Source organism: Alphaproteobacteria bacterium, assembly GCA_019635875.1.
Lineage (GTDB): Bacteria > Pseudomonadota > Alphaproteobacteria > Reyranellales > Reyranellaceae > JAFAZJ01.
The window spans coordinates 168021-223082 of sequence record JAHBYP010000008.1 but is presented as its reverse complement, the minus strand read 5'-3'; the positions used below and the strand labels follow the sequence as shown (position 1 = coordinate 223082).

General features: G+C 69.3%; 58 protein-coding genes and 1 tRNA gene (2 of these 59 running past the window's edge). 28 read left to right on the top strand and 31 right to left on the bottom strand.

The window, feature by feature from the left end:
* Positions 1-937 carry the 5' portion of an aminotransferase class V-fold PLP-dependent enzyme gene (locus KF889_25045; GenBank protein ID MBX3502726.1) on the bottom strand. It extends 200 nt beyond the left edge of the window, so the window shows 937 of its 1137 coding nt (coding positions 1-937); the start codon lies at positions 935-937; the stop codon falls past the left edge of the window.
* A gap of 146 nt (positions 938-1083) precedes the next feature.
* On the opposite strand from KF889_25045, the gene KF889_25040 reads away from it, so the two are divergent.
* Complete coding sequence (locus KF889_25040) at positions 1084-1656, top strand: helix-turn-helix transcriptional regulator (GenBank protein ID MBX3502725.1); 573 nt, start codon at positions 1084-1086, stop codon at positions 1654-1656.
* Here the strand turns inward: KF889_25040 and KF889_25035 are convergent.
* The 6 genes from KF889_25035 to KF889_25010 form a co-directional block, all read right to left on the bottom strand.
* Complete coding sequence (locus tag KF889_25035) at positions 1620-2345, bottom strand: methyltransferase domain-containing protein (GenBank protein ID MBX3502724.1); 726 nt, start codon at positions 2343-2345, stop codon at positions 1620-1622. The genes KF889_25040 and KF889_25035 overlap by 37 nt on opposite strands.
* Before the next feature lie 47 nt (positions 2346-2392).
* Positions 2393-2677, bottom strand: a complete 285-nt coding sequence (locus tag KF889_25030) for a hypothetical protein (protein ID MBX3502723.1) — start codon at positions 2675-2677, stop codon at positions 2393-2395.
* A gap of 12 nt (positions 2678-2689) precedes the next feature.
* A complete protein-coding gene (locus KF889_25025) occupies positions 2690-4108 on the bottom strand; it encodes an MBOAT family protein (GenBank protein ID MBX3502722.1) in 1419 nt (472 codons plus the stop codon).
* A 78-nt stretch (positions 4109-4186) separates the two neighbouring features.
* A complete protein-coding gene (locus KF889_25020; protein ID MBX3502721.1) occupies positions 4187-5527 on the bottom strand; it encodes a hypothetical protein in 1341 nt (446 codons plus the stop codon).
* Positions 5528-5590: 63 nt separating this feature from the next.
* The gene (locus KF889_25015; protein ID MBX3502720.1) at positions 5591-6430 is read right to left on the bottom strand and encodes a DUF459 domain-containing protein; all 840 of its coding nucleotides are present in this window, start codon (positions 6428-6430) and stop codon (positions 5591-5593) included.
* A 160-nt stretch (positions 6431-6590) separates the two neighbouring features.
* Positions 6591-7379, bottom strand: coding sequence for an aldolase (locus KF889_25010; protein ID MBX3502719.1), 789 nt, complete (start codon positions 7377-7379; stop codon positions 6591-6593).
* A gap of 119 nt (positions 7380-7498) precedes the next feature.
* Here KF889_25010 and KF889_25005 point away from each other — a divergent pair, with 119 nt between their 5' ends.
* The gene (locus tag KF889_25005) at positions 7499-8266 is read left to right on the top strand and encodes an SDR family oxidoreductase (GenBank protein ID MBX3502718.1); all 768 of its coding nucleotides are present in this window, start codon (positions 7499-7501) and stop codon (positions 8264-8266) included.
* A gap of 54 nt (positions 8267-8320) precedes the next feature.
* On the opposite strand, the gene KF889_25000 is transcribed toward KF889_25005, so the two are convergent.
* From KF889_25000 to KF889_24990, 3 genes are all read right to left on the bottom strand, one after another.
* The gene (locus tag KF889_25000) at positions 8321-9106 is read right to left on the bottom strand and encodes a glutathione S-transferase (GenBank protein MBX3502717.1); all 786 of its coding nucleotides are present in this window, start codon (positions 9104-9106) and stop codon (positions 8321-8323) included.
* Between the two features lie 34 nt (positions 9107-9140).
* On the bottom strand, positions 9141-10124 hold the full coding sequence (locus KF889_24995; GenBank protein ID MBX3502716.1) for a hydroxyacid dehydrogenase: 984 nt from the start codon (positions 10122-10124) through the stop codon (positions 9141-9143).
* A gap of 61 nt (positions 10125-10185) precedes the next feature.
* On the bottom strand, positions 10186-10995 hold the full coding sequence (locus KF889_24990) for an alpha/beta fold hydrolase (GenBank protein MBX3502715.1): 810 nt from the start codon (positions 10993-10995) through the stop codon (positions 10186-10188).
* Between the two features lie 110 nt (positions 10996-11105).
* Here KF889_24990 and KF889_24985 point away from each other — a divergent pair, with 110 nt between their 5' ends.
* The 4 genes from KF889_24985 to KF889_24970 all read left to right on the top strand — a co-directional run bounded on the left by KF889_24985 (position 11106) and on the right by KF889_24970 (position 14133).
* Positions 11106-11699 carry a hypothetical protein gene (locus tag KF889_24985; protein ID MBX3502714.1) on the top strand — a complete coding sequence of 198 codons (594 nt, stop codon included), beginning with the start codon at positions 11106-11108 and terminating at the stop codon, positions 11697-11699.
* 121 nt (positions 11700-11820) lie between these two features.
* Positions 11821-13089, top strand: coding sequence for an alkaline phosphatase family protein (locus tag KF889_24980; protein ID MBX3502713.1), 1269 nt, complete (start codon positions 11821-11823; stop codon positions 13087-13089).
* A gap of 74 nt (positions 13090-13163) precedes the next feature.
* Positions 13164-13484, top strand: coding sequence for a winged helix-turn-helix transcriptional regulator (locus tag KF889_24975; GenBank protein ID MBX3502712.1), 321 nt, complete (start codon positions 13164-13166; stop codon positions 13482-13484).
* A 1-nt stretch (position 13485) separates the two neighbouring features.
* Positions 13486-14133 (top strand): cation transporter, encoded by a 648-nt coding sequence (locus tag KF889_24970; protein ID MBX3502711.1) that lies wholly within the window; start codon positions 13486-13488, stop codon positions 14131-14133.
* Positions 14134-14192: 59 nt separating this feature from the next.
* Here the strand turns inward: KF889_24970 and KF889_24965 are convergent, their stop codons facing one another.
* Positions 14193-16526 carry a xanthine dehydrogenase family protein molybdopterin-binding subunit gene (locus KF889_24965; GenBank protein ID MBX3502710.1) on the bottom strand — a complete coding sequence of 778 codons (2334 nt, stop codon included), beginning with the start codon at positions 16524-16526 and terminating at the stop codon, positions 14193-14195.
* Positions 16527-16806: 280 nt separating this feature from the next.
* Here KF889_24965 and KF889_24960 point away from each other — a divergent pair, with 280 nt between their 5' ends.
* The 4 genes from KF889_24960 to KF889_24945 all read left to right on the top strand — a co-directional run bounded on the left by KF889_24960 (position 16807) and on the right by KF889_24945 (position 21693).
* Complete coding sequence (locus KF889_24960) at positions 16807-18135, top strand: tetratricopeptide repeat protein (protein MBX3502709.1); 1329 nt, start codon at positions 16807-16809, stop codon at positions 18133-18135.
* 44 nt (positions 18136-18179) lie between these two features.
* A complete protein-coding gene (locus KF889_24955) occupies positions 18180-19085 on the top strand; it encodes a hypothetical protein (GenBank protein MBX3502708.1) in 906 nt (301 codons plus the stop codon).
* Positions 19086-19185: 100 nt separating this feature from the next.
* Positions 19186-20394, top strand: coding sequence for a hypothetical protein (locus KF889_24950; GenBank protein ID MBX3502707.1), 1209 nt, complete (start codon positions 19186-19188; stop codon positions 20392-20394).
* A 60-nt stretch (positions 20395-20454) separates the two neighbouring features.
* Positions 20455-21693 (top strand): MFS transporter, encoded by a 1239-nt coding sequence (locus KF889_24945; protein ID MBX3502706.1) that lies wholly within the window; start codon positions 20455-20457, stop codon positions 21691-21693.
* Between the two features lie 54 nt (positions 21694-21747).
* On the opposite strand, the gene KF889_24940 is transcribed toward KF889_24945, so the two are convergent.
* Entirely contained in the window at positions 21748-21981 is a 234-nt protein-coding gene (locus tag KF889_24940; GenBank protein MBX3502705.1) for a hypothetical protein, read from the bottom strand.
* A gap of 465 nt (positions 21982-22446) precedes the next feature.
* Here KF889_24940 and KF889_24935 point away from each other — a divergent pair, with 465 nt between their 5' ends.
* Positions 22447-24540, top strand: a complete 2094-nt coding sequence (locus KF889_24935; protein MBX3502704.1) for a hydantoinase/oxoprolinase family protein — start codon at positions 22447-22449, stop codon at positions 24538-24540.
* On the opposite strand, the gene KF889_24930 is transcribed toward KF889_24935, so the two are convergent.
* Positions 24515-25147, bottom strand: coding sequence for a transcriptional regulator (locus tag KF889_24930; protein ID MBX3502703.1), 633 nt, complete (start codon positions 25145-25147; stop codon positions 24515-24517). The two genes, KF889_24935 and KF889_24930, sit on opposite strands and share 26 nt — an antisense overlap.
* 71 nt (positions 25148-25218) lie before the next feature.
* On the opposite strand from KF889_24930, the gene KF889_24925 reads away from it, so the two are divergent.
* The 6 genes from KF889_24925 to KF889_24900 are packed head-to-tail and all read left to right on the top strand — an operon-like array spanning position 25219 to position 32508.
* Positions 25219-26622, top strand: a complete 1404-nt coding sequence (locus KF889_24925; protein ID MBX3502702.1) for an MFS transporter — start codon at positions 25219-25221, stop codon at positions 26620-26622.
* 52 nt (positions 26623-26674) lie between these two features.
* The gene (locus KF889_24920; protein ID MBX3502701.1) at positions 26675-28342 is read left to right on the top strand and encodes a hydantoinase B/oxoprolinase family protein; all 1668 of its coding nucleotides are present in this window, start codon (positions 26675-26677) and stop codon (positions 28340-28342) included.
* 20 nt (positions 28343-28362) lie between these two features.
* Positions 28363-29373, top strand: a complete 1011-nt coding sequence (locus tag KF889_24915; GenBank protein ID MBX3502700.1) for a TRAP transporter substrate-binding protein — start codon at positions 28363-28365, stop codon at positions 29371-29373.
* A 28-nt stretch (positions 29374-29401) separates the two neighbouring features.
* A complete protein-coding gene (locus tag KF889_24910) occupies positions 29402-30025 on the top strand; it encodes a TRAP transporter small permease (GenBank protein ID MBX3502699.1) in 624 nt (207 codons plus the stop codon).
* Positions 30026-30028: 3 nt separating this feature from the next.
* Complete coding sequence (locus KF889_24905) at positions 30029-31330, top strand: TRAP transporter large permease subunit (GenBank protein MBX3502698.1); 1302 nt, start codon at positions 30029-30031, stop codon at positions 31328-31330.
* Entirely contained in the window at positions 31327-32508 is a 1182-nt protein-coding gene (locus KF889_24900; GenBank protein ID MBX3502697.1) for an FAD-binding oxidoreductase, read from the top strand. The genes KF889_24905 and KF889_24900 overlap by 4 nt, the downstream gene beginning before the upstream one ends.
* A 140-nt stretch (positions 32509-32648) precedes the next feature.
* Here KF889_24900 and KF889_24895 read toward each other — a convergent pair whose 3' ends face one another.
* From KF889_24895 to KF889_24855, 9 genes are all read right to left on the bottom strand, one after another.
* Positions 32649-33815, bottom strand: a complete 1167-nt coding sequence (locus KF889_24895) for an acyl-CoA/acyl-ACP dehydrogenase (protein ID MBX3502696.1) — start codon at positions 33813-33815, stop codon at positions 32649-32651.
* A gap of 160 nt (positions 33816-33975) precedes the next feature.
* Positions 33976-34773: an alpha/beta fold hydrolase gene (locus KF889_24890; GenBank protein MBX3502695.1), complete on the bottom strand. Its 798-nt coding sequence runs from the start codon at positions 34771-34773 to the stop codon at positions 33976-33978.
* Positions 34774-34791: 18 nt separating this feature from the next.
* Positions 34792-35562 (bottom strand): glucose 1-dehydrogenase, encoded by a 771-nt coding sequence (locus tag KF889_24885; GenBank protein MBX3502694.1) that lies wholly within the window; start codon positions 35560-35562, stop codon positions 34792-34794.
* A 16-nt stretch (positions 35563-35578) separates the two neighbouring features.
* On the bottom strand, positions 35579-35908 hold the full coding sequence (locus tag KF889_24880) for a hypothetical protein (protein MBX3502693.1): 330 nt from the start codon (positions 35906-35908) through the stop codon (positions 35579-35581).
* 33 nt (positions 35909-35941) lie between these two features.
* Positions 35942-36868: an EamA family transporter gene (locus KF889_24875; protein ID MBX3502692.1), complete on the bottom strand. Its 927-nt coding sequence runs from the start codon at positions 36866-36868 to the stop codon at positions 35942-35944.
* Between the two features lies 1 nt (position 36869).
* Positions 36870-37754: a DMT family transporter gene (locus tag KF889_24870; protein ID MBX3502691.1), complete on the bottom strand. Its 885-nt coding sequence runs from the start codon at positions 37752-37754 to the stop codon at positions 36870-36872.
* A gap of 202 nt (positions 37755-37956) precedes the next feature.
* Positions 37957-38883, bottom strand: a complete 927-nt coding sequence (locus KF889_24865) for a DMT family transporter (GenBank protein MBX3502690.1) — start codon at positions 38881-38883, stop codon at positions 37957-37959.
* The gene (locus KF889_24860; GenBank protein ID MBX3502689.1) at positions 38880-39614 is read right to left on the bottom strand and encodes a gamma-glutamylcyclotransferase; all 735 of its coding nucleotides are present in this window, start codon (positions 39612-39614) and stop codon (positions 38880-38882) included. The genes KF889_24865 and KF889_24860 overlap by 4 nt, the downstream gene beginning before the upstream one ends.
* Complete coding sequence (locus tag KF889_24855) at positions 39611-40048, bottom strand: MaoC family dehydratase (GenBank protein MBX3502688.1); 438 nt, start codon at positions 40046-40048, stop codon at positions 39611-39613. The genes KF889_24860 and KF889_24855 overlap by 4 nt, the downstream gene beginning before the upstream one ends.
* Before the next feature lie 299 nt (positions 40049-40347).
* Between KF889_24855 and KF889_24850 the strand changes: the two genes are divergently transcribed.
* On the top strand, positions 40348-41172 hold the full coding sequence (locus KF889_24850; protein MBX3502687.1) for an enoyl-CoA hydratase: 825 nt from the start codon (positions 40348-40350) through the stop codon (positions 41170-41172).
* Here the strand turns inward: KF889_24850 and KF889_24845 are convergent.
* On the bottom strand, positions 41159-42019 hold the full coding sequence (locus KF889_24845; protein MBX3502686.1) for a LysR family transcriptional regulator: 861 nt from the start codon (positions 42017-42019) through the stop codon (positions 41159-41161). The genes KF889_24850 and KF889_24845 overlap by 14 nt on opposite strands.
* Positions 42020-42101: 82 nt before the next feature.
* Here KF889_24845 and KF889_24840 point away from each other — a divergent pair, with 82 nt between their 5' ends.
* Positions 42102-42398, top strand: coding sequence for a hypothetical protein (locus KF889_24840; protein ID MBX3502685.1), 297 nt, complete (start codon positions 42102-42104; stop codon positions 42396-42398).
* Here KF889_24840 and KF889_24835 read toward each other — a convergent pair.
* The 4 genes from KF889_24835 to KF889_24820 form a co-directional block, all read right to left on the bottom strand.
* Positions 42395-43258 (bottom strand): crotonase/enoyl-CoA hydratase family protein, encoded by an 864-nt coding sequence (locus KF889_24835; GenBank protein ID MBX3502684.1) that lies wholly within the window; start codon positions 43256-43258, stop codon positions 42395-42397. The genes KF889_24840 and KF889_24835 overlap by 4 nt on opposite strands.
* Before the next feature lie 82 nt (positions 43259-43340).
* On the bottom strand, positions 43341-43673 hold the full coding sequence (locus KF889_24830) for an EamA family transporter (GenBank protein ID MBX3502683.1): 333 nt from the start codon (positions 43671-43673) through the stop codon (positions 43341-43343).
* Between the two features lie 12 nt (positions 43674-43685).
* Positions 43686-44681 (bottom strand): glycosyltransferase family 2 protein, encoded by a 996-nt coding sequence (locus tag KF889_24825; GenBank protein MBX3502682.1) that lies wholly within the window; start codon positions 44679-44681, stop codon positions 43686-43688.
* A complete protein-coding gene (locus tag KF889_24820; GenBank protein MBX3502681.1) occupies positions 44678-45409 on the bottom strand; it encodes a methyltransferase domain-containing protein in 732 nt (243 codons plus the stop codon). Before KF889_24820 ends, KF889_24825 begins: the two co-directional genes overlap by 4 nt.
* Before the next feature lie 88 nt (positions 45410-45497).
* On the opposite strand from KF889_24820, the gene KF889_24815 reads away from it, so the two are divergent.
* The 3 genes from KF889_24815 to KF889_24805 all read left to right on the top strand — a co-directional run bounded on the left by KF889_24815 (position 45498) and on the right by KF889_24805 (position 48780).
* Positions 45498-47147, top strand: a complete 1650-nt coding sequence (locus KF889_24815; protein MBX3502680.1) for a hypothetical protein — start codon at positions 45498-45500, stop codon at positions 47145-47147.
* Between the two features lie 44 nt (positions 47148-47191).
* Positions 47192-48166: an agmatinase gene (speB, locus tag KF889_24810; protein ID MBX3502679.1), complete on the top strand. Its 975-nt coding sequence runs from the start codon at positions 47192-47194 to the stop codon at positions 48164-48166.
* Positions 48167-48237: 71 nt separating this feature from the next.
* On the top strand, positions 48238-48780 hold the full coding sequence (locus KF889_24805) for a DUF2267 domain-containing protein (GenBank protein ID MBX3502678.1): 543 nt from the start codon (positions 48238-48240) through the stop codon (positions 48778-48780).
* A gap of 30 nt (positions 48781-48810) precedes the next feature.
* Here the strand turns inward: KF889_24805 and KF889_24800 are convergent, their stop codons facing one another.
* Positions 48811-48990 carry a hypothetical protein gene (locus KF889_24800; protein MBX3502677.1) on the bottom strand — a complete coding sequence of 60 codons (180 nt, stop codon included), beginning with the start codon at positions 48988-48990 and terminating at the stop codon, positions 48811-48813.
* A 150-nt stretch (positions 48991-49140) separates the two neighbouring features.
* Here KF889_24800 and KF889_24795 point away from each other — a divergent pair, with 150 nt between their 5' ends.
* The 6 genes from KF889_24795 (at position 49141) to KF889_24770 (ending at position 54120) form a co-directional block, all read left to right on the top strand.
* The gene (locus KF889_24795) at positions 49141-50535 is read left to right on the top strand and encodes a M20 family metallopeptidase (protein MBX3502676.1); all 1395 of its coding nucleotides are present in this window, start codon (positions 49141-49143) and stop codon (positions 50533-50535) included.
* A 52-nt stretch (positions 50536-50587) separates the two neighbouring features.
* On the top strand, positions 50588-51244 hold the full coding sequence (locus KF889_24790; GenBank protein ID MBX3502675.1) for a sigma-70 family RNA polymerase sigma factor: 657 nt from the start codon (positions 50588-50590) through the stop codon (positions 51242-51244).
* Positions 51241-51894 (top strand): ChrR family anti-sigma-E factor, encoded by a 654-nt coding sequence (locus tag KF889_24785; GenBank protein MBX3502674.1) that lies wholly within the window; start codon positions 51241-51243, stop codon positions 51892-51894. The genes KF889_24790 and KF889_24785 overlap by 4 nt, the downstream gene beginning before the upstream one ends.
* Before the next feature lie 66 nt (positions 51895-51960).
* Positions 51961-53463 carry a M81 family metallopeptidase gene (locus tag KF889_24780; GenBank protein ID MBX3502673.1) on the top strand — a complete coding sequence of 501 codons (1503 nt, stop codon included), beginning with the start codon at positions 51961-51963 and terminating at the stop codon, positions 53461-53463.
* A 148-nt stretch (positions 53464-53611) separates the two neighbouring features.
* Positions 53612-53776, top strand: a complete 165-nt coding sequence (locus KF889_24775; protein ID MBX3502672.1) for a Flp family type IVb pilin — start codon at positions 53612-53614, stop codon at positions 53774-53776.
* Positions 53777-53883: 107 nt separating this feature from the next.
* Positions 53884-54120 (top strand): hypothetical protein, encoded by a 237-nt coding sequence (locus tag KF889_24770; GenBank protein ID MBX3502671.1) that lies wholly within the window; start codon positions 53884-53886, stop codon positions 54118-54120.
* A gap of 1 nt (position 54121) precedes the next feature.
* Here KF889_24770 and KF889_24765 read toward each other — a convergent pair whose 3' ends face one another.
* The 3 genes from KF889_24765 to KF889_24755 all read right to left on the bottom strand — a co-directional run.
* Positions 54122-54478, bottom strand: coding sequence for a hypothetical protein (locus KF889_24765; protein ID MBX3502670.1), 357 nt, complete (start codon positions 54476-54478; stop codon positions 54122-54124).
* Positions 54479-54551: 73 nt separating this feature from the next.
* Positions 54552-54626, bottom strand: a tRNA-Val gene (locus tag KF889_24760).
* A 37-nt stretch (positions 54627-54663) separates the two neighbouring features.
* On the bottom strand, positions 54664-55062 hold the 3' portion of the coding sequence (locus tag KF889_24755; GenBank protein MBX3502669.1) for an HAD-IA family hydrolase. 300 nt of this gene lie beyond the right edge of the window; only the last 399 of its 699 coding nucleotides appear in the window; the start codon falls outside the window, past its right edge; the stop codon is at positions 54664-54666.

The following is a 55062-nucleotide window of genomic DNA, read 5'->3' as shown; positions in this document are numbered from 1 at the left end:
TCGCCATCATCGCGCGCGCTTCGGCCGGCGTCGCCTCGTTGACCTCGAGCGCGGCGCACAGCGCGGGCACGGCGTGCTCGATCAGGCCGTAGTTCCACGCCACCAGCCGCGCGCGGCCGATCTGCTCGGCGAAGTCGAAAGCGGCCTCGACGCACAGGATCGGCGTCGGATCGAGCGTGCCCTGCCAGTCGAACTCGGCGGTGTAGCCCTGGCCGTAGCCGTGGCTGATCACCGTCGGGTGCAGCCGCTCGCGCCACGCCGGCGCGGCCCACAGCACGCCGCAGCCGCGCGGCACGAAGGCCCATTTGTGCAGGTTGCCGACATAGATGTCGGCGCCCAGCGCCGGCACGTCGATGTCGCGCAGATGGCCGGGCGCATGCGCGCCGTCGATGGCCAGCGTCACGTCCCTGGCGCGGCACAGCTCGGCAATGCGCGCCACGGGCAGGATCAGCGCCGTGGGCGAGGTGATGTGGTCGACAATCACCAGCTTGGTGCGCGGCGTGATCGCGCGCCCGATGGCTTCGACCGCGCCGTCGTGGCTGTAGTCGGGCCACGGCAGCCGCACGATCACGACCTTCGCGCCGGGCGCCGAGGACTCGTAGAGCGCGGCCTGCAGCACGGCGTTGTAGCCGTGGTCGGTGACCACGACCTCGTCGCCGGCCTTCAGGCCGATCGAGCGCAGCACGCTGTTCAATCCCGCGGTGGCGTTGCCGACGAACACCCAGCCCTCGCCGCTGCCACCGAGCCAATCCGCGACCCGGTTGGCCGCGGCGCGCACCAGCGGCGTGAAGTGGGCGCGATCGAAGAACGCCGTCGGATTGGCCTCGATCTGGCGGCGCCAGACGTCCTGGGTCACCCGCACCGGCGCCGGCGTGACGCCGAAGCCGCCGTGGTTGAGATAGGCGATGTCGGGGTCGAGGCCGAACAGAACGGCCATCTCCTGCGATCCGAACGCTGGCGTGTCGGCCGGTGGCATGGATCCTCCGGGAGGTCTGCTCTGCCCCCGCCCCCATTTTCGGGAGGCGCGGGCCGGGTTGCAAGGCGCTGTGCGGCGGCTATGGTGCCGGCGAAAGGGACATCGCCATGGACAGAACCGACTGCGCCGCCCGCGAGGCGGGCGACTTCGGGCGCTCGTTGCGCGTCTGGCGCGCGCTGCGCCGCATGAAGCAGGGCCACGCGGCCGAGCTGCTCGGCGTGTCGCAGGCCACCGTGTCGCGCTGGGAGTCCGGCCACCAGACTCCAACGCCGCCCGAGCGCGAAGCGTTGCGTGCGCTGATGGCGGCGCGACTCGATGGCGCGGCCGACCATGCGCTGGGGCGGCTGGTGCGCGGATCGTCGCGCGAGGCGCACCTTATCTGCGATCTTACGCACCGCCTGCTGGCCGCCTCACCGTCGCGCGAGCGACGCTGGAAGCTGTCCGCCAGCGAGCTTGCAGGCACCTCGATGTGGCGCTTCCACACCGAGGCGATCGCCCGCGCCGAGACAATGCTGGCGGAACTGGGCTGGTACGGCGAGGCGCCGCCCGAGGTCGAGGTGCTGACCGGCGCCAATACATCGCGCGAGGTGCCGATCCGCCGTGGTCGCTGCCGTTGGACGCGCCTGCGCCTGTCCGACGGCGGCTATGCGCGGCTGGTCGAGACCGAAGCCGCCGCCTGATCCTTCGCCCAGACCAATGCGAAGCTGATCGGGCGATGCAGATGCCTCTGCCATTTGGGCTTGGCCGCGACCCAGTCCTCGTCGACCACGCCCTCGATCATCTCGACCAGGCGCAGGCCGGCGCCGAGCCCGGCGCCGATGTGCTCGCTGGTGAGATGGACATGACTCTCGATCGCGACCGAGTCGCCCGAGGCGCGATCGAAATGCGTCGGGATGCCCTGCACCAGGAAGAACGGGTGATAGCCCACCAGGACGAAGCGTCCACCGGCTGCAAGCAGTCGCACGGCCTCGCGATAGGTGGGCCGCAGATCGGCCAGGTGCTCGTCGGCAAGCACCATTGTCGCGAGATCGTAGACGCCGCCATCGAGTCCGGTAGCGGCGATGTCCGCCAGGGCGAGCCGGTCATAGACGCCCTTGCCGCGCGCACCGTCGAGCATCGCCTCGGTGAAATCCACGCCGTGCAAACGGGCAACGCCTGACCGGCGCAGCCAGACACCGATGCGGCCGGTGCCGCACGCGAGGTCGACGGCATGCTTCACGTGCCGCCAGTCGACTGTTTGCAGCCGCGCCAGCAAGCGCAGATCCATCAGGTCGAGGACCGTGTCCTCGTATGTGCGCGCCCATTCACCGTAGCCCTCGCGCACCGGGAGGGTCGGATAGTGGCGCTGGTCGAATTTCGCGAAGTCCATGGGCGCAGCTTAGCGCCCTGCGCCTTGCGGCGGGATGAATGAAATATTCAGGGAACCAGCTCGACGCCGATGGCGTCGCGCAGCGCCTCGAAGGCCTTGGCCGGCCCGAGCTTCACCATTTTCTCGTGCCACCACCCGGCGGCATCGGCGACATGCAGGTTGAAGGTCGAGGGCGGCAGGTCGCGCGACCACTTCGACAGGCCCTGGCTGTTGAACACCAGCAGGATGGCGAGTGCGATGACGATGATCGGCGGCAGCACGCGCAGCCGCTGCGGCCGCATGCCGGCCTCCAGCTCGATCGTGCCGGGTGCGAGGTCGTCGGTCGTGCTCATCGCCGTTCTCCCTCAGAACTGGAAGTAGATGAAAGGCGCTGCGCCATCGCCGCCGATCGCCTCGATCACCAGCAGGACGGCGCCGATCAGCACGCCCACCGCCCAGACGGGCAGGCTGTGGTAGGCGCGATCCATCTGCTGCAACGTGTCGGGCGGCGTGAACTGGATCTGCAGGCCGAAGACGATCAACGCCAGCAGGAACGGCGTCAGCAGGGTCGAGGGCTGCGACCAGTCGCCCAGGCCGGCTAGCATCTCCCAGACCCGCGCCAGATTCTCGGCGCGGAAAAAGATCCAGCAGAAGCAGACGAAGTGGAATATCAGCAGCACGGCCAGCGCGCGGCGCCATGTCGGCCAGTGCGCGCTGTCGCGGCCGAAGCCGATGGCGCGCTCGATGGCGAGGAAGCCGCCATGCAAGGCGCCCCAGATCACGAACTTCCAGGCCGCGCCGTGCCAGATGCCGCCCAGCACCATGGTCAGCAGCAGGTTGCGGTAGGTCCTGAGCTCGCCGCCGCGATTGCCGCCCAGCGGGATGTAGAGATAGTCGCGCAGCCAGCTCGACAGCGACATGTGCCAGCGGCGCCAGAAATCGGCCAGGGTCTCGGCGCGGTAGGGCTGGTTGAAGTTGCGCTGGAAGCGGTAGCCGAGCAGGGCGGCGACGCCGATGGCGATGTCGCTGTAGGCGCTGAAGTCGCAATAGATCTGCACCGCGTAGGCATAGACCGCGAACAGGAGGTCGATGGCGCCGAAGGCGGTGGGATCGAAGAACGCCTTGTCGACCAGGCCGACGGCCAGGTAATTGGCGATGATCGCCTTCTTGAACACGCCCCACATGATCAGGATCAGGCCGAGCCCGACGAAGACGCGGTTGGGGTTGGGCGGCGTCTCGAGCTGCGGCAGGAAGGCGGCTGCGCGCACGATCGGGCCGGCCACCAGGTGCGGGAAGAACGAGATGAAGAACATCACGTCGATCAGCGGCCGCGAGCGGTCGAGATCGCGGCGATAGAGGTCGACGATGTAGGAGATGCCCTGGAAGGTGTAGAACGAGATGCCCACCGGCAGCACGATCTCCAGGAAGGGCAGCTCGCGCTCCATGCCCAGCGAGCGCAGCAGCGCATCGAGCGATTCGAGGAACCAGCCGTAGTACTTGAAGAAGCCCAGCAGCGAGAGGTTGAGGATCACCGCGACGCCGACCACGCGCTTGCACCACGCCGTGCCGCGTGTGCGGTCGATCAGCCGCCCGGCGATGAAGTTCAGCAGCACGCTGGAGAACAGCAGGAAGGCCAGCTTCCAGTTCCAGAAGGCGTAGAAGAAATAGCTCGCGGCGATGATCGAGAGCTTGTGCAGCGCGTGCGAACGGCTGATCGCCAGCCCCCAGGCGATCAGGCAGACCACCAGGAAGAACAGCAGGAAGTTGAGCGTCGGGAAGATCATCGCGTGACGCTGTCGTCCTGGGCGAAGCGAAGGCCCCGTCTTGCTGGGAGCGCCGGCGCTCCCGGGAGCGGGTTCATCTCAGCGTCGGCGGTAGCCGGCCATCAGTTCGGTGAACAGCCGGTCGGCGGTGAGGTGGTAGCCGGGCTCGCGCATGTGGACGTGGTCGGTGTGGCCCAGCCCATCGCGCGCGAAGCGGTCGGCGCCGCATTCGCCGCCCTGCACGCGCGACCAGTCGAAGAAGTAGAGGTTGCGCGCGCGCGCCGCCTGGCGCTGCGCCTCGCGCACGTAGCCGATGGCGGCCGGCGCGTGCCAGCGGCAGAGCTTGCGGTCGCGCCCGTTGAGCATGGCGGTGTAGTTGGCGATCTCCGCCCCGCGCAGCGGCGCGCAGCTCGCGCCGGCGCCGCCGCGGCGCCCGCAATAGGATGGGAAGCGGTTGGCGTCGGGCGGGCCGACGATCACCACCGAGGCGCGGGGCACGGCCTGGCGGACGAGATCGACATAGGAGCCGAACTCGCCGGCGTAGTCGCCCAGGCGCTCGCGCGCGGCGAAGCCCTCGTTGGTGCCGAAGGCCAGGATCACCAGGCCGGGATCGAGATGCTTGAGCTCGTACGCGGCGAGGCGCCAGTTCCAGCGGCCGAGGATGCCGATCTGCGCGCCGCCGAAGCCCAGCGCGGCGAGCGTGACACCGCGCTGGCGGCGATAGACCGCCCAGTCAGCGATGTCGACCGGACCGTTGCCGCGCGGCCGCAGCTCCAGCGAGCGCGCGCCGGGGGCGCTGATCGTGGCGCGGTCGAGCAGGTAGGCGCCGCCCGAGGTGTTGATCTCGGAATGGAAGCGGCCGTCGATATAGACCTGGATGGCGCCGCCGCCGGGCCGCTTGAAATAGTGGATCTCGGCCGAGTCGAAGGAGCCGCCGTCGGCGGCGTTGGCGTTGTCGGCGACCAGCGACATCGAGTCGGTCGACTTGCTGCCGCGGGTGACGAAGCCCGAGAGGCCGAAGGTACCCTCGGCGCCGGCGCGATTGCTGCTGATCACCTGCCAGGCGCCGGATTGCTGCACCTTCACCTGGTATGGCCGCCAATAGGGGAAGGGATAGCCCGGCGGCATCAGCCCGCGCCCGGCGTCGCCGAACTGGCGCTGGAACAGCTCGCGCAGGCGGCCGCTGAAATGGTCGTTGGCGGTGTGGCTGTCGCCGATCTGCACGATGTTGACCCGTCCACGGCGGCCGCTCTGCAGCTCGTTGAGCTGGCGATGCAGACCGGTGAGCTGGGCCGCAGGTGCCGCCGCCGCGGCGCCGCCCGCTCCGCTCTCGCCACTGTCGGGCGAGCAGGCGAGCACGAGGCCCAAGGCGAGGATGCCGGCGAACAGCGGCAGGCGGCGCGGCGCGAAGGCCGTCGCGGAGATCGGGCGCTGCGTCATGGGCGGCGGGGTCCGTCCAGGTGAGGGGGGAGACGGCCGCCGTCTTCTCGGGAACGGGCGGCTCTAGCTTTTGGCCGGCAGAATCTTGAACGGCGGCACGTTCTCGCGCAAGAGCTTGAGCACCGAGCTGCCGATCAACTCGTAGGCCGGATCGGTGAAGTGCACGCCGTCATTGGCGCGCATCAGGCGAGTGACGCCCTTGAGGTCCTTGAAATGCGCCTGGTAGGCGCCGTGCTCGTCGGCGGTGATCGGCCAGGTCGGCAGCAGCTTGACGTAGGGTCGGGTCCGGGCGGCGTTGGCGACGATGTCGTTGATCAGCCGCGCATCGGCGCTGGCGTCGTCGGCGCGCATCACCGGCAGCAGGATCCAGATCGTCGGCAGCTTGTGCCGCTGCAGCTTGTCCATGAAGCCGGCGATGCGTCCGGCATAGAGCTCCTGCCACACCTTGCTGCGGAACAGGGCCCTCGACTGGGTGCCGACGAAGAAGGAGCGGCGGTCGTTGGCGCCGATCATCATGACCACGGCGTCGACCGGGCCGTTGGCCAGCGCCGCGTCGACCATGTCGGTGAGGTCGCTGCCGGTAAAGCCGACCGAGTTCTTGGCGCCGCGAAGGAAGACGTAGCGCTTGTCGCGCACCATCAGGCGGTAGAGGCCGCCCCACATGCCGTCGCCCAGCGAGTCGCCCATCACGGCCACGGTCACCTTGGCCGGCGGCGGGCCGGCGGCGGCGCTCGCGTGGGGCGGCCAGGCACTGCCCGGCGGCGGTGTCGCGAAGTCGGCCGTGGTCGGCGGCGGCGACGGCTCGACAAGCGGGATGACCAGCGGCGGCGGCGACGCCGCCTGCTGCGCGTGGGCGGGCAGGGCGATCAGCAGGAGCGAGAGGATGAAGATCAGGCTACGCACGTTGGCACACCGGTGCGGAGAAGGTCTGCCCTTGTAGTCGCGGCGACTCAGTCCGACAACGGCCGAAGCGTCGCACGAGTCATGCGTGCGCGCCCGCGGCAGCGGCCGGAAAACCGCCACGTTCCGGAGCGGTCGTGCAGATCCGGTGCAGCGGCTCCCGTCACTGCAGCTTGATGCCGCGCAGGAAGCCGGTGCGCGCGCGCGCCGCTTCCATCAGGAAGGCAAAGTCGTTGCCCGCCAGCAGCATGCGCACGCCCATCCTGATGTAGCGCTCCATGATCGGCGGATTGTAGACGCCGCCCATGCCGGGCTGCTTGCCGTGCTTGCGGCAGGCGGCGATCACCGTCTCGTAGGCCTTCACGACGTCGGCGTGGTCGATCTGGCCGGGGATGCCCTTCTCCATGGTCAGGTCGCTGGTGCCGATCATCAGCACGTCGATGCCGGGCACGGCGGCGATGGCCTCGGCGTTGGCGATCGCCTGCGGTGTCTCGAGCATGACGGTGACCAGGATCGCGTCATTGACCATCTTCGTGGTTTCGGCCTGCGACAGGGCCTCGAAAGCCATCTGCGGCGCGGCGCCGGCGACAGAGCGGTGGCCGACCGGCGGATAGCGCAGGCGATCGGCGATCGCCCTTGCCTGCTCGGGCGTGTCGACATGCGGCATGACGATGCCCATGGCGCCGCCGTCGAGCACGCGCGTGGCCATGTCGAGCTGGAACTCCGGCACGCGAACGATCGGCGCAATGCCGTAGCCGTTGGCGGCGACCGAGATCTGCACCGCCATGTCGAGCGTCATCGAGTTGTGCTCGCAGTCGATGAACAGCCAGTCGAAGCCGGCGGTCTTCATCGCCGGCGCGATGTCGACGGTGCGCGCCTGGCGGATGCCGCAGCCCAGCGCCGGCTCGCCCTTGTTCATGCGCTCGCGCGCGGAGTTGCGCAGCTCGGCCATGGTCCTTCCTCCCCTTGATGTCGCGCGCCGGATCGTAGAGGCCCGCCCGCCCGCCTTCAATTCATCGCCATCCGCCACGCCGCATGGCAGGGTCACGCGCAAGCGGCAGGGAGGAACGCATGGCACAGGATCGCGTCGCGCTGGTCACCGGTGCGGGCTCGGGCATCGGCCGCGCCACGGCGCGCAAGCTGCTGGCCAATGGCGCGCGCGTCGTCGCCACCGATCGCGACGCGTCGGGGCTGGCCGAGACGGCGAGCATGGCGGCCGCGGGCGATCGCCTGCGCACGCTGGTGCAGGACGTCACCGATGAGACCGCGCCCGCCGATGCGGTGCGCACGGCGGTCGAGGGCTTCGGCGGGCTGGACTGGCTGGTGAACAACGCCGGCATCGGCCGCTCGACCAATGTCGCCGAGACCCAGGACGCCGACTGGGACCGCTTCATGCAGACCAACCTGCGCAGCGTCTTTCGCTTCTCGCGCCAGGCGCTCGGCGTGATGCGGCCGGGACGCGGCGCCATCGTGCATCTCGCCTCGGTCTTCGGCCTGATCGGCTATCCCGGCTCGGCGGCCTATTCGACGGCCAAGGCGGCGGTGGTCGGCCTCACCCACCAGATGGCCGCCGACTATGGTCCGAAGGGCATCCGCGTCAACGCCGTGGCGCCGGGCCTGATCGAGACGGGCATGACGCGCGAGCGCCTGCACGGCGATCTGCGCTATCGCAAGCTGATGCTGGAGACCACGCCGTTCCCGCGCTGGGGCCAGCCCGAGGACATCGCCAGCGCCATCGCCTTCCTGCTGTCCGACGAGGCCTCGTTCATCAACGGCCACGTGCTGGCCGTCGATGGCGGCTGGAGCGTGACGAACTACGTCAGGAGCGCGTTCGACTAAAGGGTGTGGACCTCCCTCTGACATTCCTCGCTGCGTTCGGAATGACAGAGCGGTTCAGAACATCTGCCGGATCAGCTTCAGCGGGTTGAGGCTGGGCCAGATGTCGGCGGCGGTGAAGCTCGGGCGGGCGGCCATCGCGGCGTAGTAGCGCGCGATCGCCGGGCGGCGCGCCAGCTCGGCGTGCTGGCGGATGAAACGCATGCGCGCAAGGAACACCGTCCACACCACATCGGCCGGGCCGTAGGCCGGCGGCACCAGCACGGCGCGGCCGTCGCCCAGCTCGCCCTCGATCGCGTCGAGCCGCGACAGGGCTGCGGCGCGGCGCTCCTCGTGCAGCGCCGCCACTTCGTGCGGATCGAAGGTGCGCCGGCGGCCGGCGAAGACCTCGGCGCGGCTGCGGTAAAGATCAGCGAGATCGGGGTGGGAATCGGCCAGCGCGCGCAGGCGCCGCTCCGCCGCCGCCAGCTTTCCCGGCACGAAACGGCGTGCGAGGGGATTCCAGCGCAGCAGCCACGAGAAGGTCAGCTCGTCGATCGGGAAGTCGTACTGCAGCGTCACCAGCCGGCGTGTCGCGTCGTCGGCCTGCTCCTCGCTGCGGCCGAAGGCGTGGAACAGGATCAGCCGGCTGTCGCTCAACCGGCCGCCCTCCGGCGTCAGGGTCGGCACCGTCATGTTGGGATTGAGCCGCGCATAGGCCGGCTCGAACTGCGCCATGCGCCGATGGATGTCGAGCTTGACGGGCGTGAAGGACCGGCCGGCCTCGATCAGCGCCAGCCGCGCGATCATCGAGTAGTACGACGACGCGGCGTGGTAGAGACAAGGTGGCTCGGTCGCGGGCATGTCTGCGAGGATAGCCCGCGAACCGGCGCAGCGCCTACCGGCCCTTCAGCACTTCCTTGTTCACGACGTTGTTCGGATCGGGCTTGCCGTCGAAGACGTCGAGCACGTTCTGCACCGTGGCCTGGGCCATGCGGGCGGAGGACTCGATGGTGACGCCGGCCATGTGCGGCGCCATGATGATGTTGGGCAGCGAGCAGAGCTTGTGGATCTCGGTCGGCGGCTCCTTGTCGAGCACGTCGATGCCGGCGGCCTTGATCACGCCGCCCTTGAGCGCATCGTACAGCGCGTCCTCGTTGATGATGCCGCCGCGCGCGGTGTTGACGATGTAGGCCGTCTTCTTCATCGCCGCGAGCTCGCCGGCGCCGATCAGGTCGATCGTCTCCTTGTTCTTCGGGCAGTGCACCGTGACGAAGTCGGCACGCGCCAGGCCGGCCTTCAGGTCGCTGACCGGCTCGCAGCCGGCGGCCTTGATGGTCTCGGCCTTCACGTAGGGATCGTAGACCAGCACGGTCATCTCCATGCCCAGCGCGCGCTTGGCGGTGCGCGTGCCGATGCGGCCGAAACCGATGATCAGCAGGGTCTTCTGCCAGAGGTCGACCGGCATGTCGTGGCGGCGATCCTGCCAGCGGTTCTCGCGCACCATCTTGTCGTAGTCGAGCGCGCGCTTGGCCACCGCCATCATCAGGAACATCGCGTGCTCGGCGACCGAGACCGAGTTGGCGACGCCGGCGATCATCAGCGGCAGGCCGCGCCTGGTGAGCGCCGGCACGTCGACCGTGTCGTAGCCGACGCCGATGCGCGCGGCGCACATCAGCTTCGATGCGACCTGCAGCTCGGGCTCGCCCAGCGGCGTGAGGCCCAGCGTCACGCCATGCGCGTCCTTCAGCGCCTCGTGGAACTGCGCCGTGGTGAAGTTGTTGAGGACCACCGCCTCGACATCGTCGCGCGCCTCGACCAGCGCCATGCCGGCGGGATGCATCCCCATCGGCATCAGGATGCGCTTCATGTTGGTGGCCATGTCCGGTCCTCTCCCTCGATTCGCGCCGCAGCCTGTCATGGGGCGCGGCGCGATGCATCCCTCAAGACGCGGAAGCTGCCCTGCCGAGAAGGAAATCCAGCAGGATGCGCTGGTAGATGTCGGGCACGACGTTGGGGAAGAAATGCCCGCCCTGGGGTAGCACCACAGTGCGGCAGTCCGGCACCAGGCGACCGAGCTCCTCGGTGAAATAGGCCGGCGTCACCGCATCGTCGCGCGCGCCGATCGCCAGGGTCGGGGCCGTGACGCGATGCAGCTGGTCGCGCCGGTCGTGGGCGACGATGGCAGCGATGCGCGACAGCAGGATCTCGGGCACCGGGATGGTCTCGTGCGCGCGCGCCTCGTTGGCCGCCAGCACGTCGTCGTGGTCGCGGATCCAGAACGGCGCGTGCAGCGCCAGGCCGCTGGCCTTGCTGTAGGCCACCGGGCCGAGCTCGCGCAGCACCGTGGCGCGCAGCTCGAAGAGGCGGCGGAAATAGGCGTCGGTCTTCGCCCAGGTGCCGCACAGCACCAGCTTCTCGATTCGCTCGGGATGGTCGATGGCGATCGCCTGGCCCATCGCGCCGCCGGTCGAGTGGCCCACCCAGTGCGCCCGCCTGATGCCCAGCGCGTCCATCAGCTGCAGCGCGTCGTCGGCCATCTGCTCGACCGTGTAGTCGATGCGCGACAGTGCCGAGCGGCCGCAGCCGCGGTGGTCGTGCAGGATCACGGTGAAGTGGCGCGCGAAGGCCGCGACATGCGGCTCCCAGAAGGTGGCGACGCCGCCCAGGCCGGCGACCAGCATCAGCGGCGGGCCGGAGCCGTGTGTCTCAAGGAACAGCGTCGCGCCGTCGCGCAGGGTTATGTGTGGCATGGCGGCGCGGACGTTAGCAGAACGGTCGCTTCCGTGAGATAAGGTAGTGGAAATGATCGTCCGCTCACTTCAATGATCAGTGAGCAGCCTCGTTCGAGTGGAGGACCAGGATGAGCCAGCTGAACGGCATGTGCTACGTGCTCGAGAAGCTTCGGGTGAAGATCCGCCAGAAGCATCTCGACCTGATGGCCAAGGGCACCACGCCGCAGGCGGGCGATGTGAAGACCCCGCAGTTCTGGGCCGATCTCGAGAAGTACGCCGACCAGCTGGCGCTGATGATGCGCAACCTCGGCTCGATGGCGCATTCGCTCGAGGCCCAGGCCGAGGGCGCGCGCTTCGCACCGCTCGCCTATCGCTACAGCGCCAGGCAGTCGGTGCGCGACCGCCAGCGCAACGTGCGGAACGTGATGGACCTGGCGCTGGAGATCGCCGGCGACCTGCAGGATCTGTACGGCCGCGGCCAGAAGCCGACCGAAGCCGACATGATCAAGGGCATCGAGAAGATCATGAAGGAGCTCGGCAAGTCGATCGACAGCTCGCAGGTCCAGGCCACCGTGAAGCAGCTCACCAGCGAGCCGGGACTGCACGGCCATGCCCAGCCGGCGCCCTCGCTGGGCGGCCTCGCCTCGCTGCCGGTGCTGGTCATGGCGATCATCTTCATGATCCGCCGCAAGTCGCGCGAGCGCCAGAAGCAGGACGCGTAACGAAGCTGTCATCGCGAGCCTCGGCGAGGGAACCAGGAGGGCAGCCTGGATCCCTCGCGGACGCTCGGGATGACAGGAACGCCAGGTTGTGGTGTCTTCCCGCCATGCTCACGGGTGACACATGGCCGTTCGACGCGTCGTGCTGGTGATCTGCGACGGGCATCGCCGCGATTTCGTGCGGCCGGAGCTTTGCCCGTCGATCGTCGATCTCGCCCGCACCGGCCGGCGCTACGACAATCATCGCGGCGTCTTCCCCTCGGTGACGCGCGCCTCCTCGGCGTCGATCGCCACCGGCTGCCATCCGGCGCGGCACGGCCTGCACGGCAACACCATGGGCCTGCCCGAGGGCGACGGCGTCGTGGTGCACGATGTCGGCCCGCCGCAATTCCGCGACGCCATGCGCCGGGCGCTGGGCCGCACGCTGAAGACGCCGACCCTGGCCGAGCGCCTGCGCGACGCCGGTGGTTCGATCGTGTTCTCCAACGTCTCGCCCGGCGCGGCCTATTTCCAGGATCCCGATGGTCACGGCCACGTCTATCACCGCGCCGGCTCATTCGCGCCCGGCCTGGTGCCGATCGACGGTGCGGATGGGCTCGACATCGCCAAGGACGCGACCGGTGATCATGCGATGGCAGCACGGTTTTGCGTCGAGGTGTTGCACGAGCGACGCCCGCCGCTCGCCGTGCTGTGGCTGAGCGATCCCGACGCCACCATGCACGCCAGCGAACTGGGCGGGCCGGCGCATCTCCAGGCCATCGCCTCGGCCGATACCTGCGTCGCGCGGGTGCGCGGCACCGTCGACGCATTGCGCCGGGCAGGCGAGGACATCCTGCTGATCGTCGGCTCCGACCACGGCCAGGAGACCGTCACCGGCGCGGTCGAGGTCGACCGCCTGCTGGTCGAGGCCGGACTCAAGGACTCGTTGGACTCGACCGAGGTTGCCGTCGCGTCGCAGGGCACGTCCGGCCTGATCTACGTCGCGCCGCGCGCTGCATCGCGGCGCGCGGCCATCGAGGCCTTCGTGCGCGCGCAGGACTGGGCCGACGGCGTCTTCGCCGGCGAAGGGCTGGCGGAGCTCGGCATGGCGCCCGAAGGTCACTTGCACATGGCGTTCAGCATGGCCAAGACCGACGCGCCCAACCGCCACGGCTGCCCCGGCGGCAGCCTGATCGTCGCCCGGGCGAGCGCCGGCGAGAAGCTCGGGCTGGGCCAGCACGGCGGCACCGGCCGCTTCGAGCAGGCGCCGTTCCTGATCGTCGAGGGCGCCGGCTTCGCGCCCGGCACCACCTGCGCCGAGCCAAGCTGCATCGTCGACATCGCGCCCACGGCGCTCGCCCATCTCGGCCTGCCGGCCGACGACATGGACGGCCGCGCGCTGCAGGGGCGATAGAGCCGTTTTCCTTCCCCCTCCAGGGGAAGGGCATGGCTTGACTCTCGCATACACTTGAATAGATATTCAATTGTATGAGAAAGCCTCGCAAGCGACCGAAGAAGGCCGACGACGACCGTGCGCCGGAGCTGGCGGATCTGTTCCGCCTGCTGGGCGATGCCAGCCGGCTGCGCATCGTCATCGCCTGCCTCGACGCGCCGGTGGCGGTGAGCGCCATCGCCGAAGGGCTGGGCCTGTCGCTGTCGCTGGTCAGCCATCATCTGCGGCTGTTGCGCGCAGCGCGCCTGGTGCGCGGGCTGCGCGAGGGCAAGCAGATCTTCTACCAGGTCGCCGATCACCACGTGCGCGGGATGATCACCGACATGCTCGAGCACATCGCCGAGGAAGCGGACTGACATGAGCGCCGGTTGTTGCCGTGGTCACGATCACGGGCACGGTTCCAACGTCCACGGCCCGTACCGCTCGATCCTGTGGATCGCGTTGGTGCTGAACGCGGTGATGTTCGCGGTCGAGATCGGCGCCGGCGTCGTGTCGGGCTCGGTCTCGCTGCTGGCCGACGCGCTCGACTTCCTCGGCGACGCGGCGAACTACGCCGTGACTCTCTTCGTGCTCGGCGCGGCGCTGGCCTGGCGCGCGCGCGCGGCGCTGCTGAAGGCCGCCAGCATGGGCGCGTTCGGGCTGTGGGTGGCGGGCGAGGCGGTCTGGAGCGCGCTCACCGGAATTGTGCCGCAGGCCATCACCATGGGCACGATCGGCGCGCTGGCACTGGGCGTCAATCTGCTGGTCGCGCTGCTGCTGTTCCGCCACCGCGACGGCGATTCCAACATGCGCTCGGTGTGGATCTGCTCGCGCAACGACGCCATCGGCAATATCGCGGTGATGGCCGCGGCGGTCGGCGTGTTCGGCACCGGCACCGGCTGGCCCGACATCGCCGTCGCCGCGATCATGGCCAGCCTGGCGCTGTGGGGCGCCTGGCAGGTGGCGCGTCTGGCGCTGGGGGAGCTGCGCGAGCCGAATTCCCACCACCTGTCATCGCGAGCGTAGCGAGGGATCCCGGCAGATCGATTGGATCCCTCGCTGCGCTCGGAATGACAGCGAGGCGGCTATTCCGCCGCGACTTTCATCGCCGCGCCGTGCAGCGCCTCCCAGATGGCGCGCGGGGTCGCCGGCATGTCGATGTGCTTCAGGCCGGTCACCGGCTTGAGCGCGTCGACGATGGCATTGATCACCGCCGGCGGCGAGCCGATGGCGCCCGCCTCGCCGGCACCCTTCAGGCCCAGCGGATTGGTCGTGCAGCGCGAATGGTGCGTGTCGAAATGCACGTGCGGCACGATGTCGGCGCGCGGCAGGGCGTAGTCCATGAACGAGCCCGACAGCAGCTGGCCGCTCTCGTCGTCATAGACCGTGCGCTCGGTCAGCGCCTGGCCGACGCCCTGGCCGACGCCGCCATGCACCTGGCCCTGCAGCAGCAGCGGATTCATCACGCCGCCGAAATCGTCGACGATGGTGTAGTTGACGATCGTCGGCGTGCCGGTATCGGGGTCGATCTCGATTTCGCAGATGTGGCAGCCATTGGGGAAGGTCGCTGCGTCGGGCACGCGGGTGAATTCGTCGTCGAGCGGCTTGCCGCCGTGCCTGGGATCCTTCGCCGCGCGGGCGACGTCGAACAGCGAGACCCGGCGGTCGGTGCCGACGATGCGGAAATCGCCGTCCTTGTACTCGACGTCCGCCGCCGACGCCTCGAGCATGCTGGCCGCGACCGGCTTGCCCTTGGCGATGATCGTGTCGGACACGCCATAGACCGCCGCGCCGGCGACCGGGATCGAGCGCGAGCCGCCGGTCATGCCCTCGGGCGTCACGTCGCTGTCGCCCTGCACGATGCGGATGCGTTCGGCGTCGATGCCCAGGCGATCCGACATGATCTGCGTGAAGGCCGTCTCGTGGCCCTGGCCGTTGGTCTGCACGCCGAGATAGATCGTGATCGTGTCGTCGTCGTTGAACTTGGCGATCGCCGTTTCCTGCGGCGCGGCGCTGCATTTCTCGACATAGGTCGCCATGCCGATGCCGCGCAGCCTGCCGCGCTTCTTCGCCTCGGCGCGCCGCGACTCGAAGCCGTTCCACGAGGCCTGCTGCATCGCCTTGCGCATCACGGTCTCGAAGTCGCCGGAATCGTACACGTCGCCCAGCGCCGTGCTGTAGGGCAGCTGATTGGGCCGGATCAGGTTGCGGGCGCGGATCTCGTCGGGCGAGACGCCGACCTCGCGCGCGATGTGATCGACGAAGCGCTCCAGCAGGTAGGCGGCCTCGGGACGGCCGGCGCCGCGATAGGCGTCGGTCGGCACGGTGTTGGTCGCCATGCCCTTGATGTTCACGTAGATCGCCGGCGTCTGGTACAGGCCGGCCAGCATGCTGGAGCCCGCCATGGTCGGGATGAAGGCGCCGAAATGCGAGAGATAGGCGCCGAGCGCGGCGTAGGTGGTGACGCGCAGGCCGAGGAAGCGGTGCTCGCTGTCGAGCGCCATCTCGGCGAAAGACACGTGATCACGTCCCTGCACGTCGGACTGGAACGCCTCCTGCCGATCGGGGATCCACTTCACCGTGCGCTTCAGCAGGCGCGAGGCCCAGACCACCAGCGGGTATTCGGGGTGCATGAAGATCTTCATGCCGAAGCCGCCGCCGACATCGCCGGTGCGCACGCGCAGCTTGTCCTGGCCGATCTTCAGCACCATCTCGGCCAGCACCGGACGGATGACGCTGACACCCTGCGACGACACCCACAGCGTCGAGCGGTCCTTGTCCGCGTCGTACTCGCAGATCGCGCCGCGCGGCTCCATCGAGTTCACGATCAGGCGCTGGTTGACGAGTTGCAGCTTGACCACGCGCTTGGCGGCCGAGAATGCCTTGTCGGTGGCCGCGCGGTCGCCCATCTCCCAGTCGAAGATCAGGTTGTCCTTGATGTGCGGCCAGACCAGCGGCGCGCCCTTCTGCGCGGCGCCATGGGTGTCGACCGAATGCGGCAGCGGCTCATAGTCGACCTCGATCAGCTCGGCCGCGTCCTTGGCCTGTTCCAGGCTCTCGGCGACGACGAAGGCCACCGGATCGCCGACATGGCGCACCACGCCGTTGGCCAGCATCGGCCGCGGCGTCTCGGCGCGCTCGGTGCCGTCGCGGTTGGTGATCGGCACCAGGCACGGCAGATCACCGTAATCCGCCGCCTTGACGTCGGCATAGGTGAAGATCGCGAGCACGCCCGCCGCTGTCCTCGCCGCCGAAACATCGATGCCGCGGATCTTCGCGTGCGCGTGCGGGCTGCGCAGCACATAGCCGCGCGCCACGCCGACGCCGGCCTTGGTGTCGTCGGTGTAGCGCCCGCCGCCGGTCAACAGGCGCGGATCCTCGACGCGACGCACGGCTTGACCGATTCCGAATTTGGCCATGGCGAACTCCTCGATTTGGCGCGACGTTAGCAAACCGGCCGGGCCGGCGCGCAATGGAATCTTCGCAGGCGTCATTCCTTCACCACGCCGTGGCGGCAGGGCATCGCATATGGCGCGCCACATTCCCGCGCTGGTGGGGGAAGGTGGCGCGCCAAAGAAAAAGGGTGGTGTGACGTGGGGAACAGAGGTGGATGGCGATCCGGGATACTTCGGTCGCCATCGAAGCAGCGACGGCGTGCGTTGGGGCATGTCGCCGCCGCATAACCGTCTGGAGAGAGCAATGACCACGAGAGATACCCACGGAAACGTGCTGACCGGCGCCTCGGGTGTGGCGCGCGAGCACTACGAGACGGCGCTGGACCTGATGCGGGTCTATCGCAATGACCCGATGGCGGCGACGGAAGCCGCCATCGCCGACAGCCCCGGCTTCGCCATGGCGCATGCGCTGAAGGCCTGGATGTTCCTGCTCGGCACCGAGCCTTCCGGCTTCGAGCCGGCGCGGGCGGCCTGCGAGGCGGCGAGCGCGACGGCGGGCACGGCGCGCGAGCGCGGCCATGTCGCGGCGATCGGCCAGATGATCGAGAATCGCTGGTGGGACGCGTCGCGCACCATGGCGCAGGTTGCGGTCGACAATCCGCACGACGCGCTGGCGCTGCAGGTCGGTCACTCGATCGACTTCTTCACCGGCAATGCGCGCATGCTGCGCGACCGCATCGCGCGCGCCCTGCCCGAGTGGGATCCCCGCATGCCGGGCTACCATGCGCTGCTCGGCATGCACGCCTTCGGCCTGGAGGAGTGCGGCGACTACGCCAGTGCCGAGCGCCAGGGCAAGCGCGCGGTCGAGCTCGACCCGCGCGATTCCTGGGCGCAGCACGCGGTGGCGCATGTCATGGAGATGCAGGGCCGCCAGGCCGACGGCATCGCCTGGATGCGCGCGGCGCCGGACAACTGGACGCGCGACAGCTTCTTTGCCGTGCACAATTGGTGGCACCTGGCGCTCTACCACCTCGACCTTGGCGAGATCGATGAGGTGCTGAAGCTGTACGACGGGCCGATCAATGGCGGCGGCTCCTCGCTGGCGATCGAGCTGGTCGACCACTCGGCGCTGCTGTGGCGGCTGATGCTGCGCGGCGTCGATGTCGGCCAGCGCTGGCAGCCCTTGGCCGAGCGCTGGGCTTCCTTCGCCACGGCCGGCAACTACGCCTTCAACGACGCGCACGCCATGATGGCCTTCATCGCCACCGGGCGCACGGCGGAGATGGTGCAGGTGCTGGAGGCGCAGGAGCAGGCGATGGCGCGCAACGACGACAACGCGATGTTCACGCGCGATGTCGGCCGGCCGGTGAGCCTGGCGCTCAAGGCCTTCGGCGACGGCGACTACAAGCGCGCCGCCTGCCTGCTCAAGCCGGTGATCGGCATAGCCGGCCGCTTCGGCGGCAGTCACGCCCAGCGCGACCTGCTCGACCTGACCCTGATCGAGGCGGCACAGCGCGGCGGCGATGTCGCCCTGGCCCGGGCGCTCACTGCCGAACGGCGAGAGGTCAAGCCGACCAGCCCGTTCAACCGCGCGCTGTTCGATCGGGCGCGCGCGGTGGCCCAGGCGGCGTAAGAAGGCACTGGACGAGACCCGTCATCGCCGCCACACCGGCGGCGATGACGAGCGCCCATCTCGCCGCCGAAGGCTTCGAGGCGCAGCTCCGCGAGGAGCTGCGCCTGCTTGGCGTCGGGGTCCGCATGGAGCACGGCCGGCTGTTCGTGTGCGAGGACGCGACGGCAGCGCCCGCCTGGGCCGCGAACACCTGGCTCGACGTCGCGGAGATCGCCATCGCCTCGATCGGCGATGCGGCCTCGACGCTGCGCGCGATCCAGCGCAACTGGGCGCTGTACGCGCCGGTTCATGCGCGGCGCGCGACCTTGATCCAGGAGCGGCTGCCGCACGTCTCGGCCAGGCCGCTGGTGTTTCCGACCGGGGCGCCGACGGCGCCGTTGGGATCGTGGACGCTGCTGGCGCCGGATCGCCTGCTGTGTGCGGCGCGCTGCTCGTCGCCGTTTCCCAACGGCGTGATCGCGTTCGTCGAGGATCGTGAAGGACCGCCGAGCCGTGCCTATCTGAAGCTTTGGGAAGCGCTGACCCGACTGGGCACACGGCCGGGACCAGGCGCGCGCTGCCTCGATCTCGGTGCCACGCCCGGCGGCTGGACCTGGGTGCTGGCGTCGCTCGGCGCCGAGGTGCTGGCGATCGACAAGGCGCCGCTCGAACCCAGGGTCGCGGCCATGTCCGGCGTCGCGTGGCGCGGCGAGAGCGCCTTCGGGCTCGATCCGCAAAGCGTCGGCCCGATCGACTGGCTGTTCAGCGACATCATCTGCTACCCGGCGCGACTGCTGGCGCTGGTGCGGCGCTGGATGGAGCAGGGCCGCGTGCGCAACTTCGTCTGCACCATCAAGTTCCAGGGCGAGACCGACCACGAAACGGCGGCGGCCTTCTCCGCCATTTCCGGGAGTCGGCTATTCCACCTGCATCACAACAAGCACGAGCTGACCTGGGCGCTGCTGCGCTAGAGTCCGGGCGGCGGCGACCCTGTCACCTGTCATTCCGAGCGAAGCGAGGAATCCAGGCGGTTTCTGGATTCCTCGCTTCGCTCGGAATGACAGTGGCCGCATGAACTCGATTTCCGATCCGCAGCGTCTCGACGGCGTGTCGCGCCGCGCCGTCGCCGGGCTGGCGGTGACGCAGATCATCGGCTGGGGCACGACCTTCCATCTGCCGGCGGTGCTCGGCTCGGTGATGGCGCCGTCGATCGGCATCTCGATGGAGCTGCTGTTCGGCGGCATCTCGATGCAGCTGCTGGCCAGCGCGCTGGTCGCGCCGCGCATCGGCCGGCGCATCGACCGGCGCGGCGGCCGCGCCATCATGGTCGGCGGCTCGGTGCTGCTGGCGCTGGCCCTGGTGCTGATCGCGCTGGCGCACGGGCCGATGCTCTATTTCCTCGGCTGGGCGCTGATCGGCTGCGCTACGCCGATGACGCTGGGGGTCGGCACGCAGGCCTCGCTGGCGCAGGTCGCCGGACCGGGCGCGCGGCGCGCCGTGTCGGTGCTGCTGTTCTTCACCGGCCTGCCGTCCTTCTTCTTCTGGCCGCTGGCGAGCTGGCTCGAGCCGATGATCGGCTGGCGGCAGACCGCGCTCCTGTTCGCCGCCATGCACCTCGTGATCTGCGTGCCGATCCACCTCGCCGTGCTCGGCCGGCGCATCCCGGTGCGCATCGCGGCAAGCGGCGTGCCGATGGAGGATGGCCTGCCGTCGCAGGCGCGGCGCGGCGCCTTCTGGCTGCTGGCGGCGATGCTGTCCTTCGCCGGCATGATCTCCTGGGGCGTGGCGCTCAACATCATCGAGCTGCTGAAGGCCGGCGGGCTGGCGCCGGGCACGGCGGTGTTCATCGCCACGCTGGCCGCGCCGATCCAGGCCTCGGCGCGCATCGTCGAATTCATGTTCGGCGGCCGCTATCCGGCGACCGTCACCGGGCTGGTGTCGGCGGCGGTGATGCCGCTGGGCTTCGTCGGCGTGCTGGTCGGCGGCGGCGCGGTGTGGGCGGCGGTGACGTTCGTCGTGTGCTACGGCATCAGCAACGGGCTGATGACCCTGGCGCGCGCCACCATCCCACTGGCGCTGTTCGGACGCGGCGAGTACGGCACCTGGACCGGCCGGCTGACGACGCCGCAGAACCTGGTCTTCGCCGCCTCGCCGGTGCTGTTCGCCGCCCTGCTGCAGCGCCAGGGACCCGAGCTGATGTCGTGGGTCGGGCTGGCGATGGCGCTGGGCTGCCTGCTCGCCATGATCCTGCTGGCGCGCTACGCCGGGCGGCATCGCTGAGGGAGTTCGCCGCCGGATGGCGGATGGTCGCGATTGGGCCGACGACGCTAAGTCGCGCGCATGAGCGACACGACCTTCTCCGCCGCCGCCCGTCCCGCCGCACCCTTCGCACCGCTGTGGATGTCGGCGGCGCTTGCGCATGGCGCCGACCAGATCGCCTTCGCCGCGATTCCGCTGGCCGCCGTGCTGCTGCTCGGCGCCGACGCCGCCGACATGGGCGGGCTGAACATGCTGCAGACGCTGCCCTGGCTGCTGCTGGCACTGCCCGTGGGCGTGCTGGTCGACCGGCTCGACCGCGCGCGGGTGATGGCGGCGTCGGAGGCGACGCGCGCGGCGCTGCTCGTGCTCGGCGCCGGCCTCGCTTGGGCGGGGCTGCTGAGCCTGCCGCTGCTGGGTGCCCTGGGCTTCGCCCTGGCGGCCACGACCTGCGTCTTCAGCGTCGCGGCCCAGGCGCATGTGCCCGCCGTCGTGCCGCGCGATGGCCTGGCCGCCGCCAACGCCCGCATGGAGCTGGCCCGCGCCGGCGCCACGGCGGCGGGACCGGCGCTCGCCGGCATTCTGCTGTCGCTGGTCACGCCGGTGGCGGCCCTGCTGATCTCCGGCGCGCTGTCGGCGATGGCCGCGCGGCTGGTCGTCCGCGCCCGCGTCGCAGTCGCATCCGCGGGCAAGCGCCTGCCGCGCTGGCGCGAACTCGGCACATGCCTGAAATTTGTCATACAGGACCGCCACCTCCGGCCGATCGCCATCACCGCCATGGGCTGGGCGACGAGCTGGTCGATCCTGGTGACCGTGCTGGTGCTCTACGCCAGCCGTTCGCTCGGCCTGTCGGCGGCGGCGATCGGCATCATGCTGGCCGCCAACGGCACGGGCATGATCGTCGCGGCGCTGAGCGCGGGCGCGGTCGGCCGCCGGGTGCCGGCGGGCCTGTTCATTGCCAGCGGGCCGGCGATCTCGGTGGCAGGCGTGCTGATCGTCACGCCGCTGTTCGGCGCCGGCGCGGTGCAGGCGGCGCTGGCGATGTTCCTGCTCGGACTCGGGCCGATGTACTGGACCGTGGGCCAGACGACCCTGCGCCAGACGGTGACGCCGCCCGCGATCCTGGGCCAGGTGATCGCCATCCAGTTCCTGATCCAGTACGGCTCGCGCTTCGTCGGCGCGATGCTGGGCGGCGTGATCGGCGAGGCCTGGGGAGTCGAAGCGGCAATCTGGGCGGCGGCGGCGGGCTTCGGCGTCCAGCTGCTGACCATCCTGTGGTCGGCCGTGCCGCGACTGCGCACCTACGAGGAAGCGCTGGGCTGAAATGAGGAAGGGGCGCCGCGAGCGGCGCCCCTCCTGCTGGTCGGCCGGCTGGCGTCAGCGGTAGCTGTGCCAGTTGCCCCAGCGGTCGTAGTAGCCGCCCCGGTAGCCCGAGTAGTAGCGGTCGCGCCGCTCGACGCGGTCGTCGATGCCGTTGCGGTTGTAGTCGACCCAGCCCGGCGGGTTGTAGTAGGAGCCGCGGCTGTAGTACGGATCGTTGGACACGGTGGTCACGGTGCACGCGCCGAGCACCATCGCGGCGCCGGCAGCGATCATAAGAGCACGGAACATTGCAGCCTCCTTGATAACCTGGCGGGCGCGCACGGCACCCGGCAGCTCAAAGGTGGTGTCGGACCGCGTCATCCGCTGGACAAAATCGCGGTCAATCGGCGGCGAAATGTTACGGGATGCCACACCTGCCTTCCGGCCGCCGCAATTGACCTAAGGGAGGATGCGGGTCGAGAAAGTAGGCCCAACGCCCCCGTGCCGGTAGCTCGAGTCGCGGCTCGCATCGTAGCTGGCATGCTGCGTGCAGGCGCCGAGCATGGCGATCGAAACGGCAGTGATGAGCAGTGCGCGGAACATGTCCTATCGTCCCTGGTATCTCGGGCGGTCGTTGTCTTACCCTGTCTCACGCTGTCCACCAGTCAAACTGCGTCACGATGGCGGGAGGGATCGCCGCGGGTTGCCGCGGTGCGCCGACCTCACTAGTGTCGCCGCCCTGACACGGCGTTGCATTGAAAAAGGGGTTCCGGGGTGGCGCAATCCACGCGTCTGGCCGTCGATATCGGCGGCACGTTCACCGACATGGTTCTGGAAATCGGCGAGGCGGGGCAGGGCGGCAGGCGCTTCACGCGCAAGGTTCTGACAACGCCGCGCGCGCCCGAGGAAGGCGTGCTGGAGGGCACCCGCGCGATCCTCGCCGATGCCGGCATCGGCTTCGCCGACATCGATGTCTTCGTGCACGGCACGACCTTGGCGACCAACGCCATCATCGAGCGCAAGGGAGCGAAGACGGCGCTGATCGCCACCGAGGGCTTCCGCGACACGATCGAGATCGCCTACGAGAGCCGCTACGACCAGTACGACGTCTTCATCGAGAAGCCGCGCCAGCTGGTGCCGCGCGCGCTGCGCTTCACCGTGCCCGAGCGCGTCGACGTGCACGGCGCCGTGCGCCTGGCGCTCGACGAGCAGGCGGTGCGCGCGTTGGCGCCGAAGCTCACCGAAGCCGGCGTCGAATCCGTCGCGGTCGCCTACCTGCATTCCTACGCCAACGAGGCGCACGAGCGGCGCACGCGCGACATCCTGCGCGAGATGCTGCCGTCGCTCTCGGTGACCTTGAGCAGCGAGGTCTGCCCGGAGGTGCGCGAGTACGACCGCACCTCGACGACCATCGCCAACGCCTACATCCAGCCGCTGATGGCCGGCTACCTGGCGCGGCTGCGCGATGGCTTCGCCGCCGAAGGCTTCAAGGGCATGGTCTACCTGATGACCTCGGGCGGCGGGCTGACGGCGCTGGAGACGGCGCGGCGCTTTCCCATCCGTCTCGTCGAGTCAGGACCCGCTGGCGGTGCGATCCTTGCCGCCAACGTCGCGGCCGAGCGCGGCGAGCGCAAGGTGCTGTCCTTCGACATGGGCGGCACGACGGCCAAGATCTGCCTGATCCAGGACTACACGCCGTTCAAGTCGCGCACATTCGAGGTCGACCGCGCGGCGCGGTTCCTGAAGGGCAGCGGCCTGCCGGTACGCGTGCCGGTGATCGAGATGGTCGAGATCGGCGCCGGCGGCGGCTCGATCGCGCGAGTCGACGAGTTGCGGCGCATCACCGTCGGCCCCGACAGCGCCGGCTCCGAGCCGGGCCCGGCGAGCTACGGCCGCGGCGGCACCATGCCGACCGTGACCGATTCTGACGTCGTGCTGGGCAAGATCGATCCGGCGCGCTTCGCCGGCGGCACCATCGCGCTCGACGTCGAGGCCGCGCGCGGCGCGGTCGAGCGCGCGGTCGGCCAGCCGCTGTCGCTGGGCAGCGAGACGGCGGCCTATGGCGTGGGCGAGATCGTCGACGAGAACATGGCCAACGCCGCGCGCGTGCACGCCGTCGAGCGCGGCGCGGTGATCGGTGAGCACACCTTGATCGCCTTCGGCGGCGCCGCACCGTTGCATGCCTCGCGCCTGGCCGAGAAGCTCGGCATCGCGCGTGTCGTCGTGCCGGCCAATGCCGGCGTCGGCTCGGCGGTGGGCTTCCTGCGCGCGCCGGTGGCCTATGAGCTGGTGCGCAGCCGCTACATGCGACTCGACCGTTTCGACGCCGCTGCCGCCAACGCGGTGATCGAGGCAATGAGCGCCGAGGCGCAGGCGCTGGTGGCGCCCGGCGCCGCGGGCCGGCCGGTGTTCGAGACCCGCGTCGCCTACATGCGCTATCTCGGCCAGGGCCACGAGATCGTCGTGCAGTTGCCGCAGCGGCCGTTGACCGACAGCGACGCCGACGCAATGCGCGAGGCCTACGAGAAGGAGTATGCGCAGCTCTTCGAGCGCTTCATCCCCAACGCCGTCATCGAGGTGCTCAGCTGGTCGGTCACGGTCTCGACCGAGGCGACGCAGCCGGCGGCGGTCTCCGATCCGTCGCGCGCCGGTGGACCCAGGCCGATCGGCAGCCGCGCCTTCTACGACGCGCGCCTGTCGAAGCGCGTCGACGTGCCGGTGTACTGGCGCGGCGACCTGAAGCCCGGCGGCGTCGTACCCGGTCCGGCGATCATCGCCGAGGACGAGACCTCGACCTTCGTCTCGGCGATCTTCGACGCCTGGCTCGACAATGCCGGCGGCATCACGCTGGAGCGGCGGCGGGCCTGATGCGATAGGCGCAGCGGCGCGCGCCAGTGACGATGTGGTCGAGACGCTCGACCGCGACATCGGGACCAAGCGCCGCCTGGAACACCTGCAGCTCCGAGCGGCAGAGCGACTGGCATCGCCTGGCCGCGGCGCAGATCGGGCAGTGGTTCTCGATCAGCATCATGCCGTCGCCGTCGCGCCGCGCCTCGGCCATGTAGCCCTCGGCCGTCCTGATCCTCGCCAGCCGACTAACCCGCTCGGCAAGCGAGCCGGCATCGGCGAGGCGCTTGCGATAGGTGGCGAGGGTCGATGCTTCGCGGTGCGCGATCAGGCGTTCCAGGCCATCGGCACCGAACACCGCTTCGGTCGCGTTCAACAGCTCGAGCGTCAGCCCGGCATGGCTGTCGGGGAAGCGGCCGTGTCCCTTCTCGCTCAGGGTCCAGTGGCGTTTGGGGCGCCCGACGGTGGTGCGACGATCCTCGAAGCCCACCAGCCCTTCGGCCTGGAACCGCGCCAGCATCTGGCGTATCGCGACCGGCGTGACGCCGAGCCGCTTCGCCAGCGCGGCGGCGGTCTGCGCCCCCGTGGCCTTCAACGCGTAGAGCAGGCGCTCCGCCGTGCGATCCATCGCGCGAACTCTAGCAGGCGACAATTTAACAATCTATTGCTTTCTAAATGACCGGCCTGTAGGCATGCGGCATGACAGAGGAGAAGGGGAGCTGGGGCGAGATTCTGCGCACGCCCTACACGGCGACGACGGTGACGTTGTGCCTGGGCGTGGCGCTCTACGCCTTCAACACCTTCTTGGTGGCGACGGCGCTGCCCACGGCGGTGCAGGAGCTGGATGGGCTGGCGCTGATCTCGTGGTCGCTCACGGTCTACCTGGTCTTCGCCATCATGAGCGGTGCGTCCGCCGCGCTGCTCCAGCGCCGGTTCAGCGCGCAGCTGGCGCTGACCGCCGCCGCGGTGGTCTTCCTGCTGGGCTCGGTCGTCGCCAGCGTCGCCGTCACCATGCCGCAGGTGCTGGTCGGCCGCGCCCTGCAGGGCATCGGCCAGGGCGTCGTCGCCGCGCTGGTCTCCTTGCTGACCATCCAGCTCTATCCGCTGCGGCTGGTGCCCAAGGTCTTCGGCATCCAGGCAGTGGTCTGGGCGGTCGCGGGCTTCGGCGGGCCGGTCCTCGCCGGCTTGCTTACGCAGCACATCTCCTGGCGCGCGGCGTTCCTCGTCAACGTGCCGCTGGCGGCGATCTTCATCGCCCTCGTCCTGTGGGTGGTACCGCGCGCGGCGCCGGAGCCCGGCCGATTCTCGCTGCCTCTGACCCGGCTGGCCATCATCGGCGTCGGCATCATGCTGGTATCGCTCGCCAGCATCGCGCACGAGGTCAGTGTCTCGGCCGCCCTGCTGCTGGGGGCCGCGGTCCTGCTGGCTTGCGCCGTGCTGCTCGATCGTCGCGGCCGCACGCGGCTGATGCCGCGCGATGCCTTCTCGCCGCGCACGATCGTCGGCAACGGCCTGTGGGTCGTGCTGCTCATGCCGATGGCGAACGCGGCGTCCACCGTCTATCTCGTGTTGCTGCTGCAGACGCTCTGGGGATTCACGCCGACCTTGGCCGGCGCCATCGGCGCGATCATGGCGCTGTCGTGGAGCGGCGCCGCGATCCCGATCGCCAATGTCGTGAGCGCAAGACGCAGGCGGCTGGCGGTGTGCGCCGGCCCCGCGCTGCTGACGCTGGGCTTCGTCGGCACGATGCTGGCGTTCCGCCATGACCTGCTGGTGGTGCTTGTCGCGGCCCAGGTCGCGGTCGGCTCCGGCTTCGGGGTCACCTGGGCGTTCCTCAACCAGACCGTGATGGTGGCGGCCGGCGACGCCGAGCGCGACCGCGCTTCGGGGCTGCTGCCGACCGTGCAATCCGCCGGCTACGCGGTGGGCGGCGCCGTGACCGGCCTGGTCGCCAATCTCGCAGGCTTCACACGTGCCACGACGCAGGACGACGTGATCCTTGCCGTGATGGTGGTATTCGGCGTCGCCGCGGCCCTGTCCGTCGGCGCATTCGTCGCAGCCATCCGCACGACTTCTCTGGCGGCGCGCGCCGCAAACGCCTAAGTTCCGCGGCACGGAGTTTGCGTCGCTCCGCGTCGAGGAGAGCTCACAGATTATGGCGTCCAACAGCCTTGGCCAGATCGACCTGCAGATCATGTGGAACCGCCTGATCGCGGTGGTCGAGGAGCAGGCCCAGACCCTGATGCGCACGGCGTTCAGCTCGATCGTGCGCGAGGCCGGCGATCTGTCGGCCGGCGTCTTCGACCTCAAGGGCCGCATGCTGGCGCAGGCGGTCACCGGCACACCGGGCCACGTGAACTCGATGGCCGAGTCGGTGAAGCATTTCATCCGGCACTTCCCGGTCGAGACCATGAAGGCCGGCGACATCTACGTCACCAACGACCCTTGGATGGGCACCGGCCACACAAACGATTTCGTGCTGACCACGCCCTGCTTCAGGAACGGCAGGCTGGTCGCGCTGTTCTCCTGCACCAGCCACATCATGGACATCGGCGGCATCGGCTTCGGCCCGGATGCCACCGACGTGTTCATGGAGGGGCTCTACATCCCCATGCTCAAGCTCGCCGAGCAGGGGAAGATGAACGAGACCCTGCTGGCGATGATCCGCGCCAACACGCGCACGCCGGTCGACACCGAGGGCGACGTCTACTCGCTGGCCGGCTGCAACGATGTCGGCTGCCGCCGCCTGGTCGAGATGATGGAGGAGTTCAATCTCGACGATCTCGACGAGCTCGCCACCTTCATCATCGACAACAGCCGTGCCGCCGTGCTGGCGGAGATCGCCAGATTGCCCAAGGGCTCGTGGCGCAACGAGATGATCGTCGACGGCTACGACCAGCCGATCAGGCTGGTGGCCACGGCCACAGTCAGCGAAACCGGCATCCACGTCGACTACACCGGCACCGACCCGCAGGCCGCGCGCGGCATCAACGTGCCGCATGCCTACACCACGGCCTACACCGTGTTCGGCCTGGGCTGCATCGTCAGCGCCCGCATCCCCAACAACGCCGGCTCGCTCGAGCCGCTCACCGTCTCGGCGCCCGAGGGCAGCATCCTCAACGCGCTGAAGCCGGCGCCGGTGCTGTCACGCCACGTCATCGGCCAGATGCTGCCTGACATGGTGTTCGGCTGCATGCGCCAGGCGATTCCCGATCGCGTGCCGGCCGAAGGCACCTCGTGCCTGTGGAACATCAACGTGCGCGGCATGGTGAAGGACGGTGACGGCGGCAATTACGGCTTCTCCGTCGCCATCACCAGCAACGGCGGCACCGGCGCGCGGCCGGCGGCCGACGGCCTGTCGGCGACCGCCTATCCCTCGGGCGTGCGCGGCACGCCGGTGGAGATCGCCGAATCGATCACGCCGCTGATCTTCTGGAAGAAGGAGCTGCGGCCCGAGAGCGGCGGCGCCGGGCGCACGCGCGGCGGCATGGGGCAGATCATCGAGGTCTCCTCCGGCGTCGACATGCCGTTCGACCTGCTGGCCGCCTACGACCGCATCGATTATCCGCCACGCGGGCGCGACGGCGGCGTCGACGGCGCGGCCGGCTATGTCGGCCTGACGACAGGGCAGAAGCTCAAGGGCAAAGGCTTCCAGCAGATCGCGCCGGGCGAGCGGCTGGTGATCATGACGCCGGGCGGCGCCGGGATCGGCGATCCCCGGTCGCGCGACCCCGGGGCGATCGCGCACGATGTCGAGGAAGGGCTGGTCTCGCGCGAGACGGCCGAACGTGTCTACGGGCTGCCGTTGAAGGCGGCGGAATGACCAACAACAGGGGGCAGACGATGACCACTTCACGCAGGCAGGTATTCCGGATCGGTGCGGGCGCAGCGGCGGTGACCCTGGCGGCGCCCTGGGCGGCGCGCGCCCAGTCGACCCTGAAATGGGATCTGTCGACGGTGTGGCCGGACGGCAATTTCCACACCCAGAACTGCAAGCTGTTCGCCGAGGCGGTGAAGACCGCCACCGGCGGCGCGCTCGACATCACGGTCAAGGCCGGCGGGCAGCTCGGCTTCAAGGGACCGGAGCATCTGCGCGCGGTGCGCGACGGCCTGGTGCCGATGGCCGACGTGCTCAACGTCCAGCAGGTCGGCGACGAGCCGCTGCTCGGCACCGAGGGCGTGCCGTTCCTGGTCGGCAGCGCCGACGAGCTCAAGGTGCTGCACAAGCACCTGCGGCCGGAGTACGAGAAGGTCGCGGCACGCAACAACCAGAAGATCCTCTACATGGTGCCGTGGCCGACGCAGTACCTGCACCTGAAGGTCAAGGCGGAGACCGTCGACGCGCTGAAGGGCATCAAGATCCGCGTGCCGGACAAGAACTCGCAGGACCTGACGGCGGCGATCGGCATGGCGCCGGCGCTGATCCCCTGGGGCGAGACCATCCCGGCGCTCGCGTCCGGCGCGGTCGCGGGCGTCTCGACCTCGTCGGTGTCGGGCGTCGACGGCAAGTTCTGGGAGTTCCTGAAGTTCTTCCACCAGACCAATCACCAGTGGTCCTCGCAGATCGTCACGGTCAACAACGACTCGTGGAAGAAGCTGTCGGCCGCGCACCAGAAGGCCATCGTCGAGCTGGCGGCCAAGATGGAACCGCAGTTCTGGGCGACCAGCCAGAAGGCCGACACCGACAGCTCCAAGCGGCTGACCGAGGGCGGCATGGAGATGGTCGTGCCGTCGGCCGCCATGATGGCCGACCTGCGCAAGCGCACGGCAAGCCTGCTCGAGGCCTACATGAAGCGTGTCGGCGCCTCGGAGAAGCCGATCAAGGCCTATCTCGCCGAGGTCAAGCGCGCCTGATCCGGCAAGGTCCCGGCCGGTGACGGAAATGGCGGGGGCTCGCGCGTCGAGCCTCAACGAGGGCGCGCCCGCGTTCCTGCGCCCGGTGCTCGACGCCGTCGACCGGCTCTGCCGGCTCGACGGCTGGATCGCCGGCGGCTGCCTGCTGGCGCTGACGACGCTGATGATCTGCGAGGTGGTCGTCAGCGGCGTCGCCAACAGCGTCTACTGGCTGCGCGCCAAGGGTCTCGACTGGCTGCCGGCGGAGCTGCCGGCCAGCGTGCCCAACGCCTGGGAGTACAGCTCCTACCTGATGGCCGCGAGCTTCACCTTCGGCGCGGCCATGACCCTGCGCGCCGGCGGCCATATCCGCGTCACCCTGCTGCTGGCGCGGCTTTCGCCGGGGCGGCGACGTCTGCTCGAGATCGTCGCCGCGCTCGCCGGCCTGGTGATGTCGGGCTTCCTCGCCTATTCGATGATGCTGTTCACCTGGGGCTCCTACATGCGCGGCGCGACGTCGATCAGCAGCGACACGCCGGTGTGGGTACCGCAGGCGCTGATCACCTTCGGCATCGCGCTGCTCGCCCTGCAGTTCGTCACCCGCTTCCTGCAGGCGGTCTGCGGCCTGCAGCTCGAGGACCCGCGGCTGCGCCTCACCTCGGCGTCGGAGTAGACGATGTTCTCCGCCGTCTCGACGATGTTCGCCGTGCTGTTCAGCGCGCTCGCCGGCGGCATCTGGATCGGCCTGACGCTCGGCCTGACCGGCGTCGTCCTGCTCTACGTGTTCCGCGACATCCCGCTCGAGCGCCTGCTGCCGCAATACGCCTGGAACATCCTGACCACACAGGAACTGCTGGCGCTGCCGCTGTTCATCGTCATGGGCGAGCTGCTGTTCCGCACCCAGCTCTCGCGCAAGCTGTTCGGCGGCCTCGCGCCCTGGGCCGCCCTGCTGCCCGGGCGGCTGGTGCACGTCAACGTCGTGGGCTGCTCGATCTTCGCCGCGATCTCCGGCTCCTCGGCGGCGACGACGCAGGTCGTGGGCCGCATCTCGCTCGACGAGCTGACGCGACGCGGCTACTCCAGGGACATCGCCGTCGGCAGCCTGGCCGGCGCCGGCACGCTGGGCTTCCTGATCCCGCCGTCGAACATCATGATCATCTACGGCGTGCTGGGCGACGTCTCGGTTCTGAAGCTGTTCACCGCCGGCTTCATCCCCGGCGTGCTGCTGGCGGCGTGCTTCATGGCCTGGGTCATGCTGCACACCACGATCAAGCCGTCGCTGGTGCCGGCGTCGGAGCACGCGATGCGCTCGATGCCATGGCCGCAGCGTTTCGCCGCGCTGCGCGACCTGGCGCCGGCGATCTTTCTGATCCTCTGCGTGCTGGGCTCGATGTATGGCGGCCTGGCGACGCCCTCGCAGGCCGCCGCGGTGGGCGTGCTGGGCGCGATCTTCGTCGCGCGCGCCCAGGGCGGGCTCACCCTGCGCACGCTGCGCGACGTGGCGCTCGGCTCGGTGCTGACCTGCAGCATGATCGCGATGATCGTGCTGGGCGCCTCGATCCTCGGCAACGCCGCGGCCTTCCTCGGCATTCCCGCGGCCATCGCCGGCTTCGTCAGCAGCCTCGGCCTTGCGCCCCTCCTGCTGATCCTCGCGTTGACGTTGTTCTACATCGTGCTGGGCTGCTTTCTCGACGGCTTCAGCATGATCGTCATGACCCTGCCGATCGTGCTGCCGATCGTTAAGGCCGCCGGCTTCGACGAGATCTGGTTCGGCGTCTTCCTCGTGCTGGTGGTCGAGATGTCGCAGATCACGCCGCCGGTGGGCTTCAACCTGTTCGTGATCCAGGGCCTCACCCAGGACGGGCTGGGCTACATCGCGCGCGTCACGATGCCCTACCTGATCATCATGGTGCTGTTCACCATGACGATCGCCCTGTTCCCCGATATCGCCCTGTGGTTGCCGCGCGTCCTGTCATGAGCGGCTCGTGCGACGTGGCGATCGTCGGCGGCGGCGCCGTCGGCAGCTCGATCGCCTATTGGCTGACGCGCGATCGCGGATGGAAGGGGCGTGTCGTCGTGATCGAGCGCGATCCGGCCTACGCCCGCGCATCGTCGGCGCTCAGCGCCAGCTCGATCCGCCAGCAATTCTCCACGCCGCTCAATATCGCGCTGTCGCGCTTCGGGATCGGCTTCCTGCGCGACGTGAATGCGCATCTGGGCGTCGAGGGCGAGCCGCCGGTCGAGCTCGGCCTGCGCGAGCCCGGCTACCTGTTCCTCGCCACGCCCGCCGGCGTGCCGGTGCTGCGCGACAACCATGCCATCCAGTGCGCCGAAGGCTGCGACGTGGCGCTGCTCGAGCCCGATGAGGTCGTGGCGCGCTATCCGTGGATGGATCTGGATGGCATCGCGCTGGCCTCGCTCGGCACGGCCAACGAAGGCTGGTTCGACGGACCGGCGCTGATGCAGGCGTTCCGCCGCAAGGCGCGATCGCAGGGTACGGTCTACCTGCACGACGAGGTCGTCGGCATGGAGCTCGCCGGGAGCCGCGTGACGAGCCTGCGGCTGCGCTCCGGCGAGTCGATCGCCGCCGGTGTCGTGGTCAATGCCGGTGGTCCATGGTCGGCATCGGTGGCGGCGATGGCCGGCGCAAGCCTGCCGGTCGAGGCGCGGCGGCGCTGCGTCTTTGTTTTCGACTGCCGCGAGCGCTTCGAGGGCGCGCCGCTGACCATCGATGCCTCGGGCATCTGGTTCCGTCCGGAGGGCCGCTACTGGCTGGCGGGCGCGCCGCCGTTGCCGCAGAACGACGTCCATGAACTGCCGCTGGAGGTCGACCACAGCGAGTGGGACGAGCTGATCTGGTCGCCCTTGGCGGCTCGCGTGCCGGCTTTCGAGTCGGTGAAGGTGGTGAGCGCCTGGGCCGGCTACTATGAGTACAACACCTTCGACCATAACGGCATCGTCGGGCCACATCCGACGATCTCGAACCTGATCTTCGCCACCGGCTTCAGCGGTCACGGCATCCAGCAATCGCCGGCGACCGGCCGCGCGGTGGCCGAGCTGATCGCGCACGGCCGCTTTGTCAGCCTCGACCTCACGCCTTTCGGCTTCGAGCGCATCGCCGCCAACCGCCCGATCGTCGAGCACAACATCATCTGATGCTACTGTCATCCCGAGCGCAGCGAAGGATCCAGGTGACTCTAGAGCGACGAGCCCGAATTCGGCGCCGCCCTGTCATCCCGAGCGCAGCGAGGGATCTACGGCCGCCCTGGATCCCTCGCTGCGCTCGGGATGACAGGTTAGTACGATTTCGGCAGCCCCAGCGCGCGTTCGGCGATGTAGCACAGGATCAGCTCGGCGCTGACCGGCGCGATGCGCGCGATCATGATCTCGCGCATGTAGCGCTCGACGTGGAACTCCTTGGCGTAGCCGTAGCCGCCATGGGTCAGCACCGCGCGCTCGCAGGCGTGGAACGCCGCCTCGGCCGCCATGTACTTTGCCGCATTGGCCTCCGCACCGCACTCCTTGCCGCTGTCGTAGAGCGAGGCGGCCTTGAAGGTCAGCAGGTCGGCGGCCTCGAGCTCCATCCAGTTCCTGGCCAGGGGATGCTGGATCGCCTGGTTCTTGCCGATCGGCCGGCCGAAGACGACGCGCTCCTTGGCGTATTGCGTGGCCTTCTGCAGCGCCAGCCGACCCAGCCCCACTGCCTCGGCGGCGATCAGTACGCGCTCCGGGTTCAGCCCGTGCAGCAGATAGTGGAAGCCCTTGCCTTCCTCGCCGATGCGGTCCTCGAGCGGCACCTTCAGCCCGTCGATGAAGATCTGGTTGGTGTCGATCGCCTTGCGGCCCATCTTGTCGATCTCGCGCACCTCGATCTTCGACCGATCGAAGTCGGTGTAGAACAGCGACAGGCCGTCGGTCGCCTTGCGACACTGCTCGCGCGGCGTGGTGCGGGCGATCAGCAGCATCTTGTCGGCGATCTGCGCCGTCGTGGTCCACACCTTCTTGCCGTGCACGACGTACTGGTTGCCGTCGCGCTCGGCCTTGGTTTCCAGCGCCGTGGTGTTGAGCCCGGCATTGGGCTCGGTCACGGCGAAGCAGCCCTTGACCCTGCCCTGGATGATGTCGGGCAGTATGCGCTGCTTCTGCTCCCTGGTGCCGAACACCACGATCGGGTTGGGCCCGAAGATGTTGAGATGGATCGCCGAGGCGCCGCTGAAGCCGGCGCCCGAGCCTGATACGGTCTGCATCAGCAGCGCCGCCTCGGTGATGCCCAGCCCGGCGCCGCCATACTCCTCGGGCATGGCGATGCCGAGCCAGCCGGAGTCGGCCATCGCGGCGTAGAAGTCGCTCGGGAAGCCGCCTTCCTTGTCCTTCTTCAGCCAGTAGGCGTCGTCGAAGCGCGCGCACAGCTTCTCGACGCTGTCGCGGATCGCGAGCTGGTCGTCGGTGAAGGCGAAATCCATGGAACTCTCTCCGGCTCTTCACTCCCTCTCCCCGCGCGCGGGGAGAGGGTCGGGGTGGGAGGGGTTGGCTCAGGTTGCGCGAGGTGGAGCGTGCGTCACTTGCGACAGCCCCTCACCCCGGCCCTCTCCCCGCAGGCGGGGAGAGGGGGGAAGGCACGACTCAGCGCTGCGCCCAGAGGAACGACATCATCGCCTTGTTGAAAGGCTCGGGCCGTTCGACGTTGGGCAGGTGGCGCGCGTTGGCGATGCCGACATAGCGGCCGCCGGGGATCTTGCCGGCGATCAGCTGGTTGCGGTCGGGCGGCGTGCCGGGATCCTCGTCGCCGCAGATCACCAGCGTCGGCGTTGTGACGGTATGCAGCCTGTCCTCGAAATTGAAGTTCTGGATCGCCGAAGCACAGCCGAGGAAGCCCTGGGCCGTGGTGCCGGCGATGGTGGCGTGGATCTGCCCGTAGCGCGCCGGATTGGCATCCTTGAATGCGGGCGTGAACCAGCGGTCCATGGTGGCGTCGGCCAGGGTCGAAAGGCCGTTATTGGCGCGCACCGCCGCCTTGCGCTCGTCCCACGACGCCGCCGAGCCCGGCGGCGTGCTGGGCTGCGTGTCGCAGAGGATCGCCGAATACAGTCGCGAACCGTGGTCGAGCAGCAGCGCCTGGCCGATCATGCCGCCGATCGACAGGCCCATGTAGTGCGTCCTGGCGATGCTCAGCGCGTCGAGCGCCTTGATCACGTCCTCGGCGAGGATCGCCATGGTGTAGTCGCCGGCAACCGGATCGCTGCCGCCATGGCCGCGCATGTCCAGCCGCAGCACGCGGAAGCCGGCCGCCAGCAGCGCCGGCATCTGCTCCGCCCACATGCCGCCGTCCGACGACAGCGAATGGGTGATGGTGATGGTCGCGGCGCCCGCGTCACCCGTCAGGTCGTAATAGATGCGGCGGTTGTCGATGTTGAGCAACATGGTTGTTCCCTCCCGAGATCACATGGCGCTGATGCCGCCGTCGATCACGACCTCGGAGCCGGTCATGAACGCGGATTCGTCGGACGCGAGGAAGACCAGCGCCCAGCCGACTTCCTCGGGCTTGCCGAGACGGCCGATCGGCACCTGGCGGCCGAGCTTCTGCTGCATCACCTCGTTGCCGAAGCGGTCGCGGTACTTGTCGAGGATCGGCGTGTCGATGAAGGTCGGATGCACCGAGTTGCAGCGGATGTTGTAGCCGGACTTGGCGCAGTGCAGCGCCACCGACTTGCTGAGCAGGCGCACGCCCGCCTTGGCCGAATTGTAGGCCGCCATGTTGGCGCCGGCGATGATGCCCGAGATCGAGGAGATGTTGATGATCGAGCCGCCCAGGGTGGCGGTATGCTTCCTGATCTCCTTCACGCCGTGCTTGCAGCCGAGGAAGACGCCGTCGAGGTCGATGGCGTGCACCTTGCGCCATTCCTCGAGCTCGATGTCCTCGACCGTCTTGCTGAGCCCGATGCCGGCGGAGTTCAGCAGCACGTGCAGCGCGCCGAACTTCGCTACCGTGGCGGTGATTGCCGCCTTCCACTGATCTTCGCTGGTGACGTCGAGCCGCACGAAGTCGGCCGCCGCGCCGATCCTCGCCGCCACGGCGCGGCCGCGCTCCTCGGCGATGTCGGCGATCATCACCCTGGCGCCCTCGCGCGCCATCAGCTCCGCGCCGCATTCGCCCAGCCCCGATGCGCCACCGGTGATCAGCGCCACCTTGCCGTCCAGACGTCCTGCCATGTCCCGTTCCCCCAGATCACTTCAGGCACTTCGTCCGCACTTCGGCGGCGATCTGCTGCGCGCGCGGCCCGCCGCCTTTCTCGAGCTCGCGCTTGTCGGCCACCGACATCGGCGCGACGATTCCCAGGGCACAGGCGCAATAGGCCTGGGCCGTGGCCTGTGCCTCCTGCGCCGGCTTGCCGTCCTTCACCAGCGCCTGACGCGCCGAATCCTCGCAGCCCTTGGTGAAGTTCCGCGCGTACTCGGCCTCGGAAACGCCGCCCAGCAGGCGCACGGCCAGCCAGCCGCCGAGCACGGCGACGACGATGGCGCCGATGACGACGGCGATGGTGGCGTTGCGCGACATGGCTGGCCGCTCCGGTGATCCGTGGGACGGCGATTAAACGGCACCGGGGCGGGCCGCGCCAGTACGCGCGGCGACGCTTTCCCGGTGTGCGATATAGCTGGTGGCGGCGACGATCACCGCGGCGCCGGCGAAGGTCCACAGATCGGCGGTATGGCCGAACACCGCGAGGTCGAACAGGGTGGCCCAGACGATCCCGAGGAAGCCCACGGTCTGCACCGAGGAGATGTCGGCCAGCCGGAAGGCCCAGGTCATCAGGAAATAGCCCATGGTGCCGGTGATGCCGGCCACCGCGATCCAGCCGAGCTGCTCGGGCGTGGGCATGCGGAAGTCCCACAGCCCCAGCGGCGCGAAGAACACCACGGCCAGCGCGCTCTGCCAGAAGACGATGACCTCCGGCTTCTCGTGCGCGGAGATCACCTTGGCGACCAGGTTGGAGGCGGCGGTCAACGGCACCGCGGCCAGCATGATCAGCGCGAAGGGATTGAGGCCGGCGTCCCACGGCTGCACGATCAGCAGCACGCCGGCGAAGCCCAGCAGCACCGCCAGCCAGCGCCGCCAGTGGACGCGCTCGCCGAGGAACAGCGCGGCGCCCAGGGTGACGAAGATCGGCCCGGTGAAGCCCAGCGCCGCCGCCTGGGCCAGCGGGATCGCCGCGATCGCCCAGTACCACAGGCCATAGCCCGCGGTGTGGAACACACCGCGCAGCAGGTGGCGCGGCAGCTGCGTGGTGCGCATCGAGGAGAGCCCGCCGCGGATCAGGAAGGGCGCGGTGAACAGCAGGCCGGCGATCCAGCGGCCCCACGACACCTCGAGCGGCGGCAGCTCCTGCGTCAGGTGGCGCACCGTGGCGTTGAGCGCCTGGAAGAAGATGCCGGCGAGGATGGCGAACGAGAAGGCACGCGCGGCGCGCGAGGGCACCAGCCGCTCGAGCAGGTCGGGCAGGCGATCGACCGCCGGCACGTTATTGCGCCGGCGCCGGCTGCGCCGCCGCCATGGCTCTGGCCCTGGCGGCGCGGGCGATGCGCGCCTCGTGCCGCGCCAGCCACAGCGTGGCGGCGAAGATCACCACGCCGCCGGCGACAGTCCAGCTCTCGGGCACCGCGGCGAAGGCGATGAAGCCGCCGAGCGAGGCCCACAGCAGGTCAAGGAAGCGGATCGGCTGGGTGGCCGAGATATCGGCGATGCGCAGGGCCTGTGTCACACAGTAATGGCCCGCGGCGCCGAGCAGGCCACACAGCACGAACCAGCCCCACTGCCAGGCCGACGGCGTGGTCCAGTCCCACAGCGCGAAGGGCAGCGCGAAGAGCGCCACCAGGCCGTGCTGCCAGATCACGATGGCCTCGGGCGAGTCGTGGCGCGTCAGCAGCTTGGCGACGATGAAGGAGGCGGCGAAGGTCGGCGCGGCGAGCAGCAGGAGCCCATTGCCCCAGGTCACGCCGCTGAAGCCGGGCGCCGTCCAGGGATGGACGACGATCAGCGTGCCGATGAAGCCGACGAGCACCGCCGCCCAGCGCACCGCGCTCATCTTCTCGCCCAGCACCAGCACGGCGCCCAGGCACATGAAGATCGGGCCGGTGAAGCCCAGTGCCGTCATCTCGGCCATGCTGACCAGCGGCAAAGCGAGGAACCACAGCAGCAGGCCGCCGACATGGAACAATCCGCGCAGCACCTGCAGGCCGGGCGCGCGGGTGCGCATGCGGCCCATGCCCAGACGTATCGCCACCGGCAGCAGCACCACGAAGCCGAAGAAATAGCGCAGGAAGCCGACCACCCACGGGTCGAGGTCGTGCGCCAGCCACTTCATGATGGTGTTGAGCGCCGCGAACAGCGCACCGCTGGCGGCCATCCACAGCATGCCGCGCAGCGCGGCTGGCAGACCCTGAAGCACGGGGCCGGACTATAGTCGGGCGTTCGCCCCGCACTACTGGCGACCGCGGAACCCTGCCATGCGGACCTGCGTTCGGGCCGCGCCGCTCCAGCGGCGCTCATGATGCGTCGCTGGAGCGACGCGGCCCGAACGGCGCCGAATGCCACGGCGCCAGCCGGCGTCACGGCGCCGCCGGCGGCCTTGCGTCGGCGCTGCGCACCTGGGCGCGGCGAATGGCCTCGCGGTGCGAGATGTAGAGCGCGCTGGCGAAGATCACGGCGGCGCCGACAAAGGTCCAGACGCCGGGCTGCTGCGTGAACAGCAGGAAGCCGAACAGCGTGTTCCAGATCAGCGACAGGAAGCCGATCGGCTGCAGGGCGGAAATCTCCGCCACCTGGTAGCCGCGCTGCATGATCAGGTGACCCGATGTGCCGAAGAAGCCGGCGAGCAGGAACCAGCCGACATGTGTCCAGCTGAGCGGCTGCCAGTGCCAGATCGCGAAGGGCGCGGCGCAGAGCACGATGAAGACCGACTGGTAGATCACGATGGTGTCGGCGCGATCGGTGCGCGCCAGCGCCTTGGCCATCAGGTTCGAGGCCGAGAACAGCGGCGTCGATGCCAGCGCGCAGATCGCGCCGATGCTGATCACCTCGAAGCCCGGCCGGATGATGATCATGGCGCCGATGAAGCCCACGGCGACCGCCGCCCAGCGCCGCAGGCGCACGTCCTCGCCGAGGAACAGGGCGGCGCCGATGGTGACGAAGATCGGGCCGGTGAAGCCCAGCGCCGTGAGGTCGGCCAGCGTGATCAGCGGCAAGGCGACGAACCACAGCTGCATGCCGGCGCTGTGGAAGGCCCCGCGGATGGCATGCACACCCAGACGCTTGGTGTGGAAGGGCTTGAACAGACCATGGCGCCAGAAGACGTGCAGCAGGAAGACGGCGCCGAACAGATAGCGGCAGAACGCCATCATGTAGGAGTTGAGCTCCTGCGCCGGATAGTAGGTGGCGACGTTGAGCGCCGAGAACAGCACGCCGGAGATGCCGACCAGGATGATGCCGCGCAGATTGCCGGGCTGTGCCGCCCACCAGGCCTTAAGCGCCTTCATCGCTGGCCGCCGCGCAGGCGCAGCACTTCACCCTCCAGCGACTCGATATAGGGGTCGGTGACGCCGATGGCGCGCAGCTGGTCGGCGCATTCGAACAGGTAGGAGCGGCAAGTGCCGCGGCGGCCCTCGGCGAATGCCATGCTCTCGGCCTTCCGGGTCACCGCCATGCCGCCGCAGTACTGCGGATGCTGCGGATTGATCACGAAGGTCAGCGCGCGGATCCGGCCGCCCTCCTGGTCGGTGCAGTCGACCCACACCGCATCATAGATGCCGCTCAGCATCTCGCGGTTGAACAGGATCGAGATCTCGGTCTCGACCTGCGAGGCGGTGATGCGATAGGCGATACCGTCGCAGGCGCCGCCTTTCTCCACGCCCAGCATCAGGCCGGGCCGCTCCGGCGTGCCGCGGCCCAGCGGCGTCCAGAAGCAGAAGGAGCGGCGCCAGCCCTCGAGCCGCGCCGGCCGGCGCTCGACATAGTCGAACGCCGGGTTCCACATCAGTGAGCCGTAGCCGAAGACCCAGGCATCGGTGCCCTCGGTCCAGCCGGCCAGGCAGTCGGTGAGCCGCTGGTCGCGGTCCTCGCGCGGCAGGAAGTAGTCGAAGCCGAGCTTGCGCGCTTCCTCGGCCAGCTGCTCGATGCGCTCCGCCGTCAGTTCCTCGCGTACCAGCGGCTGGCCGGTATTGCCCCAGATTGTGGGCTTGTCCTTCGACGGCGGAGCGGGTTCGCTCATGTCTTGGCGTAGGCGATGCCCATGGTCTCCGCGACGCAGGCCGGGCGCTCCTTGCCCTCGATCTCGATGGTCCACTCGTAGGTCATGCGCACGCCGTTGTTGGGCATGTCGTCGGCGGCGACCAGCTTCTGCCGTCCGCGCACCCGCGCGCCGACCTGCACCGGGTTGGTGAAGCGCACCTTGTTCGAGCCGTAGTTGATGCCGTTGCGCACGTTGTTGACCTGCAGGACGTTGTGGCTGAACCAGGGAATCAGCGACAGGGTCAGGTAGCCGTGTGCAATTGGCTTGCCATCCGGCATGTCCTTCTTGCAGCGCTCGACGTCGACATGGATCCACTGGTGGTCGCCGGTGGCGTCGGCGAACGTGTTGACGCGCTCCTGGGTGATCTCCAGCCAGTCGCTGACACCCAGCTCCTGGCCGACCAGCGCCTTCATCGCCTGCGGGCTCTCGACGGTTCGCTTCGCCATGCTTGCCTCCCTCTCCTCAGAATCTTGCGCGTAATGCGGCCGGGGCCGGTCGCGCAAACGAAACCGGCTCATGCCATCGATAGCATCCATGGGGGCGGATTGGGGCGGCGTTCGGGCGCCCAGGCGGCGCATCGAGATCCAGATCTGTCACGGCGTCCCGTATGGCGGTCGGCGCGGCTTGTCCGCCGCTTTGGCCCACCTCACAATGGACGGCGCCGCGAATCAACAGACATCAGCGCAACGCGCCCATACCAGAGGGAACGCCCATGGCCTACGAGCAGATTCTCGTCGAGACCGCCGATCGCGTCCGCACCATCACGCTCAACCGCCCGGACCGGCTCAACGCCTGGACCGGCAAGATGCACAATGAGCTGAAGCAGGCGATGCACGAGGCTGGCGCCGACCCGCAGGTGCGGGTGATCATCCTGACCGGGGCGGGCCGCGGCTTCTGTGCCGGCGCCGACATGGGCGGGCTGCAGGCGATCGGCGCCTCGGGCGCGGTCGCCGACCGTTCGACCAAGGCCCTGGACATCCCGCCCGGCGGCAGCGGCGCCGCCGATTTCCGCATGAACTATTCCTATTTCCCCTCGATTCCCAAGCCGATCATCGCGGCGATCAACGGCCCCTGTGCCGGGCTGGGGCTGATCATCTCGCTCTACTGCGACATGCGCTATGCCGCCGAGAACGCGGTCTTCACCACCGCCTTCGCCGCCCGCGGCCTGATCGCCGAGCACGGCGTGTCGTGGCTGCTGCCGCATTTCGTCGGCCTGCCTGCGGCCATGGACCTGCTGCTCTCGGCGCGCAAGTTCCGCGCGCCCGAGGCCCTGTCGCTGGGCATGGTCAACCGCGTGATCGCCGACGCCGATCTCATGAAGGAGACGAAGACCTATGCCAGGCTGCTGGCCGAGACCGTCTCGCCGCGCTCGCTGGCGGTGATGAAGCGCCAGATCTGGGAGGCGCAGTTCCAGACCCTGGCCGAGGCCACGGTGGAGGCCAACCACGAGATGGAGCTGAGCTTCGCCACCGACGACTTCAAGGAAGGCGTCGCGCACTACGTGGAGAAGCGCGCGCCGAACTTCACCGGACGCTGATGCCGGCGGCCCGCAGGGTCCGTTCCGCCCACTCGATGACGGCGGCGATCCTGGCCAGGGGCCGCATGTCGGCGTGCACCAGGAGCCACAATTCGCGCGACAGCACGGGCGTCTTGCCGATCCGCCGCAGTCGCGGCTCGCGATCGGCGATGGCGCAGGGCAGCAGCGACTTGCCGAGACCGGCGCAGACGGCCTGCAGCAGCCCTTCGGCGTCGTTGATCGCCAGCGGCGATCGCCGTCTCGACCGCCGCATCGCCGCCGACAGCCATTTCGCCTGCGGCAGCCCGCCCATGGCGTCCTCGTAGCCGATCCACGGCAGCCACTCGGGCGGAAAATCGCGCGCGGCATAGGCCGCGTAGTCGAGGCGGCCGACGCGGCGGGTCCTGACCGCGCTGTGACCGCGCGGGCGGGCCAGGCGCAGGGCGATATCGGCATCGCGGCCGGTCAGGCTGACGTCGCGTGGCTCGGCGATCAGTTCCAGCCGCAGCCGGGGATGAGCCCGGTGCAGGCTCGCGACGGTCGGCACCAGCACGCGGTTGGCGAGGATCGGCACCGCAGTGAGGCGGACGATCCCGGCCACTTCGGTATCTGCCCCGCTGATCGCCGCCTGCGCCGCCACCACGTCGCGTTCGATGCGCCCGGCGCGGGCGATGGCGATGGCGCCGGCCGAGGTCGGCCGCAGCCCGCCGCCGATCCGCTCGAACAGCCGCGTGCCCAGCCTGGCCTCGACCGCCGCCAGCCGACGCGCGACGGTGGTCTCGTGCACGCGCAGCCGGCGGGCGGCGCCTGAAAGGGTGCCGGTGCGTGCGATCGCCAGCGCATAGCGCAGATCATCCCAGTCCTGCATTTTCGCAGACTATGGCTGCGCAGACGCTGATTTCCAGCGCGGTGTTGCGCGACTACCTCCTGGCGGCCGACAGGAGGGTGCCATGCTCTACGCCATTGTGTTCGAAGACGATGCCGAGCGCGCCGAGGCGCGCCAGCGCCTGATGCCCGAGCATCTCGCCTGGCTGGAACGGCACGCCGGCACGATCCTCGCCGCCGGCCCGTTGCGCGATGCCGCCGACGGCGCGCCGGCCGGCGGCCTCTGGCTGGTCGAGGCCGACGGCCTGCGATCCGTCGAGGCGCTCTACCGCGCGGATCCGTTGTGGCCGACGGGGCTGCGCCGCTCGGTGCGCGTCCTGGAGTGGCGCCAGGTCTTCGCCGACGGCAGGCGGCGCGTCTAGGTGAAGGTCCGCTCCGTCCACCACGGGAAGTAGCTCGGCATGCCGTCGCTGACCTTCATCGGGAAGCGCGCCGGGCGCTTCTCGAGGAAGGCGACCACGCCTTCCTTGACGTCGGCCGACTTGCCGCGCGCGTAGATGCCCTTGGAGTCGACCTTGTGCGCCTCCATCGGGTGGTCGGCGCCCAGCATCTTCCAGATCATCTGGCGGTTGAGCGCCACCGAGACCGGCGCGGTGTTGTCGGCGATCTCGCGCGCCAGGGCGTAGGCCGCCGGCAGCAGCGCCGCGGGCCTGTGGACCGAGCGCACCAGGCGGCCGTTGAGCGCCTCGTCGGCGGCGAAGACGCGGCCGGTCATCACCCATTCCAGGGCCTGCTGCGGTCCGACGAGGCGCGGCAGGAACCAGCTCGAGCAGGCCTCCATGACGATGGCGCGCCGCGTGAAGACGAAGCCGTAGCGCGCCGCCTCGGAGGCCAGCCGCACGTCCATGGCGAGCTGCATGGTGACGCCGACGCCCACCGCCGGTCCGTTGCAGGCGGCGATGGTCGGCTTGAGGCTGTCGTAGAGGCGCAGGGTCAGCAGGCCGCCGCCGTCGCGGTGGCCGTCGAGGCCGGGATCGACCGGCCCGCGATTCTGCGCGTCGAAGGTGTTGGCGCCGCCGGAGAGATCGGCGCCGGCGCAGAAGCCGCGGCCGGCGCCGGTGAAGACGACGGCGCGCACGTTGTCGTCGCGGTCGGCGCGGTCGAGCGCGTCGAGCAGCTCCGAGAGCATACGGCCGGTGAAGGCGTTGAGCTTGTCGGGGCGGTTCAGCGTGATGGTGAGGATCTGGTCCTGCACCGCGTACCGGATCTGCTCGTAGTCCATGACCATCCTCCACCCGCTTTCTGCGCCACGCTTAGCGCGACGGCGGTGGAGGCGGAAGGCCGCCGGTCCGTAGCGCGAAACCCTAGTGCTGGTTGACCAGGAACACGCCGCCCATGATCAGCACGATGCCGGCGATCTGCTGCCAGCCGAAGGGCTCGCTGAACAGCCAATGGCCCATCACGGCGACGATGGCGTAGCTCAGCGAGACGCTGGGGAAGGCCACCGAAACAGGTAGTTTGCGCAGCGCGATGATGTAGAGGAAGGCGGCGACGCCGTAGAGGAACAGGCCGACGATGGTCGATGGCCGTAGCAGCTGGGCCAGCAGGTTGTCGGCGCTGGCGCCGACCTTCAGCAGCATCTGGCCGCCGATGCCGGTGACGATGCCGCCGGCGAGCGCGGCGTAATAGGGCCACATGGTCGGCTCTTCCTAGCGCACGGCGGTCAGGTTGGGCGACGCCCGCGACGGGTCGGGCGCGCCTTGGGCCGCGCCGTCGGCGCGCAGCACCTCGCGCACGATGTACTGCGGCTTCTGGTTGGCGGCGAGGAACATGCGGCCGAGATACTCGCCCATGACGCCCAGGATCAAGAGCTGCACGCCGGCCAGCAGCACGACGGCCGACATGGTAGAGGCCCAGCCGGTGGGCAGGTCGTGGTTGATCAGCGCCTCGACCAGGATGACGACGAAGCCGAGGAAGCCCAGGGCCGACAGCCCGATGCCGGTGAGGCTGGCCAGGCGCAGCGGCATCACCGAGAAGTTCAGGAACATCGACAGCCACAGCCGCACCAGCCGGCGCAGCGTGTAGTTGGTGCGCCCGGCGGCGCGCGGCAGGTGCCTGACCTGCAGGCGGCCGATGTTCTGGGTCACCTGCATCAGGAGACCGTCGACATAGGGGTAGGGGCCCCTGTAGGGCACGATCTGCGTGCACACGAAGGCGTTCATGCAGCGGAAGCTCGACAGATAGAGACCCTTGGGCTTGTCGACCAGCCGGTCGGCACACCAGTTGGTGAAGGCGCTGCCGAGGTTGCGCCAGGCCGCGTGCTGCTTGCTGGCGTAGAAGGTGTAGACCAGGTCGTAGCCGCCATCTCGCGTGTGCTCGAACAAACGCTTCACTTCCTCCGGCGGGTTCTGCAGGTCGTCGTCCATGGTGATGATCCAGCCGCCGCGCGCCTGCGCCAGCCCGGCCATGACGGCGTTGTGTTCGCCGAAATTGCGACTGAGGTTGACCACCGTGATCGGCGCGCCGGGAAGCTGCATCAGGTGCCGGCAGACCGCGAAGCTGTCGTCGGGGCTGCCGTCGACCACGAGCACGATCTCCAGCCCGCCCTCGATGTCGAGCGCGCGCAGCGCCTCGACCAGCTCGCCGATGCTGGCGGCGCCCTGGTAGACCGGGATCACGACGCTGAGCGCAAACGGCGCGTTCATCTCTTCTCCGCGACCAGCATGATCGACCCGCCGAAGGGCAGATCGAGACCCCAACCAATCAGCCGCCGCTCGAGCGCGACGACGGCGCCGAACAGCGCGTCGAGCGACGCCGGAAATGGCCGCACGTCACTGCCGCCGTCCTCCCGCGACAGCAGGCGACGCAGCACCATGAGCGGAAACAGCAGGCAGTTCCAGTGCGTCGCACGCCTGACGCGGAAGCCGGCCGCCTCCAGCAGCCCGACCGCCTCGTTGCGCCCGAAGCGCCGCGCATTGTGCACCCGCAAATCGTGCGCTGAAGCCAGCCAGCGATAGGCCGGCAGGTTAAGCAGCAGGATTCCGCCGCTTTCGAGGCAGCGATGGGCCTCGGCGAGGGCGCGCTCGGGCTCGACCATGCGGTGGCACAGCACGTCGAGGCTGAACATGCCTGACAGCACCCGGTCGGCGAACGGCATCTCGTTGACCGACCCCACCGCCACCGGCCGGCCGCTCTTGGCGATGGCCACGCCGGCGGCCGTGGGGTCGTATTCGAGGCCGACCGGCGCGGGCTGCAGCCCCGCTGCGGCAAGGCGGGCCAGCAGCCCGCCCGTGCCGCAGCCGGCATCCAAGATCGGCGCCGGCCGCGAACCGGCGTAGCGCGCGAACAACTCCGCGGCGAGCGCGCGCAGGCCGCGATACCACCACAGGCGGTCCTCGACGGTGGCCATCAGCTCGTATTCGCGGCGCTCCATCCTTCCACCATGCCACGGCCCGGCCACGATGGCAGCGTCGGATGGCCTCTGGTACCTTGTGACCCCACCGGACAATCCGCCTCCCCTCGTGGACACTCATCTGCCCGATCCCGATCCGCCGAAGCCCGCCGCCGCCGAACGGCCGCGCTGGTGGGCGACCAGGCCGGGTCGCGGCGACGCGCTGTCGGACACGACCGAGCGACTGATCAAGCTGATGCTGATCCTGGTGCCCGCAGGCTGGGCGATCGGCTACCTGTTTCCGCCGATCAATCACGACGTCGGCTGCCTGCTCGAGATCGCCCATCGCTGGGTCAATGGCGAGCGGCTCTATGTCGACATCATCGACGTGAATCTGCCGCTGGTTTTCGCGCTGCACGCCATCCCCGAGCTGCTGTCGCGCGCCACGCGATTCCTCGGCTGGACGGCGATGACGTGGCTGACGATCTGCTTCTACGCCGCCATCGCCGCCTCCTTTCTGGCTTCGCGCAGGCTGGTGCAGGTCGTGCCCTCGCTGGCGCATCCGCTGACCGAGGCGGTGGTGCCGCCGACCCTGCTGTTCCTGTTCATCGTCCTGCCCAACGAGAATTTCGGGCAGCGCGAGCATCTGCTGATGATCGCCATGGCGCCTTACGTGCTGCTCGCCAGCGCCCGCGCCGAGGGTGCCGAAGGTCGGCTGTCGCGGGCCCTCGTCTGGGGCGTGGCGATCTCGGCGGGTATCGCGCTGGCGCAGAAGCCGCATTTCATGCTGATCCCGCTGGCGGTGGAGTCCTACGTGCTGGCGCATCGCGGTCTGCGGCCCATGCTGCGCGATGCGGTGCCGTGGCTCATCGGCGCGATCGCGGCAGCGCATCTCGCCTACGTCGTCCTGCTGGCGCCGAACTACGCCCGCTTCGTGCTGCCGATCATGCTCGACTCGTATGCCGTGATGGGCGGCACGAGCTGGCGGGAGGTGCTGCTGGGGCCTACGGTGCTGCCGACGCTGCTGGCGATGCTGATGCTCGGCGCCCTGGCGATCTTCCTGTCGCGCACCGTGGCGGCGCGCGTGATCGTCGCCTACGGCGTGGGCGCGGCGCTGGCGGCGGCGGCACAGGCGAAGGGCTGGCCCTATCACGTCATGCCGGCGCTCGGTTCGGCCATTCTGCTCGCCTCCGTGACGCTGTCGCAGATGGTCGACCGCTACCTGCCGCTCAGCCGCGAAGCGCATCGCCTGCCGGTGGCGGCGATCGGCGCGACCTTCCTGATCCTGCTGTACTTCCAGGCGGCGCTGTCGATGACGCCGTTCCACAAGCAGCGCGATTTCCAGGACAGCATGGCCGGCGTGCTGCTGCACATCGTCGAGCGCAACGCGCCCAACCGGACGCTGCTGATCCTGTCGCCCGGCATCTATCCCCACTACCCGATGATCAACTACGCGCACGCGCGCATGGCGATGCGCTTTCAGACCATGTGGGTGCTGCAGGGCATCTACGCCGACTGCGAGGAGTTCGCCACGCTCTACACCGCGCCCGAGGACATGCAGGACGTCGAGCGCTTCGTCTACGAATCGGTGTCGGAGGATTTCGACCGCGAGAAGCCCGACCTGCTGATCATCGACCGCATCCCCGGCATCCCGCAATGCCAGGGCCTGTCCTTCAGCTATCTGGAGTATTTCCAGCGCAACGCGCGCTTTGCCCAGGCGTTCGAGCGCTATCAGCACTTCATGGATGTCGATCGCTACACCATCTACAAGAGGCGTTAGTGGAAGCGCCGGCGGGACGCCGGCGCTTCCGAAGAGGGAACGGCATGAGTGAGTCCGGGAAGTTTCCGCAGCCGATGTCGGGCATGGTCGTGCCGCGCTTCGGCGACATCGCGACCTTCATGCGCCTGCCGCTGTTTCGCGATCCGGCCGAGGTCGAGATCGGCCTGATCGGCGTGCCGTGGGACGGCGGCACCACCAATCGGCCGGGCGCGCGCCACGGCCCGCGCCAGATGCGCGATCAGTCGACGCTGATGCGTCGCGTGCACCACGTCACCGGCGTCGCGCCGTACCGCCTGGCGCGCTGCGGCGACCTCGGCGACACGCCGGTCAACCCGGCCAGCGTCGACGACAGCATGGAACGCATCAAGGCGTTCTACGACAAGGTGCATGCCGCGGGCACGGTGCCGCTGTCGGCCGGCGGCGATCACCTGATCACCCTGCCGATCCTGCGCGCCATCGCCACCGACGGTCCGCTGGGCATGGTGCATTTCGACGCCCACAGCGACACCTGGGACACCTATTTCGGCGGCTACAAGTACACCCATGGCACGCCGTTCCGCCGCGCCGTCGAGGAGGGCCTGCTCGATCCCCGGCGCTTCGTGCAGATCGGCATCCGCGGCTCGCTCTACAACGACGACGACATGCGCTGGGCCTACGATCAGGGCATCCGCGTGATCAGCATCGAGGAGTACTACGACCTCGGCGTCGAGAAGGTGATCGCCGAGGCGCGCCGCGTCGTCGGCGAGAAGCCGGCCTATGTCAGCTTCGATGTCGACGGCCTCGATCCGGTCTATGCCCCCGGCACCGGCACGCCCGAGGTGGGCGGCTTCAACACGCACGAGGCGCAGCGCATGCTGCGCGGCCTGCGCGGGCTCGACCTGGTCGGCGGCGACGTGGTCGAGGTCTCGCCGCCCTTCGATCCGTCGGGCAACACCGCGCTCGTCGGGGCGACGATGATGTGGGAGATCCTCTGCCTGCTGTCGGAGGTCGTGGCCCGGCGCAAAGGTCGCGCCAACTGAAGGCGCGCTCAGGCAACCCCGCGCATTCCGGGGTGTTCCAGCGTTGAGATCACCGACGCATGGAGTGCGACATGAGCGCCACCGGCCTCGAGGTCTTCGACAAGACCGTGCAGACGACGAATATCTGGCTCGATGAGGTCATGGCGGATGTCGGCCCCGACCGGCAGGTAGCCTGGCATGTGCTGGGCGCCGTGCTGCGCGCGTTACGCGACCGGATTCCGCCGGAATTGGCGGCCCATCTGGGCGCCCAGCTGCCCTTGCTGGTCCGCGGCGCCTACTACGACGGCTTCAGGCCGGGTGCCAGGCCCAGCCGGATCCGCGACCCGGATGAGTTCCTTGCCCATGTCGGCGAGGGCCTGACCGATACCCGCCCGGTCAACGTGCAAGACGCCGTGACGTCCGTATTCACCGTGCTGAGCGCGCATTTGCCGCGCGGGCAATGCGAGAAGGTGCGGAATGCCCTGCCGCAGGCCCTGAAGGCGATGTGGCAGCTGGATGACGGAAGTGCCGGTTCGGTGGCGGAGCGCGCGGCCGCGGGCCGCGCGGCGCTGCAGGCGCACGAGGCCCGGGCCTGGCGCGCGCGCGAAATCCCCGAGAAGAAAGACGAGCACTAGGATCGGTCGAGAGGCCGGACCGCGCCTGCGTCAGCCGCCGAGGACATTGCCCCAGCCGTCGAAGACCTGTCCCGCCCAGCAGACGCGCCCGACGGGGTCGTAGATCGCGGTTGTCCTGAAGTCCTCGGCCTGCTCCCAGTCCCAGGTGACGATGCTGTCGCTCAGCATCTCGTGGAGGATCGCGGGCTCGTAGGGATTGAACTCGGCCATCGGTCTCAGACCATGGGGTGGTGTCTGCACGACATTCCTCCCTGACAGGCGCTGACATCGGCCAACGGCGCCGCGGCGACAAAGTTCCGGCGCTTGAACGGCCCGTGCGTCTATTCCACAGTGGCCGGCGTAACCCCATCGGAAGGCACCATGACCGGCACGCGTGACGGCGCAATTGCGCGCATCGAGAAGTATTTCGACGACGGCGGTTTCCTGACGGAACTGCAGCGTCGCGTCGCGATCCCGACCACCAGCCAGGAGACCGACAGCGGTCCCGCCCTGCGCGCCTATCTCACCGAGGAGATGGGCCCGAGCCTTGGCAAGCTGGGCTACGACTTCCAGGTGATCGACAACCCGGTGGCCAAGTTCGGCCCCTTCATGGTGGCGCGGCGCATCGAGGATCCTTCCCGGCCGACGGTGCTGACCTACGGTCATGGCGACGTGATCCGCGGCCTGGACGACCAGTGGCGGTCCGGGCTGTCGCCGTGGAACATCGTCGTCGAGGGCGAGCGCATCTACGGCCGCGGCACGGCCGACAACAAGGGCCAGCACACCATCAACATCGCCGCCCTGCAGGCGGTGCTCGAGGAACGCGGCTCGCTGGGCTTCAACTCGACCATCCTGATCGAGACCGGCGAGGAGACCGGCTCGCCCGGGCTGGCCGATTTCTGCCGCGCCCACAAGGAGCTCCTGAAGGCCGACGCGCTGATCGGCTCGGACGGCCCGCGCCTGCAGCCGCACAAGCCGGCGATCTTCGGCGGCACGCGCGGCACCATCAACTTCACCATGAAGCTCGATCTGCGCGAGGGCGGCCATCACTCCGGCAATTGGGGCGGCCTGCTGGCCAATCCCGGCCTGATCATGGCGCATGCGCTGGCCTGCATCGCCGATGGACGCGGCCAGATCAAGGTGCCGGAGTGGCGGCCCAAGACGCTCACCAACTCGATCCGCAATGCGCTGGCCGGGCTGGAGATCGACGGCGGTCCCGACGGACCGCAGGTCGACAAGGACTGGGGCGAGGAGTCGCTGACGCCGCCGGAGCGCGTCTTCGGCTGGAACAGCTTCGAGGTGCTGGCCTTCAAGACCGGCAATCCCGAGCGCGTGGTCAACGCCATCCCGCCCAGCGCCATCGCGTGGTGCCAGCTGCGCTTCGTCGTCGGCACCGATCCGCACGACATCCTGCCGGCGCTGCGCCGCCACCTCGACAGGCACGGCTTCCAGGCGATCGAGATCGCCTCGATGCGCGAGGTGCTGATGAACGCCACGCGGCTGGACCCCGACAGCCCGTGGGCCAAGCTGGCCATCGCCTCGATCGAGCGGACGACCGGCAAGAAGCCCGACGTGCTGCCCAATCTCGGCGGCTCGCTGCCCAACGAGGTCTTCGTCGACATCCTCGGCATGCCCACGGTCTGGGTGCCGCATTCCTACGCGTCCTGCAGCCAGCATGCGCCCAACGAGCATCTGCTGGCGCCGGTGGCGCGCGAGGGGCTGCGGCTGATGACCGGGCTGTTCTGGGATCTCGGCGAGCAGGGCCGGCCGCGCTGACGATGGCCGCGCCGGGCATGATCCGATCGGCGGGCGGACCCGTAGATGGGACATGTTCGCCGCCGCGGCCCGCGTTCCAGCGTTGCTCTTCCCCGCGCGCCGGGGCCCCGTGGCGGCGACCGTGAGCGAGCGGCTCGCCGTCTCCGCCCCGGCGCCGGGCGCCGATGACTCAGCCGACCTCATCGAGGCCGTGGCCCGGCACCGGGATCGCGCTGCTTTCGCCGAGCTGTTCCGCCGCTTCGCGCCGCGGGTGAAGGCGTTCGTCATGCGGTCCGGCGCCGACCCGGACACCGCCCAGGAAGTCGCACAGGAGACCATGGTGCTGGTCTGGCGCCGGGCCGAGACCTTCGACCGGTCCCGCGCCGGGGCCGCCACCTGGATCTTCACCATCGCGCGCAACAAGCGCATCGACCTGCTGCGTCGCGCCACCCATGCCGGCTTCGATCCGGACGATTACGTGCTGTTCTCCACCGAGGCGCCGGAGAGCGCCGACAGCGCCGCGATCGGCCGCCAGGTGCGCGAGCGCATCGCCGCGGTGATGCAGCATCTCGCACCGGATCAGATCGACGTGCTGCGCATGGCCTTCTTCCAGGACAAGTCGCATTCCGTCATCGCCCGCGAGATGAAGCTGCCGCTGGGCACCGTGAAGTCGCGGATCCGCCTGGCGCTGTCGCGCCTGCGCGAAGCGCTGCAGGGCGACGTGCCATGATCCGCCATCCCGCACCCACCGAGCTGCTGCTCGACTACGCCAGCGGCAGCCTGGCCGAAGGCCCGGCGCTGCTGGTCGCGACGCATCTCGCCTATAGCGGGCAGGCGCGCGCCGATGTCGCCGTGCTCGAGGCGGCGGCCGGCGAGATGCTCGCATCGATGCCGGCCGAGGCGCTCGACGAGGACGCGCTGGCCCGCACCCTGGCGCGTATCGAGCAGGCTCCGACGCCGGCGCCCGCGGCCAAGCCGCAGGACGCCGCCCGGCGGGTCGTCGGCGCGGCGATCCCGTCTGCCCTGAGGCGCTATCTGCCCGATGACGCGCGTTGGCGGCCGGCGCTGGGCGGCATCGAGGAGATCGAGCTGCCGCTCGGCGACAAGAGCTACCGCGCCACCCTGATGCGCATCGGCGCCGGCCGCGGCCTGCCGGTGCATCGCCACGCCGGCAGCGAGTACACGCTGGTGCTGGCCGGCGGTTTCGCCGATGGCCGCGACCGCTTCGACCGCGGCGACATCTGCGTTGCCGACCCATCGGTCGAGCACAGGCCGGTGGCCGACGCCGATCAGCCCTGCATCTGCCTGGTGGTCGCCGAGGCACCGGTGGTGCTGACCGGCCTCTTCGGCCGCCTGCTCAATCCCTTCCTGAAGCGATAGCCGCGTTGACCCTGCGCGCCGGCGCGGGCGATGCTCCGCCCGCTCGAAAGCCGGCGGAGTGATGTCATGGCGTATCGCGTTCTGATCGCGCAGTTCATGCACGAGACCAACACATTCTCGAAGCTGCCGACCACGCTGGACGACTACCGCCGACGCTGGCTGGTGCCAGGGTCGGAACTGGCCGAGAGATTCAGGGGCACCAGGACCGAGATCGGCGGGCTGCTCGACTGGGCGGCGCAGTATGGCTGGGACCTGGTGCCGTCCATCGCCGCCAACGCCACGCCTTCGGGCAAGGTGACGGCCGAGACCTGGGCACATATTCGCGACGGAATCGTCGAGGGCGCGCGCCAGGCCGGCAGGATCGACGGCATCTGCCTCGCCTGCCACGGCGCGGCGGTCGCCGAGACCTCCGACGATCCCGAGGGCGAGCTGCTCGAGGGGCTGCGCGCCATCGTCGGCCCCGACGTGCCGATCAGCATGACGCTCGACCTGCACGCCAACGTCACTGAGCGCATGGCGGCGCTCAGCAGCGCGCTGATCAGCTACCGCACCTATCCGCATGTCGATCAGTACGAGCGCGCGCAGCAGGGTGCGGCACTGGTGCAGGCGGCGATGGAGGGCCGCAAGCGACCGCGCTGCCTGGCGTTGCAGCCGGCGACGATCTCCGGCGCCGATGGCGGGCGAACCACGCAACCCGGCCCGATGCTCGATCTGCTGGCCAGGGCCGACGCCTTCGAGACGGAGCCGGGCATCAACGTGGTCAGCGTGCAGGCCGGCTTCGGGCCTTCCGACATCCCCAATGTCGGCCCGTCGATCGCGGTGAGCTACGAGCCGGGTCACGAGGGCCGCGCTCGCGATATCGCCCGCCAGCTCTGCCAGGAGATCTGGGATCGCAAGGCGGAGAAGACCGTCGGCATGGCCAGCATGGAGGAGGCCATGGCGCGGCTGAAGTCGCGCGGCGACGCCCCGGGACCCCTGGTGATCGCCGACGGCACCGACAACCCTGGCGGGGGCGCCTATGGCGACGCCACACGGGTGCTGAAGGCGCTGATCGACGCCGATGCGCAGGGCGCGGCGGTGGGCACGATCTTCGACCCGGCGGCCGTGCAGGCGGCGATGGCGGCCGGCGTCGGCAACAGCGTCACTGTCGATCTCGGGGGCCACCACGATGCGGATTTCGGTGCGCCGATCCGGGTGACGGCGACCGTGCGCCTGCTGTCGAACGGCGCGTTCGTCAATGACGGGCCGATGCAGCAGGGTGTCTTCACCTCGATGGGGCCGACGGCCGTGCTGCGCATCGGCGGCATCGACGTGATCGCCATCTCCAACCGCGTGCAGACCATCGACCGCCAGGTATTCCTGAGCCAGGGCATCGATCCGGCGCGCTGCCGCGTTCTGGTGGTCAAGAGCGTGCAGCACTTCCGCGCAGCCTTCGCGCCCATCGCCGGCGAGATCATGGTGGTGGACTCCGGTGCGCTGTGCTCGCCCGATGTGCGGCGGTTCAAGTATACCAGGCTGCGCCGGCCGGTATGGCCGCTCGACGACGTCGCCTCGCCCTTTCCGAATTGAGGCCGCGATCGGTTCAACTCGGACCGTTCTGTGATTCCCTCTGCACCTACCTGCGTGTCAAATGCGCCCGTCCCGGATCGCAAGCCGGGCTGTTTCAAGTCCCGGCGTACCGTTCGCATTTGTCGCCACGCAGATAGGAGCCAAGCTCATGTTTTCGGTCATTCGCAAGATCATCAAGGACGAGTCCGGCGCCACCGCCATCGAGTACGGCCTGATCGCCGCGCTGATCTCGGTCGCCGCCATCACCGCCTTCTCGACGGTCGGCACCAAGCTCAGCGAGATGATGAGCAACACCGCCAACAGCCTGAACTAGCCCATCCGGCGGCGAGCCGATGTCGCCGCCGAAGCGGATCAGCAAGCGCAGTCGAGTAGCGTCCCGTTCCGACCCGCCGCGCCGGTCCTGACCGGCAAGGCGGGTCTTTGCGTTCCAGGGAAGGCGTGGCGTTCGCCGGAACGTACGCGCTCCAGGGCGACTCCACCTGGCTGCTCAACCAGACCATGCCGGCCGGCTCGCGCTACAAGGACGCGCCCAGCTATCCCGTCACGAGCAAGCAGCAGGATGACATCGGCCTGCCGTCCAGTTCGGCCGACTTCGCCCGCAACGCCAACCCCTTCACCGGCAGCCGCGTGCCTGGCGAGGTGAATGTCGTGCGTTAGACTACGACGCTTTGTCGCGTTCCAGGCTGGCGATCCAGTCGCGCGCCTCCGCCATGCTGGCGCAGACCCGGAGCGGACGGTCGGACTGAGCCGTCCGGTCGGCGAACAGCAGCGTCATCTCGCGTACCTCATCCGACCTGGCGATAAAGGCGACCGCGCCGATCTGGCCCAGCGTGCCGTTCGAGGTTGCGGCCGAGACGCCCTGTGCGATGTTGCGGATCTCGGTGGCCTTCAGCGACAACGTGGCGTGCGAGAGGTCGATGATCCGCGGATAGGACAGGACGCCGGCCTGGAAGATGTCCTTGGCGAAACCGATCAGGTCGGCGAGCGTGACCTCGCCCGTGCCGGTGGCGATCACGATGCGTTCGGAATGCGACACGGTCAGGGTGATGGGCAAGGCACGATTCGGTAGGCTGTGAGGCGCCGGGCAATGGTGGGCGCGGTAGGGATTGAACCTACGACCCCACCCGTGTGAAGGGTGTGCTCTCCCGCTGAGCTACGCGCCCGATGGAGGCGCGGTATAGGGTGCCCGGCGGCCGCTGTCTAGGGCTTCGGCGGCCGCAGGCGGGCCAGGGCGGCCGGGATGTCGGTGAAGTGCTCGACGACGGCGTCGGCGCCCAGAAGATGCGCCGGCGTCTCGGTGTAGCCCCACGACACCGCCACGGTCGGCAGGCCGGCGCGCCGCCCGGCATGCACGTCGTGCGCCGAGTCGCCGACCATGGCCGCATCCGCCCGATCGGCGCCCATGCGGGCCAGCAGCTGCAGGATATGGCCGGGGTCGGGCTTGCGCACGTCGAAGGTGTCGGCGCCCGCGACGTCGCTGATCGCCGCCATCAGCCCGAGGCGGCGCAGCACGTCGCGGGCCGAATCCTCGTACTTGTTGGTGCACACCGCCAGGCGGACGCCGGATGCCGCCAGCGCATCCAGGGTTTCGGCGACCCC

Bases quoted from the DNA above. Each gene is read 5' to 3' on its own strand.
- KF889_25040 (MBX3502725.1), top strand. From the start codon at position 1,084: ATGGACAGAACCGACTGCGCCGCCCGCGAGGCGGGCGACTTCGGGCGC.
- KF889_25035 (MBX3502724.1), bottom strand. From the start codon at position 2,345: ATGGACTTCGCGAAATTCGACCAGCGCCACTATCCGACCCTCCCGGTG.
- KF889_25030 (MBX3502723.1), bottom strand. From the start codon at position 2,677: ATGAGCACGACCGACGACCTCGCACCCGGCACGATCGAGCTGGAGGCC.
- KF889_25025 (MBX3502722.1), bottom strand. From the start codon at position 4,108: ATGATCTTCCCGACGCTCAACTTCCTGCTGTTCTTCCTGGTGGTCTGC.
- KF889_25020 (MBX3502721.1), bottom strand. From the start codon at position 5,527: ATGACGCAGCGCCCGATCTCCGCGACGGCCTTCGCGCCGCGCCGCCTG.
- KF889_25010 (MBX3502719.1), bottom strand. From the start codon at position 7,379: ATGGCCGAGCTGCGCAACTCCGCGCGCGAGCGCATGAACAAGGGCGAG.
- KF889_25005 (MBX3502718.1), top strand. From the start codon at position 7,499: ATGGCACAGGATCGCGTCGCGCTGGTCACCGGTGCGGGCTCGGGCATC.
- KF889_25000 (MBX3502717.1), bottom strand. From the start codon at position 9,106: ATGCCCGCGACCGAGCCACCTTGTCTCTACCACGCCGCGTCGTCGTAC.
- KF889_24995 (MBX3502716.1), bottom strand. From the start codon at position 10,124: ATGGCCACCAACATGAAGCGCATCCTGATGCCGATGGGGATGCATCCC.
- KF889_24990 (MBX3502715.1), bottom strand. From the start codon at position 10,995: ATGCCACACATAACCCTGCGCGACGGCGCGACGCTGTTCCTTGAGACA.
- KF889_24985 (MBX3502714.1), top strand. From the start codon at position 11,106: ATGAGCCAGCTGAACGGCATGTGCTACGTGCTCGAGAAGCTTCGGGTG.
- KF889_24980 (MBX3502713.1), top strand. From the start codon at position 11,821: ATGGCCGTTCGACGCGTCGTGCTGGTGATCTGCGACGGGCATCGCCGC.
- KF889_24975 (MBX3502712.1), top strand. From the start codon at position 13,164: ATGAGAAAGCCTCGCAAGCGACCGAAGAAGGCCGACGACGACCGTGCG.
- KF889_24970 (MBX3502711.1), top strand. From the start codon at position 13,486: ATGAGCGCCGGTTGTTGCCGTGGTCACGATCACGGGCACGGTTCCAAC.
- KF889_24965 (MBX3502710.1), bottom strand. From the start codon at position 16,526: ATGGCCAAATTCGGAATCGGTCAAGCCGTGCGTCGCGTCGAGGATCCG.
- KF889_24960 (MBX3502709.1), top strand. From the start codon at position 16,807: ATGACCACGAGAGATACCCACGGAAACGTGCTGACCGGCGCCTCGGGT.
- KF889_24955 (MBX3502708.1), top strand. From the start codon at position 18,180: ATGACGAGCGCCCATCTCGCCGCCGAAGGCTTCGAGGCGCAGCTCCGC.
- KF889_24950 (MBX3502707.1), top strand. From the start codon at position 19,186: ATGAACTCGATTTCCGATCCGCAGCGTCTCGACGGCGTGTCGCGCCGC.
- KF889_24945 (MBX3502706.1), top strand. From the start codon at position 20,455: ATGAGCGACACGACCTTCTCCGCCGCCGCCCGTCCCGCCGCACCCTTC.
- KF889_24940 (MBX3502705.1), bottom strand. From the start codon at position 21,981: ATGTTCCGTGCTCTTATGATCGCTGCCGGCGCCGCGATGGTGCTCGGC.
- KF889_24930 (MBX3502703.1), bottom strand. From the start codon at position 25,147: ATGGATCGCACGGCGGAGCGCCTGCTCTACGCGTTGAAGGCCACGGGG.
- KF889_24925 (MBX3502702.1), top strand. From the start codon at position 25,219: ATGACAGAGGAGAAGGGGAGCTGGGGCGAGATTCTGCGCACGCCCTAC.
- KF889_24920 (MBX3502701.1), top strand. From the start codon at position 26,675: ATGGCGTCCAACAGCCTTGGCCAGATCGACCTGCAGATCATGTGGAAC.
- KF889_24915 (MBX3502700.1), top strand. From the start codon at position 28,363: ATGACCACTTCACGCAGGCAGGTATTCCGGATCGGTGCGGGCGCAGCG.
- KF889_24910 (MBX3502699.1), top strand. From the start codon at position 29,402: ATGGCGGGGGCTCGCGCGTCGAGCCTCAACGAGGGCGCGCCCGCGTTC.
- KF889_24905 (MBX3502698.1), top strand. From the start codon at position 30,029: ATGTTCTCCGCCGTCTCGACGATGTTCGCCGTGCTGTTCAGCGCGCTC.
- KF889_24900 (MBX3502697.1), top strand. From the start codon at position 31,327: ATGAGCGGCTCGTGCGACGTGGCGATCGTCGGCGGCGGCGCCGTCGGC.
- KF889_24895 (MBX3502696.1), bottom strand. From the start codon at position 33,815: ATGGATTTCGCCTTCACCGACGACCAGCTCGCGATCCGCGACAGCGTC.
- KF889_24890 (MBX3502695.1), bottom strand. From the start codon at position 34,773: ATGTTGCTCAACATCGACAACCGCCGCATCTATTACGACCTGACGGGT.
- KF889_24885 (MBX3502694.1), bottom strand. From the start codon at position 35,562: ATGGCAGGACGTCTGGACGGCAAGGTGGCGCTGATCACCGGTGGCGCA.
- KF889_24880 (MBX3502693.1), bottom strand. From the start codon at position 35,908: ATGTCGCGCAACGCCACCATCGCCGTCGTCATCGGCGCCATCGTCGTC.
- KF889_24870 (MBX3502691.1), bottom strand. From the start codon at position 37,754: ATGGCCGCCAGCGGTGCGCTGTTCGCGGCGCTCAACACCATCATGAAG.
- KF889_24865 (MBX3502690.1), bottom strand. From the start codon at position 38,883: ATGAAGGCGCTTAAGGCCTGGTGGGCGGCACAGCCCGGCAATCTGCGC.
- KF889_24860 (MBX3502689.1), bottom strand. From the start codon at position 39,614: ATGAGCGAACCCGCTCCGCCGTCGAAGGACAAGCCCACAATCTGGGGC.
- KF889_24855 (MBX3502688.1), bottom strand. From the start codon at position 40,048: ATGAAGGCGCTGGTCGGCCAGGAGCTGGGTGTCAGCGACTGGCTGGAG.
- KF889_24850 (MBX3502687.1), top strand. From the start codon at position 40,348: ATGGCCTACGAGCAGATTCTCGTCGAGACCGCCGATCGCGTCCGCACC.
- KF889_24845 (MBX3502686.1), bottom strand. From the start codon at position 42,019: ATGCAGGACTGGGATGATCTGCGCTATGCGCTGGCGATCGCACGCACC.
- KF889_24840 (MBX3502685.1), top strand. From the start codon at position 42,102: ATGCTCTACGCCATTGTGTTCGAAGACGATGCCGAGCGCGCCGAGGCG.
- KF889_24835 (MBX3502684.1), bottom strand. From the start codon at position 43,258: ATGGACTACGAGCAGATCCGGTACGCGGTGCAGGACCAGATCCTCACC.
- KF889_24830 (MBX3502683.1), bottom strand. From the start codon at position 43,673: ATGTGGCCCTATTACGCCGCGCTCGCCGGCGGCATCGTCACCGGCATC.
- KF889_24825 (MBX3502682.1), bottom strand. From the start codon at position 44,681: ATGAACGCGCCGTTTGCGCTCAGCGTCGTGATCCCGGTCTACCAGGGC.
- KF889_24820 (MBX3502681.1), bottom strand. From the start codon at position 45,409: ATGGAGCGCCGCGAATACGAGCTGATGGCCACCGTCGAGGACCGCCTG.
- speB (MBX3502679.1), top strand. From the start codon at position 47,192: ATGAGTGAGTCCGGGAAGTTTCCGCAGCCGATGTCGGGCATGGTCGTG.
- KF889_24805 (MBX3502678.1), top strand. From the start codon at position 48,238: ATGAGCGCCACCGGCCTCGAGGTCTTCGACAAGACCGTGCAGACGACG.
- KF889_24800 (MBX3502677.1), bottom strand. From the start codon at position 48,990: ATGGCCGAGTTCAATCCCTACGAGCCCGCGATCCTCCACGAGATGCTG.
- KF889_24795 (MBX3502676.1), top strand. From the start codon at position 49,141: ATGACCGGCACGCGTGACGGCGCAATTGCGCGCATCGAGAAGTATTTC.
- KF889_24790 (MBX3502675.1), top strand. From the start codon at position 50,588: ATGTTCGCCGCCGCGGCCCGCGTTCCAGCGTTGCTCTTCCCCGCGCGC.
- KF889_24785 (MBX3502674.1), top strand. From the start codon at position 51,241: ATGATCCGCCATCCCGCACCCACCGAGCTGCTGCTCGACTACGCCAGC.
- KF889_24780 (MBX3502673.1), top strand. From the start codon at position 51,961: ATGGCGTATCGCGTTCTGATCGCGCAGTTCATGCACGAGACCAACACA.
- KF889_24775 (MBX3502672.1), top strand. From the start codon at position 53,612: ATGTTTTCGGTCATTCGCAAGATCATCAAGGACGAGTCCGGCGCCACC.